A 56573-nucleotide genomic window follows, 5' to 3' on the forward strand; every position below is an offset into this window, starting at 1 on the left:
GTAGGGCTCGTTGCGAACCGTCACGGTGCTGCCGGAGGTGGTGAGCCGGCCGTTCCACAGTGACGACACCGTGGTGCCGGTGGGTGCCGTCCAGCTGACCGTCCAGCCGGTGATCGCCGCCGGGCCGGTGTTTGCGACGGTCACCTCCGCCTGGTAGCCGCCCTGCCAGGAGCTGACCACCCGGTACGTCGCGGAGCAGCCGGCGTTGCCGGTGCCGGCCGGGGTGGTCACGGTCAGCGGCGGTGACGCCGCCGAAACGTTGCCGGCGGCGTCGCGCGCCCGCACGGTGAAGGTGTAGCTGGTGGAGGCGCTCAGGCCGGTGGCCCGGTAGGTGGTGCCGGAGACCGTGCCGACGACGGTGGCGGCGCCGGAACCGGTGGCCCGGAGCACCTCGTACCCGGTGACACCGACGTTGTCGGTGGCAGCCGCCCAGCTGAGGGTGGCGGTGGAGGCGGTCACGTCGCTGGCGGACGGTCGACCGGGCGTGCTCGGCGCGGTGGTGTCCCCCGGCCCGGTGCCACCGGCGTAGCGCTCGGTGAGGCTGATGCCGGTGGTGGAGTTGGCGCCGCCGAGGCGCACCTGGTGGTCGAGGCCGACGAACTTGCCGTTGTGCTGCCACAACGCCGGCTTGAGAATCTGGTTGTACTTCGTCTCGTCCCAGCTGGCCCAGTCGTCGAGCAGCAGACCACCGGTGTCACCGGAGTTCGGGTTGAGGCACCAGAACGTGTGGTGGATGCCGTTGTCGACCATCAGGTCACGGAGCGCTGCCATCCAGCGGTCCTGCCGGGCGTCCTGACCGAGCCGGCCGCCCCACTCGCCGATCAGCAGCGGCGCGATGTTCTGTTCGTGGATGTAGAACCAGTTCGGCCGCCAGACATCGTTGGTGAGTGAGTCCTTGTCGAAGTCACCGGCGAACCAGGGCTGCTCGTAGACCAACGGCCCGTAGTCGTGCGGCGAGTAGACGAGCTGGTCCTGCTGTGCGCCGAGGTTGACCGGATGCTGTGCGACACCCCGAAGGTTGCCGCCCCACCAGTTGTAGTGGTAGTTCGGGCTGCGGTCAGGATTGGTGTTGGGTGAGTTCCAGGTGGCACCGGCTCGCGGGTAGACCTCGATGCCCTCGCAGAGGATCAGCAGGTTCGGGTTGATCGCCAGGATCCGCCGGCCTGCGGTCTCGCAGGCGTACTTGAAGTTGTCCTGGTCGGTGCTGGAGTCCCACTTGGCCCGCTGCGGATCGTTCGGGGTGCCGTGCGGCTCGTTCTTGATGTCCATCGCGACGATGGTGTCGTTCGTGCGGTAGCGACTCGTGATCCACTCCCAGCCCTGGTAGAACAGCTCGGGGGTGATGCTGCCCTTCCACCACACCGGGTAGACGTGGCCGGAGTTGTCGGCTTCCGCGCTGTGCACGTCGAGCATGACCTTCAGACCGTACTTCTCGCAGAGTCGGAGCCAGTGGTCGAAGATCTGGAGGTTGTTCAGGCCTGCGAGCTCGGGGTTGACGTAGGTGTTGACGTTCGGCTGGGCGGTCGTCTGGCCGGCTTTCCACTCCAGCAGCAGCTGCGTGGAGATCGGCACGCGGACGATGTTGATGCCCCGCTGAGCCATCGCCCGGGTGATCGATTCGAGGTTTCCCGACCACAGGCCGTGGAAGACCCGCTCGCTGGCGTTGAAGCCGAACCAGTTGGCCCCGGTCAGCCATACCTGGTTGCCCGCCGCATCGACGATCTTGTTGCCGTCGGTGTGCAGCCAGTCGGTGGTGGGTGCCGCGGCTGTCCCGACGTTGGGAGCGGCGGTGGCGGCAGGTGCGGCGGCCGCGAGGCCGAGGAGGACTGTGGCGGCCGTGGCGACGGCCGCGAGTGCGGTACGTACGGACATGCGACTTCCTCTGGTGGTGGATGACGAGGAACGTCGACGACGGCCGTGCCCGAGACCGCGGGAGCGCTTCCACGTCATTTTAGAGGTTCATGACCACCAAAGGAAGAGCGTTCACACGGCCAGGGCCGCCCGGACACTGTGCTCGGCCGCGCCGCCGCCCTCTCCGGCGGAGGTGACCCGACCGGACTCCAGCACGTGATAGCGGTCGGCAACCCGCAGCGCAAACCCGAGGTGCTGCTCCACGAGGAGCACGCTGAACCCGGTCTGCGCGATCAGCGCCACGATCCGGTCCTGGATCTCGGCCACCACCGAGGGCTGGATGCCCTCGGTCGGTTCGTCGAGCATCAGCAACCGGGGCCGAGTGATCAACGCACGGGCGATGGCGAGTTGTTGCCGCTGGCCGCCGGAGAGCAGCCCGGCACGCCGACGCAGCAACGGTGGCAGCGCCGGGAAGAGGTCCAGCACCTCCGAGATGGCCACCGTGCCGTCGCGCCGGCCGTCGGCGACCAGGCGCAGGTTCTCCGCCGCGGTCAGGTGCGGGAAGCACTGCTGCCCCTGCGGCACGTACGCGACACCCCGAGCGACGCGCTGGTGGGGCGCGAGCCGGGTGATGTCCTCGCCGTCCAGTTCGACCCGTCCGGCGCGGGGACGCAGCAGGCCGGCGGCCACCCGCAGCAGGGTGGACTTGCCGGCTCCGTTGTGTCCGAGCACGGTGGCCACCCCGTCGCCGGGTACCGACACGTCGACGCCGTGCAGCACCCGGCTGCGCCCGTAACCGGCGTACACCCCGCGTATCGCGAGCATCACGGCTCCGTCCGTGTCGGGGCCGACCCGGTGTCGACCGGGTGACCGAGGTAGACCTCCTGCACGCGAGGATCGGCCTGCACCTGGGCGACGGTGCCCTCGCTGAGCACCCGACCGCCGTGCAGCACGGTGACGGTACGCGCGAAGCGGCGCAGGAAGTCCATGTCGTGCTCGATCACCACGACCGTACGGTCCTGGCTGATCTTCTCCAGCAGTTGCCCGGTAGCGTCGCGTTCCTCGTGACTCATGCCGGCCACCGGCTCGTCGAGCAGCAGCAACCGGGTGTCCTGCACCAGCAGCATGCCGATCTCCAGCCACTGCTTCTGCCCGTGGGCGAGGGTGCCGGCGAGCTGGTCGGCGCGGCCGGCCAGACCGATCACGTCGAGGGCCTCGGCCACCTCGTCGGGCACACCGTGACGACGGCGCAGCAGCGTCGCCCAGCCGCGTCGGGCCCCGGCCGCGATGTCGAGGTTCTGCAGGACGGTCAGCTCCTCGAACACCGTCGAGGTCTGGAAGGTACGGCCGACGCCGAGCCGGCTGATCCGGTGCACCGGACGTCCGAGCAGCTCCCGGTCACCGAACCGTACCGAACCGGTCGCCCGGACCAGTCCGGTGACCGCGTCGACGAGCGTGGTCTTACCGGCGCCGTTGGGCCCGATCAGGAACCGGATGTCGCCGGGAGCGACGTCGAGCGACACCCCGTCGACCGCGGTGAAGCCGTCGAAGCTCACCCGCAGGTCTCGCAGGTAGAGCCCGGGTACCTGCCCGGTCACGACGTGACCTCCCGGCGCCGCCGCAGCCGCTGCCACCGCCCGGGTCCCGGTTCGCCGTCGGGCCGCTCCCGGTCACGGCGGCGCACCAGGCCGATCAGCGACGCCAGGCCGCCGGGTAGGAAGGCCACCACCACCACGAACAGCAGACCCTGGAGGTACGTCCAGGTGCCCGGGAACCGCTCCGACAGGGCGGTACGCGCCCACGCCACCGCGACCGCCCCGAGTACCGGGCCGAGCAGCGTGGCGCGACCGCCGACGGCGACGCCGATGACGAACTCGATGGACGGCACGATCCCGATCAACGCGGGGGAGATGATCCCCACTGCGGGCACGAACAGCGCCCCGGCCAGCCCCGCCATACCGGCGGCGACCACGTACGCGACCACCTTCACCGTGGCCGGGTCGTAGCCGAGGAAACGGACCCGTTCCTCCGAGTCGCGCACGGCCACCAGCAGTTCGCCGTACCGGCTCTGCATCAGGTGCCGGGTCAGGGCCAGCAGCGCCAGCAGGGTGCCGGCGATGATGAAGTAGACCATCCGTTGGTTGACCGGGTCGTTCAGGTCGTAGCCGAAGAAGCCGCGGATGTCGGTGAGCCCGTTGGTGCCGCCGGTGGTGCCCTGCTGGCCGATCAGCAGGATCACCATGGCGGCGGCGAGGGCCTGGCTGAGGATGGCGAAGTAGGCACCGCGCACCCGACGGCGGAACACCAGCGACCCGAGCACGAAGGCGACCGCCATCGGCAGCAGCACCGTGGCGGGCAGGGCGAACCATGGGCTGGCGAACGGTCGCCACCACAGTGGCAGTTCGTCGAGTTGCCCGTACAACGTCATGAAGTCGGGCATGTTGCCCGGACCCGCGTCGGCGAGCTTGAGATGCATGGCCATCGCGTAGCCGCCGAGGCCGAAGAAGACCCCTTGGCCGAGGGTGAGCATGCCGCCACGTCCCCAGGCCAGGCCGATGCCGACCGCGACCATGGCCACGCAGAGGTACTTGGCCAGCAGGGAGAGCCGGAAGTCCGACAGCAGCAGTGGGGCGACGGCGAAGAGCAGGGCCGCACCGAGGGCGAATCCGGCGGCGGCCCGGTAGCGGTGGCGGGATGGTCCGGCCGCCGGTCTGGTCGGTGGTGCCGGCGCGGGGTCGGCGGCGGCGACGGGATCTCGGGCGACGGTGGTCATGCCAGACTCCTGGTGCGCAGCGTGAACAGGCCCTGGGGTCGCCACTGGAGAAACGCGACGATGGCGATGAAGACCATCACCTTGGCGACGCTGAGGGTGGTGAGGTATTCGCCGCTGGCCTGGAGCACACCCAGGGCGAAGGCGACGATGACGGTGCCCTTGAGCTGGCCGATCCCGCCGACCACGACGACCAGGAAGGCGTCGATGATCAGGTTGGTGCCCATGGTGGGACCGATCGGCCCGAGCAGGGTGAGGGCCACGCCGGCGATGCCGGCCAGGCCGGAGCCGATGAAGAAGGTCGCCCGGTCGACCCGTGCGGTGGGGATACCGGAGACGGCGGCCAGGTCCCGGTTCTGCACGACGGCCCGGATCCGGCGGCCCAGCGGGGTGACCCGCAGGGCCAGGGTCAACGCGACGACGGCGCCGCCGGCGAGGGCGAGGATGAACAACCGGTTGTTGGCCACGGTGATGCCGCCGGGCAGCGCGACGTTGCCGGTGAGCAGCTCCGGTGCGCGGGTCTGCACGTTGGGGCTGCCGAAGATGTCCCGGGCCAGCTGTTGCAGGATCAGCGACACGCCCCAGGTGACCAGCAGGGTGTCCAGTGGGCGGGCGTAGAGGCGACGGATCAGCAGGATCTCCAGCAGCACCCCCATCGCGCCGGCCACCACGAAGGCGACCGGCAGGGCGATCAGCAGCGACCAGCCGGCCGCGGTGATGACCTGCTGCAGGACGTAGGTGGTGTAGGCGCCGGCCATGATGAACTCGCCGTGGGCCATGTTGATCACGCCCATCTGGCCGAAGGTCAGGGCCAAACCGAGCGCGATGAGCAGCAGCACCGCCCCGATGCTGACGCCGGTGAAGAGTTGGCCGATGAGGACTGTCACGGTGCGTACTCCGAACTGCTGGTGGGTGCGGGCCCGGGCGGATGCGTCGCCCGGGCCCACCGGGTCAGCTCAGGCCGCCGGCCCACGGGTAGCTCTTGAGGTACGGGTCGGGGGTGATCGGCTGGCCGGAGTTCCAGACCTCGGTGATCAGACCGTCCGCGCCGACCTTGCCGACGCGTGCCGTCTTGGCGATGTGCTGGGTGGCACCGTCCACGGTGACTAGGCCCTCGGGCGCCTCGAAGGTGATGCCGTCGGAGGCCCCACGAACCTTCTCCACGTCGAAGGTGCCAGCCTTCTCGACCATCGCCTTCCACAGGTAGACCGAGACGTACGCGGCCTCCATCGGGTCGCTCGTCGGCTTGTCCGCCCCGTACTTCGCCTTGTAAGCCGCGACGAACTTCTCGTTCGCCGCCCCCGGCGTGGTCTGGTAGTAGTTCCAGGCGGTGAGCTGGCCCTCCAGGTACTGGGTGCCGATGCTCTTGACCTCCTCCTCGGCGATCGACACCGACACCACCGGCATGGCGGCGGCGGTCAAACCAGCGGACTTGTACTCCTTGAAGAACGCCACGTTGCTGTCGCCGTTGAGGGTGTTGAAGACCGCGTCCGCGCCGGCGGACTTCACCTTGTTGGTGATGGTGCCGAACTCGGTGGAGCCCAGCGGGGCGTAGTCCTCCCCCAGCACCGTCATCCCGTTCGCCTCGGCGTACGCCTTGATGATCTTGTTTGCGGTACGCGGGAAGACGTAGTCGGAGCCGACCAGGTAGAGCGAGGTGGCTCCCTGCGCCTTGAGGTAGTCCAGGCCGGGGACGATCTGCTGATTGGTCGTGGCCCCGGTGTAGAAGATGTACGGCGACTGCTCCAGGCCCTCGTACTGCACGGGGTAGAACAGCAGTGCCTTGTTCTTCTCGAACACGGGCTTCACGGCCTTGCGGCTGGCCGAGGTCCAGCAGCCAAAGACGGCCGCCACGCGGTCCTCCCGAATCAGCTTCTCGGCCTTCTCGGCGAAGGTCGGCCAGTCCGAGGCGCCGTCCTCGCCGACGGGTTCGATCTTCTTGTCGAGCACGCCCCCGGCGGCGTTGATCTCCTCGATCGCCAGCATGATCGCATCTCGGACGGTGACCTCGCTGATGGCCATCGTGCCGGAGAGGGAGTTGAGCAGGCCCACCTTGACGGTGTCACCGGAGACGTCGGCGGTGACTCCGGCAGCGGTGTTCCCGTCGGTGGTCTTGCTGCCGCACGCGGCCAGCGCGGCCGCGGCGACCAGGGTCATGGCACCCGCCAGGATGCGGCGGCCCCGGTTCAGTGTCATCAATTCTCCCTGCGTCGCGCGTATGACGTCAGTCAGTGCCCGGGGACGGTCGTCGGCCCCGGGCGGAAGTGCGGATCTGGGTAACTGCGGTGCGGTCCGGTGAAACGTCTCCCGCTACCCGGTACGGCGGGTGGACACCGACCAGGCGGCGACTCGAATATCGGGCAGGAAAAGCTTCGATCGTTTTCATTACGTCGATGTTTCTCGGCCCTCAATAGACTGTTTCCGCTGGCCCGACCACTCCGACGAGGGCATAAAAAAAATGCCGGCGCATCGCCGAGGAAAATCGGCAAAATGACGCCGGCACACGATTTCAGCCGCATTCGGCTGCGCTTTTCCCGTCCATCGCCGGACGGTGGTGATATCCGACGCGACGGTCGGATGCTTCACGTAGGAAGTATCTTGGCCGCCGGTCGGCTGACCTGTCAAGGCACGGTCCGGTCACGCCCGGAAGAGCATCACAGTTCAGTCAGGACGGTGAAGTCCAGGCCGTCGGCCTCGGCCAGGTAGATGCGCTGGCGGACATGTCGACGGCGCAGTCGCAACTCGCCGCGCGGCCCGTCGTAAGACACCACGTCCGCGGATGCCTCCACCGCCCGTACGTCCAGCGTGCCGGCCTCGGCAATGAGCGCGGCCAACAACATCACACCCTCGTAGCAGGACTCCCCCAGGCTGCCCAGCGGCGGCGCCTCCAGCCCGAAGCGGCGACCGAAGCTGCCGTGGAAGTCCAGGTTCTCCTGGGTCACCAGGCCGGCGAAGAAACCCGCCGTGCTGAACAGCCCCCGGGTGTTGGCGGCACCGCTGGCGAGCAGCATGTTCTCGTCCATCAAAGTGCTCAGGCGCAGACAACGCTGGTCCAGCCCGGCGCGGGCGAACGCCCGGTTGAACCGGACCGCGTCCGCGCCCACGAGCAGCATGAGCACCGCGTCGGCGTCGCTGTGTTCGACGCGCCGCAACACCTCGGAGTAGTCGTGGGTCTCCAACGGCAGGAAGTGCTGGCCGACCACCCGTCCGCCGCTGCGCAGCGCGTACCGGTAGGCCGCCCGGGTCGTCCGGCGCGGCCAGACGTAGTCGTTGCCGACCACGAACCAGCGTCGCACCCCGAGATCCGCCGCGAGCACCCGCATCGCCGGCCACAGTTGCGCGTCCGGCGTCTCACTGGTCAGGAAGACACCCTCGGTACGCTCGCCACCCTCGTACAGAGCGGTGTAGACGTACGGCACCTGGTGCGCGATGCGCGGCGCAACCGCCTGACGCACGGAGGAGATGTGCCAGCCGGTGACACCCTGCACCGCGCCCACCGACACCAGCGCCTCCACCTCGGCGGCCACTTCGGCCGGTGGTGCCCCGCCGTCCACCGGCACCAGCCGCAACTCCCGGCCGAGTACGCCACCACGCCGGTTCAGCTCCTCGACCGCTAGCTGCGCACAGAGTTCACAGCTCGGACCGAACATCCCCGCCGGCCCGCGCATCGGATACACCAGGGCGATACTGACCACGCCGCGGTCGACGGTCAGCCAGGACGCCCCGGCGGTGATGCTCTCCCCCGCCTGCGGGCGTCCGGACCCCGGTGCCGGCGCGGACATGAACACATGGTCGCCGCAGCCGCTGGTGAAGACCAGCCCTCCCCAGCCAGCGAGACATCTCGCTACGATGACACCGCATCAGCGAGGCGGGAGTGCCATGTCAGACCTTCCCGGTTCCGCAGCCGACCTGTTACCCCTGCTCACCCGCGCCGAGCGGCTGCTCTCGCGCCGGGTCGGCAGGGTGCTCGCCGCCGAGTCCCTCAGCATCGAGGCGTGGCGGGTCCTCAGCCTGCTCGCCGACGGTCTCGGGCATCCGATGAGCGAGGTCGCCGCCGAGGCGTCACTGCCGCCGGGCACCCTGACCAAGCTGGTCGACCAGCTCGTCGACCGCAACCTCGTCTTCCGCCGGATCGACCCCGTCGACCGCCGTCGCATCCGCGCCTACCTGACCGCACGGGGGCGTCGTGAGCACGAGCGGGTGGACGCCGCGATCCGCACCGACCTGGCCGGGCTCAGCATGACGGACGACACCGACCTGGCCGGCCTCCTCGACGCCCTGATCACCCGCCTGGACTCCGGTCGCCGCACCCCAACCCCCGCCTGACCCGTCCCCACACCCCGGCCGCCCCGCGATCTTGCACTTCCGGTCGCACCATAAGCCGGAAGACGCGCGTACCGACGACCGAAAGTGCAAAATCGAGGAGGGTGGGGGCCGATGGTTGGTCAGCCGCCGTTGACGGGGCGGAACTGCGGGACGGAGTGGTGGGCGCGCGGGGCGGGGTTGGTGGTCCGGGCAATGGTGTCGAACATGGTCCGGCCCAGGGCCGCGTGGGCGCGTACGGCCGGGTGGGTGCCGCCGTAGTTGTCCAGGTCGCCGAGGGAGTCGGCGAAGAAGGCGTACGTCAGGGTGGGCGCACCGGTCGCGTCGAACATGATCCCGACCTCGTGACGGGCGGCTCCCGAGGAGTCGTAGTCCGCACCGTACTTGGTGGCGACCCGGCTGCGCTCGGCCGAGGACATGTCGCGGCGAATCCCGTCGTGGTAACCGTTGATCCAGCGGAGAACGCCGAGCAGGAAGTCACTCGACCGGGTCGACAGCAGCGTCTTGTTGGCCAGCCGCCACAGCAGGTCATGGGTCTCGCGCGGGGTCGTCACCCCGAGGAAGAACCGGTTCGGGTTGGCCACCGGCTCGACGCGGGTGTGCGTGAAGCCCTTGGCCGCGAGGATCTCGTTGATTTCCAGCGCCGGCACCACCCGCCCGCACATCCGCACAGCCGTGTTGTCGGAGACGAGCAGCATCGCAGTGAGGAAATTCGCCACGGTGATCTCGTCGCCCCAGACCGTATGGAGGAAGTAGATCCCGCTGCCGCCGAGGATGATGTCGGCGCTCAGGTCGAGCCGCTGGTCCAGTCGCAGCTCACCGCGGTCGATCTTGTCCATGACCGCCACCGCGACGGCCAGCTTCTGCACGATCCGCCGCTCGGCGACGACCTCACCCAACTCGTACAACCCGACGCTCCTCACCCCCCGGCCGAGGCAGCGATGGTATCCATCGCGCTGTCCGGTTCGAGGTACTCCCGCAGGGTGTGCGCGTCCGGCGCGGTGGCGCTCCACAGGGTCGCCGGGCCGCCGGCCAGCGGCAGCCGGGCCCGCGTACCGCACACCGCAGCCGACTGCGCCGGTCGGGCCGGGTCCACGATCAGCAGCGAACCGGTGGCGGACGCGCCGGCCAACACCGCCGGTCCGGCCCAGCCGGCGGCGTTCGGCCCGACCGCCAGGGACTGCCGTAGCAGCGGCCGATCGTCCAGGTCGACCCAGGTGTTGATCTCGATGTTGCCGGGGCGCTCGCCGTGCCGCCCGCAGATCAGCTCGTCCCGCCAGTGCAGGGTGCCCCCGGCCGCGACGGCCACCCGCGAGTCCGCGACGTGTGCGCAGCCCGCCGCCGCGACCAGTTGCTCGGGCAGCCAGGTCAGGGCCGCCCGCTCGGCGACGGTGGCCCGGACCAGCGTCCGGGACACCGCGTCGGGGCGGCCCGGCAGCGCGACGGACGCGGCCACCGTGTGCACACGGACCACCGCGCCGGGGCCGACCTCGACGTCCAGCCGCAGGTAGTCGCCGGCGAGCGGACCGGCCGCTCCGCCGACGACGTACACCGTGACACCACCGCCGGGGGCCGGTACCTGGCGCAGCAGCAGCGGGCTCTCGCCGCGCAGTTCGGCCAGCACGGTCTGGCCGCGCCGGTCGACGCGGGCCACCAGCCGGGCGGTGGCCCGCATCAGGCCTGCCCGGCGGGTACCGGCCCGGCCGGCGTGGACTGCGCGGCCCGGTGGTGGGCCAGTTCGTGACGGATCCAAGCGGCGACCTGGGTCGCCAGGGGATCCTCACTGATGGACTGGAACACCGTCGGCAGGTCGCCCCGACGGGCCCGGGCGTCGCGGTCCATCACGGACAGGTCGGCACCGACCATCGGCGCCAGGTCGGTCTTGTTGATGACCAGCAGGTCGGCGGCGGTCACCCCCGGGCCGCCCTTGCGGGGCACCTTGTCCCCACCGGCGACGTCCACCACGAAGATCTGCCGGTCCACCAGGCCCCGGCTGAACGTGGCGGTCAGGTTGTCACCGCCGCTCTCCACCAGCACCAGGTCCAGCGGACCCAACGCGTCGGTCAGCTCGTCGACCGCGTCGAGGTTGGCGCCGATGTCGTCGCGGATGGCGGTGTGCGGGCAGCAACCCGTCTCCACCGCCCTGATCCGGGTCGGATCGAGCACCCCGGCGCGCTTGAGGAAGTCGGCGTCCTCGGTGGTGTAGATGTCGTTCGTCACCACGCCGAGACGCAACTCGTCGGCGAACGCCCGGCACAGCGCAGCGACCAGGGCGGTCTTGCCGGAGCCGACCGGGCCGCCGATGCCGACCCGCAACGCCCGCGCGGCAGTCGGTAGCGGGGCGTACGGGTCGACCCCCGGCTCGGGGTGGGTGTGGGGAACGGACTCGTCGTGGTCGAATTCAGGACGCAAAGAGACGCACCTCCCAGGTGGCGTGAGCTTCGGCATGGATGTCGGCGAGCGGAGCGGCAGCGGCGGGCAGCCGCTCCGGTGGTTCCTCGGCGGCGCGGGCCGCCCGCGCCGCGGTGGCGTCACAGGTGGCGGCGAGCCGCACCAGCAGACCCTGCACCTGGTACGGGTCCAGGCCGAGCAGGCGTACGGCGGCACTGGCCGCGCCGGTCACCGTCGCGTGGGCGGCGACCGTGGCCACCTGCCCGGGGTCGAGACCGGCGGCGGCACCGACCAGCCCCAGTACCAGGGGCTGGTGTGGCCCGTCCGCTGCGGTGGGCAGGTCGTCGAAGGTGACCGCCGGCCAGATCCGGCGACCGGCCCGCAGCAACGCGCGGCCCTGCCGCCGGGAGACCGACCGCTGCGCCGGTGACACGGTCCGGGCGTCCAGTTCGGCGTCGAGTCGGGCCAGCGCGGCGGAGCGGCCGGCCGACCACGCCACGCCACGGGCCGCCGCGGCGAAGGCCGCCGCGACCAGACCGGCCGTGGCCAACCGTCCGCTCAGGTATTCCGCCAGCGTGGTCAGGTCGGTCACCCGGCCGGCGGCGACGGCCGCCTCCAACCCGGCCGAGTGTGCGTGCGCACCAGCCGGGAACCGCCCGTCAGCGAGGAGCAGCAGCATCGTCGGGGTGGCCATCAGAACAGGAAGTACCGCTGGGCCATCGGCAGTTCGGTCACCGGATCCGGTTCCACCGCCACACCGTCGATCCGGACCGTGAAGGTGTCCGGGTCGACCTCGATGCGCGGCAGGGCGTCGTTGCCCGGCAGGTCGGTCTTGCCCCGGGTGCGTACGTCGGCCACCGGCACCACCCGACGCCGCACGTCAAGCCGCAGCCCGGCCTCCAACGCCGCGGGTGCCACGAATGCCAGGCTGGTGGCGGCAGCCGCGCCACCGTACGCGCCGAACATCGGCCGGGGCAGCATCGGCTGCGGGGTGGGGATCGAGGCGTTCGCGTCACCCATCTGCGCGTACGCGATCATGCCGCCCTTGATGACCAGGTGTGGTCGTACGCCGAAGAAAGCTGGCTCCCACAGCACCAGGTCGGCGAGCTTGCCCGGCTCCACCGACCCGATCTCGTGGTCGAGTCCGTTGGCCATGGCCGCGCAGATGGTGTACTTCGCGACGTACCGGCGGGCCCGGTGGTTGTCGGCGGCCCCGTCCCCGGGCAGGGCACCCACCCGGGCCTTCATCACGTGTGCGCTCTGCCAGGTACGCAACACGATCTCGCCGATGCGGCCCATCGCCTGCGAGTCGGAGCCGATGATGGAGATCGCCCCGAGGTCGTGCAGCAGGTCCTCGGCGGCCATCGTGGACGGTCGGATGCGGCTCTCCGCGAACGCCAGGTCTTCTGGCACCGCCGGGTTGAGATGGTGGCAGACCATCAGCATGTCGAGATGCTCGGTGAGGGTGTTGCGGGTGTACGGGCGGGTCGGGTTCGTCGACGAGGGCAGTACGTTCGGCTCACCGGCGACGGTGATGATGTCCGGCGCGTGCCCGCCGCCCGCCCCCTCGGTGTGGTACGAGTGGATTGCCCGTCCGCCGATCGCGCGGAGGGTGTCGGCGACGAAGCCGGCCTCGTTGAGGGTGTCGGTGTGAATGGAGACCTGCACGCCGGAGGCGTCGGCGACCCGCAGGCAGGCGTCGATCGCCGCCGGGGTGGTGCCCCAGTCCTCGTGCAGCTTGAACCCGCCGGCTCCGGCCCGCAACTGCTCCCACAGCGCCTCTTCCGAGACGGTGTTGCCCTTGCCGAGCAGCAGCACGTTGACCGGGGACGTGTCGAGGGCCTCGTGCATCCGGGCCAGGTGCCAGGCGTTCGGGGTGACGGTGGTGGCCCGGGTGCCCTCGGCCGGGCCGGTGCCGCCGCCGACCAGGGTGGTGACGCCGCTGGCGAGCGCCTCGGTGACCAGTTGCGGGCAGATGAAGTGCACGTGGGTGTCGACCGCCCCGGCGGTGAGGATCCGGCCGTTGCCGGCGATCACCTCGGTGGCTGGGCCGATGACCAGGTCCGGATGGACACCGTCCATGGTGTCCGGGTTGCCGGCGCGGCCCAGCGCGACGATCCGTCCGTCACGCAGCCCGACGTCGGCCTTGACCACTCCCCAGTGGTCGAGGACGACCGCGCCGGTGATCACGGTGTCCAGGGCGCCCTCGGCGCGGGTGGCCCGGGACTGGCCCATCGACTCACGGATCACTTTGCCGCCGCCGAAGACCGCCTCATCGCCACCGGCACAATGGTCGTACTCGATCTCGATCAGCAGGTTGGTGTCGGCGAGTCGGATCCGGTCGCCGGTGCTCGGTCCGTACAGGGCGACATAGCGGTCCCGGTCCACGGCACTCACGCCTTTCCTCCTTCGTCCAGCGCTCCGGCGCATTCGCCGCGCAGGCCCGGCACGATCCGCGCGCCACCCAGCGGCACCAGCTCCACCCGGCGGCTGACTCCTGGCTCGAACCGCACCGAGGTGCCGGCCGGTACGGCGAGCCGCTGCCCCCAGGCCGCGTCCCGGTCGAAGTCCAGCGCCGGGTTGGCCTCGGCGAAGTGGTAGTGCGAACCGACCTGCACGGGCCGGTCACCGGTGTTGACCACCAGCAGCTTGGTCACCGGACGCCCGGCGTTGATCTGCACCGGGCCGTCGGCCGGCAGGATCTCCCCGGGGATCACGGGATCGGGTGGTGCACCGTCACCAACTTGGTGCCGTCCGGGAACGTCGCCTCCACCTGCACCTCCCTCAGCAACTCGGGGATGCCGTCCTGCACGTCGTCGCGGTTGAGCACGGTGCGGCCGGCCGCCATCAGGTCGACCACGGACCGCCCGTCTCGTGCCCCTTCGAGCAGGAAGGCGGTGATCACCGCGACGGCTTCCGGATAGTTCAGGCGCAGGCCACGCTCGCGGCGACGCCGGGCGACGTCGGCCGCCACGTGGACGAGCAGGCGGTCCTGCTCGTGAGGGCTGAGATACACGGGTGCTCCCGGTGGATGTCCGCGCTCCCGACGCCGCCGGCCCGGCGCCTCGACGCGCCACCGAAACGGTTCGGGGTTCGCCCACCGGCCGGACCCACCGCGCGTCGGGCCCGGGAGTTCCACCCTCCCGGCCCACGTGGTGGACCACCGGCGGTGTCATCGGATGCGGACCGCACCGCCCACCGCTGAGCAGACCGTAAACGACCACCCGCTCACCGGGCAACACCCTCAACCGGTGTACGCACCAACCCCGCCTGCGTTGATCATGAGGTGTCCACGATCGCGGAGATCGCCGCCGGGCTGCGGGTCGATCGGTCGGTGCTGATGGGCGGCACGCTGCTCGTGCAGGGCGCGTTGGCGGCAGCCGGAGAGGGGGACGAGCGCGCCGCCGCCCACCTGATCGACGCCGCCCGTGCCCACCTGCACGCCCACGATCCCACCAGCGCCGCCCGGACCCTGCTGCAAGCCCAGAGCACCGCACCTGCGGAGGTACGGCACCGGCCCGCAGCCCGCGACCTGCTCGCCCAGGTGCTCGGGTGCCCGGACACCCCGACGACGATCGTCCAGCTCGCCGCCGCCCTCGGGGTGCCGGCAACATGACCGCGCCGCTGCTGTCCCTGGCGCGCCCTCACCGCCCGCCGATCAGGACTTGAGGCGACCGGCGCTCAGGTGGGGATGTCGCGGCGGCGGAAGGCGGTGAGGCCGGCCGTGAGCAGTGCGGTGGCTGCGGCGGTGAGGACCACCAGGGGCAGGACGGTGACGTCGACGGCGGGCACGGACGGCACATGGGTGTAAGGCGAGATGTTCAGCACCGGCTGCGGCAGGTCCAACGCGGCACCCAACTGGCCGAGCAGCAGGAAAACGATGAGCACCGCCCAGCTCGCTACCACCGAGAAGCGGGGCAGCACCCCGAACAGAGCGGTCACCACCCCGGCGACGACGAACAGTGCCGGTAGCCGCAGCAACGCCGCACCGGTCAGGTCCACCGCCCAGCCGACCGGGTCTCCGACGGCCAGCCCGTACCCGAGGCCGGTGGTGGCTCCGGCCAGCAGCATCAACGCCAGCGCGCCGAGCACCGCTGCAGCCACCTGGGTGCCCAGCCACCGGTGGCGGCTCACCGCCGTGGCGAGCAGCGGTTCGAGGATGCTGTCGGACTCGTCGCCGCGTACCCGCAGCAGGGCCTGCACCACGTACGCCCCGATGGTCAGGGCGAACAGACCGAGCATCGCCGACAGGAAAGCGTCGACGAGTTCGGCGCTGCCACCGAGCTGGGCGATCGCCTCGGCGGCGGCCGGGTTGTCGGCGATCATGTCGTCGACCTCGTTGCCGGCGAGCCCCATGGCGAAGCCGAGCACCGCCACCGCGACCGCCCAGCCGACGAGCACGCCCCGGTGCAGCCGCCAGGTGAGTCCCGCCGGGGTGAGCAGCCAGACGGCGGCGCGTGCCGGCCCCCGTCGCGCGGCGAGCAGACCGGCACCGACGTCCCGACGTTCGGCGAACGTGTACGCCACCGCTACCCCGACGACAAGCAGTGCCGCCGGCAAGGCGAGGACCCACAGGCGTTCGCTGCCGAAGGCACGGATCTGGGTGCCCCAGCCCAGCGGTGACAGCCACGTCGGCCAGGCGCTGTCCAGTCCCACCCCGTCGGCGGCCCGCTGACCGAGGACGTCACCGGTGGCACGCAGCAGGAAGGCCACTCCGACCGTGGCGGCGGCGAGCGCGTTGGCGCCCCGGGACGTCACCGACAGTTGGGCGGTGACGGCGGCCACGCCGGTGAAGCCGAGACCGACACCGATGATCGCCGCGGCGGCGGCCACCGAACCGGCGGTCGGTAACCCGGCACCGACGAAGGCGACCGCGAGCAGCCCCCCGGCCAGCACGTTGGCGCCGGCCACCACGAGCAGGGCGGCGGTGAGCAGCGCGTACCGGCCGACGGCGGCGGCACCGAGTAGTTCGGCTCGGCCGGTCTCCTCGTTCTGTCGGGTGTTGCGGACGACGGTGAAGGTGCTCAGCAGCGCGGCGAGCACGGCCAGGGTGAGGTAGCTTTCGGTGATCACCACCGCACCGAGTTCGGTGCTGGCGATGGGGCCGTTGAAGGCGCGGGCGACGACACTGGTGTTCGCCACCTCGGCGTACCCGACACGGTTCTGCTCGTCGGGGTAGATGCTTGCCACGCTCGCAGCCATGGCGTACCCGATGAGCGGGGTGCCGAGCGTCCAGCTGGCCAGCCTGATCCGGTCACGGCGCAGGGCGAGCCGGGCCAGCCGGCCGGTGCCGGTGAACGCACTCATCGGGTGCCTCCGGCCTGCGTCTGCTGGTCGTCGGAGGTTTCGCCGTAGTGCCGCAGGAACAGTTCCTCGAGGGTGGGTGGGGTGCTGGTCAGCGCGCGGACCTGGAAGCGGACCAGGTGGGCCAGGAGGGTGTCGAGGTGTTCCGGTTCGACCTCCATCCGGACCCGACCGTCGACGGGGCGGACCTCGTGCACACCGGGCAGCTCGGCCAGGCCGGTGACGGGCCGGGCGGTCTCGACGGTGACCGTAGTACGCGCCAGGTGTCGCAGCTCCGCCAGGGTGCCGGACTCGACGATCCGCCCCTCCCGGATGATGCTGACCCGGTCGCAGAGTGCTTCGACCTCGGCCAGGACGTGGCTGGAGAGCAGCACACTGGCGCCGGCCCCGGTGAGGTGCCGGACCTCCTCCTGGAACACGGCCTCCATCAGCGGGTCCAGCCCGGAGGTGGGCTCGTCGAGCACGTACAGCTCGACGTTGGAGGCGAAGGCGGCGACGATGGCGACCTTCTGCCGGTTGCCTTTGGAGTAGGTGCGGCACTTCTTCGTCGGGTCCAGGTCGAACCGCTGCAACAACTCGTCGCGGCGGCGCGGGTCCAGTCCGCCGCGCAGCGCGCCGAACAGGTCGATCGCCTCTCCGCCGGAGAGGTTGGGCCAGAGGTTGACGTCGCCCGGCACGTACGCCAGACGCCGGTGCAACGCGACGGCGTCGCGCCACGGGTCGCCGTCGAGGAGGCGGACCTGACCGGAGTCACGGCGCAGCAGCCCGAGCAGGATCCGGATGGTGGTGGACTTGCCCGAGCCGTTGGGCCCGAGGAACCCGTGCACTTCCCCCGGTTCCACAGTCAGCTCGACCCCGTCGAGGGCGCGTACGCCGCCGAAGGTCTTGACCAGGTTCTCGATGGCGATCACGGACATGGGCGCCTCCCGCCTCACCGGTGTCTGCCGCACCACTCTTCCACGGCCTCGCACTCGTGGATCGCGGTGGCACCGACGACCGGCGGGCGGCGGCCGGGACAGCCCCGGCCCGGGCGGCGCCGTGCCGGTACGGGCTGGGCACGGCCGCGGGCCGCCGCCGGTACGTCACCGGATCAGGTCGAGCCCGACGTACGTGCGCTGGTGCGCTGGGAACTCCTCGTCCGTGTGCGGTGCGTAGATCCAGGTGCGCAGCGAGTCGGCCGCCGTGTCGATCTCGACGAGCCGCACCGGGTTGGTTCGGCGGGAGTGGAATGCCTGCAGGAAGGAGTAGATCTGGTTGCCGTGGACGCCGGTGTCCACCCGGGAGGCCGCCGTGCCGGTGTGACCGGAGAAGACAAACCGGACGTTGGGGTAGCGCCCCACCAGGTTGTCGAAGAGGTACTGCGGGCTGGTGGAGCCGTAACCGGCCGACTGACCGATCGCGCCGTCGCTTTCCAGGTAGTGGTGCGTGACGACCACGACGTTGTGTTGGGGGTGGGCGGCCACGACGGACTGCGCCCAGGCGACGGCGGCCCGGCGTGGCCACAGCTCCAGACTGAGCACCAGCCAGCGCACTCCTCCGGCGACGTAGGTGGCGAAGGCGTTGTCCACCTTGCCGGCCTCGAACTGGCCGCCCACCTCCCCGAACCGCCTGGTCGTGAAGTATCTGTTGAACACGGCCGTGTCGCGTAGCAGTTGGCCGGCGGGACTGCGCAGTTCCCCGTTCGGGCCGGCTGCCTGGGTGTCGTGGTTACCGACGGCGAGGGTGTACGGCATACCGGCCGTCTCCAGCGGGCGCAGCGCGGCGCGGGCGCGTTCGTACTGCACGTGGTTGGGGGTGTCGTAGTTGACCACGTCACCCGAGTGCGTGACGAAACGCAGGTCGAGTGGCGTGCGCTGGGCCACCAGCCAGTCGACGCGCTGGCGCAGCCGGGTGTCGCCGGCGCTCAGGACCTCTTCCTGTGTGTCCGGTACCACGGCGAAGGTGAAGCGCGGGTCGACCGACGGTGGCGGCTGTGTCCGGACGTACCCCAGGTGTGCGTTACGGTCGCACACGCCGGTGTACCGGTCGTTGACGAGCTCGATGCGGACGTGGTGCAGGCCCTCGGGCAGCTCCCCTCCGACCGGGTAGCCGCCGTATTCGGTGGCGCTGCTGATGGTGACCTCGCCGATCGGGTCGCCGCCCACCTTCACCCGTAGGGTCGGCCAGCCGTCACAGTGATCGCCGATGGCACCGACGACGAGTTGCCCGGCGCCCCGTACGTCGATGGTGGCGTAGCTGGCGTTGTGCCACAGCGTGGCGTGGGTGCCAGACGACGGTCGGGGCGTGCCCGTGGCCGCTTGGATCGAGCCGTTGACCACGGTGAACGGTGACGCCGCGTGGGCCGCGCCAGCTGGTACGCCGACCGACAGTACGACCACCATCGCCAGGACCGCGCGAGTGATCCGCATGGATGTCCTCCCTGTGCACACACCTCCGGCAGTTACCGAACATCGGGATGCTAAGGCAGACCGACCGGACATTACGGCACGAGTACATCGACACGCAGTGACGTTTACATTGACGAAACGTGACAGGTGGTGGGGTGGCCCGGTCAGCTGACGTCGACCCAGTCCAGCGTGCGTTGCACAGCCTTCCGCCAGCCGGCGTAGCCGGTCGCGCGCTGCTCGGGCGACCACGACGGTTGCCAACGCCGGCTCTCGTTCCAGTTCTCCCGCAGTTCGTCGGTGTCCCGCCAGAATCCGACGGCCAGCCCGGCGGCGTAGGCCGCGCCGAGGGCTGTGGTCTCGGCGACCACCGGACGACTCACCGGCACCCCGAGGATGTCCGCCTGCAACTGCATGCACAGGTCGTTGACGGTCACACCGCCGTCGACCTTCAGGCACTCCAGGCGTACGCCCGAGTCCTGCGCCATGGCCTCGGCCACGTCACGACTCTGGTAGCAGATGGCCTCCAGGGCTGCCCGCGCGATGTGCGCGTCGGTGTTGTAGCGGGACAAGCCGACGATCGCGCCCCGGGCGTCGGAGCGCCAGTAGGGCGCGAAGAGACCGGAGAAGGCCGGCACGAAGTACACCCCGCCACTGTCGTCGACCTGGCGGGCGAGACTTTCGATCTGCGCCGCACTACTGATGATCTTGAGTTGGTCACGGAGCCACTGCACGGCCGATCCGGTGACGGCGATGGAACCCTCCAGCGCGTAGACCGGCGGCTGACCGGCGAACCGGTAGCACACCGTGGTGAGCAGCCCCGCCTCGGAGCGGACGATCTCCGGCCCGGTGTTGAGCAGCATGAAGTTACCCGTGCCGTAGGTGTTCTTCGCCTCACCGGCAGCGAAGCAGACCTGCCCGACGGTGGCTGCCTGCTGGTCGCCGAGGTCCGCGGTGATTGGGACCGTGCCGGCGAACGGGCCGTTGGCCAGCGTGACGCCGTAGGCGCCCGGGTCGGACGACGGGACGATCCGGGGGAGCATGGCGCGGGGGATGCCGAAGATGGACAACAGCTCGTCGTCCCAGTCCAGGGACTCCAGGTTCATCAACATGGTCCGACTGGCATTCGTGGGGTCGGTGACGTGGGTGCCGCCGTCGACGCCACCGGTGAGGTGCCACAGCAACCAGGTGTCGGTGTTGCCGAAGATCGCTTCACCACGTTCGGCGGCCACCCGCACCCCGTCGACGTTCTCCAGGATCCACTGGATCTTGCCCCCGGAGAAGTACGTCGCCGGCGGCAGGCCGGCCCGACGCCGGATGGCCTCGCCCCGCCCGTCACGTTCCAGTGCCGAAGCGATCCGATCGGTCCGGGTGTCCTGCCAGACGATGGCGTTGTAGTACGGCCGGCCGGTGCGCCGGTTCCACACGACGGTCGTCTCCCGCTGATTGGTGATACCGAGGGCTGCCAGGTCACCCGCGGCCAGGCTGTGCGTGTTCAGCGCCGTACGCACCACCGTCTGGGTGCGTTCCCAGATCTCCAGCGGGTTGTGCTCGACCCAGCCCGCCCGCGGCAGGATCTGCTGGTGTTGGAGTTGGTGGCGGCCGACCTCGTTGCCAGCATGGTCAAAAATCATGAACCGGGTGCTGGTGGTGCCCTGATCCACGGCGCCGACGAAATCAGCCATGCGGTTCTCCTCGTCCTGGTCCTCACTGCGGTACGGCCTCGGGGTAGATCCTTCCCGATCTCCACACCGCTCACCACGGACAGCTGGCGCTTTGCGACGACGCGACGAACCCGCCAAGCGCCGACCGGCACCGGATGGGTCGGCCGGCAAGAGGCCCGGTACCGTTCGGCAGACCACCGACGGGTCGCCGCTGGCGGCGACCGGGACCAGGAGGACAGCCATGCGGTTGGATCTACGCGACCGGACCGTCCTGATCACCGGAGCGGCACGGGGAATCGGTGCCCAGCTGGCCCGGGCAGCCGCGGCCCGGGGAGCCCGAGTCGCTCTGGTCGGTCGGGAACCGGTGCTGTTGCAGCAGGTCGCCGCCGAGGTGGAGGGGCACTGGTACGAGTGCGACGTCACCGACCAGGCCGGGGTGGACGACGCAGTCGCCTCGACCCTGCAACGCTTCGGCGCCATCGACGTGGTGGTGGCCAACGCCGGTATCGCCAACATCGGCACCGTGTCCACCGGTGCGGTCGACGCCCTGGCCCGCACCATCGAGGTGAATCTGACAGGTGTGGTCCGTACGGTGAGCGCGACACTGCCACACGTACGCGCAGCCCGGGGCCATGTCCTGCTGGTCTCGTCGGCGGCTGCCTTCGCCGCCATGCCGGGGATGGCGGCGTACTGCGCATCGAAGGCCGGGGTCGAGCAGTTCGGCAACGTGCTGCGGCTGGAGAACCGCCGGCAGGGACTGACCGTGGGCACCGCGCACCCGAGCTGGATCGACACCGACCTGGTACGCGACCTCCGCGACGACCTCGACTCGTTCCGCACCGCGCAGCGCAGGCTGCCCTGGCCGCTGAACAGTGTGGTCAGCGTCGAGCAGTGCGCCGAGGCGCTGCTGCGCGGCATCGAGGACCGACGACGCAAGGTGTACGTGCCGCGGTCCATCGCCGTGGTCCAGGCGCTACGCCCGGTGCTGCTCAGCGGGTTCGCCGACCGGCTGGTCGACCGGTTCGGCGGCACGGAACTGGCCGAGCGGATGGAGGCGGAGGCACCCCGCCTCGGCCGGTCCTTCGGCCGGTCGTCGGCGGAGGCCGGGCGGTAGCGCCCGGATGTTTGCCCCTTGGCAAAGGTCGCGGATGCACGAGGACGACGTAATCTGCCTGCATGAACAACCTCGGCCCGCCGGATTCCTGGGACTCCCACGGCCCGGCCCCCGGCGACGGCGAGGCGACCCCACTGCTGTCCGAGTCGTTCACCGCACAGACCGTCACGGCGCTGCGGCACCTGCTCACCGCCCGGGTGAGCGCCGCCGGTCTCACCGGCGACGTGGCCGAGGATCTGGTCCTCGCCGTGCACGAACTGGTCACCAACGCAGTGCTGCACGGTGGGGGCCGAGGGCGCCTCGACGTTTTCCGGCGTGCCGACCTGCTGGTCTGTGAGGTCACCGATCACGGGGACGTACGCGGCGGGGACCTGCCGATGAATCTACCGGCAACGAACACCCCTGGCGGCCGGGGCCTCTGGCTCGCCCATCACCTGACCGGGGCGCTGACGATCACCCGCCGCCCTGACGGTCTGACCGCGACCGTCACCGCTCACCTGCGTGGGGAACCGACCGGCTGATCCACGCCGGAAGGTGAACCAGTCGCCACAGAACAGCACCAGAACGGATCTAAGCCACTAGCATCACGATGGTGGAGGAGTTCGACAGGCGTCCCGCCGCCGGCTCGGGCCAGTCCGATATCAGCTCCCGTCGGCCGGCAGGGCCCCCAGACGGCGCCGAGATACCGCAGGCGGTGCGCGACTTCTTCGACGGTCTCGCCGAGGGTGGAGGGCGGATACTCCGCAACGTCTCCGGCACCGTTCGTTTCGACCTGGAATACCCGGGCCGGGTCGACCACTGGCTGGTGAGCATCGACCAGGGACGGGTCACGGTGTCGTGTGACGGTGTGGTCGACGCGGACACGGTGATCTACGCCGACGCGCGGCTCTTCCTCCGGATGGCCCGTGGTGAGCTCAAACCCCTGCCCGCCTGGCTGCGCAACGACTTCACCGCCGATGGCGAGTTCCGTTTCGTCATCATGCTGGAACGGATGTTCGCGCCACCGCCCGACGGCCACCATCCCCGCGAAGTGGCCGCCCGCGGACGCAACCGGGCGCTGGCCGAATCCCGACCGTCACCGTCGTCGCCGGGCAAGACGGTACCTCCGGCCGGCGGCGGAGAGCACCGGTGAGGAAGCTAGTCCGCATCCTCGACGGCAACATCTTCGCGTTGAGCGAAGACAACGGTGACATGGTCTTCAGCCCCAAGAATCCAAGTGGCTTCTTCGCCTTCGACACCCGCTTCCTGTCGACCTGGCGGCTCAGTCTCGACGGGGAGCGGCTACACCCACTTGCCGTGCACGAACCGAGCTACTACGAGATCCGTTTCTTCCTCGTCCCCGGCCATCCGACCCACTACGTCGACGCGAAGGTCTCGGTGATCCGAGACCGGTGGATCTCCGACAGTGCCTTCCTGGAACGACTCACCGTACTCAACCACACGAACACCGCCGTGGAATACGTCATGCGCATCGACGTGGACAGCGACTTCGCCCCGGTCTACGACGTGATCTGGCCGCACGGGTCCGCCCTGCGCGGCTACCGCGAGGTGTCGAGCGAAGGTCTTCGACTCGGTTACCGGCGGGAGAAGTTCCACCGGGTCGCCGAAATCTCGGCAAGCGAACCGGCAGTGTTCGACGAACGGGGACTGACCTTCCGGATCCAGGTCGAGCGGCAGGGCCGATGGAGCACCACGCTGCGGGTGAAGGGACAGGTGCTGCGTCCGGACGGCGCGGACGTCCGGGACCGGCTACGGCACCCGCACGGCAACCTGGACGCCGCGTTGCGCCAGGACCTGAGAGAGTGGATCTCCGAAGCCCCCCGGCTGCACTGCGACTGGGAGTCCTTGTGCACGACATACCAGCGAGGGCTGGTGGATCTGGCCGGTCTACGCTTCTCTCCGCTGGCGCTACCCGACGAAACCATGCTCGCCGCCGGGCTGCCCTGGTCGGCCACCATCATCGGCCGCGACAACATCCTCGCCTGTTACCAGACACTGCCCTTCGTACCCCGGATGGCGGCCACGACACTACGCCTGCTGGCGCTGGACCAGGGCACCGTGCTCGACGACTTCCGGGACGAGGAACCCGGCAAGATCCTCAATGAGTTCCGGTACGGGGAGATGGCCGCCTTCGAACATCGTCCCCAGTCCCCGTACTACGGCGGAGCCGATGTCACGCCCCTGTTCATCGTGCTACTCGACGAGTACGAGCGTTGGACCGGCGACGCCGCGTTGGTGCGGGCTCTGGAGGACTCCGCCCGCGCCGCACTGCGCTGGATCGACGAATTCGGCGACCTGCGCGGAGACGGCTACCTCTGGTACCAGCCACGTAACGACGAGAGCGGGGCGCAGAACCACTGCTGGAAGGACACCCCGGAAGCGATCTGCTACCGGGACGGCCGGCTGCCGGGGCTGCCCCGCGCCACCTGTGAGCTACAGGGCTACGCGTACGACGCCAAGCGGCGTGGGGCCCGACTGGCCCGCGAGTTCTGGGGCGACCCGGCGTACGCCGATCGCCTGGAACGAGAGGCCGACGAGCTCAAACAGCGGTTCAACCGGGACTTCTGGATCGACGGGGACGGGTACTTCGCGCTGGCGCTCGGCCCCGACGGCGATCAGGTGGACGCACTTGCCTCGAACATGGGGCACCTGCTGTGGAGCGGCATCGTGGACCACTCCCGGGCGGCCACCGTCGCCGACCACCTGCTCGGTCCACGGCTCTTCTCCGGCTGGGGGGTACGGACGCTGGCGACCGGACAGACCAGCTACAACCCGCTCGGCTACCACCTGGGTACGGTGTGGCCCTTCGACAACGCACTCATCGCCTGCGGGCTGCGCCACTACGGTCTCGCCCACCACGCGGGAATCATCGCCGAGGCCATCATCGAAGCGTCCCAGCACTTCGCCGGTCGGGTCCCCGAGGCGTTCGCCGGCTACGACCGCGACCTGACCCGCTACCCGGTGCCGTACCCGGCCGCGAACAGCCCCCAGGCGTCCGCTACCGGCGCCACGTTCCTGCTGCTACGTTGCCTGCTCGGCCTGGAGCCGTACGGCGAACACCTGGTGGTGCACCCGGCGGTCCCGGCCCGTTTCGGCCGGATCGAGCTGCTGGACATCCCCGGCCGCTGGGGGCGCAAGGACGCGATCGGCAACGCACGCGTCGACACGCCGGCAGCTCCCGGTGACCAACGGTGGCCAGCTGCGGGATGAGCGGCGGGACGTCCAGCGCGGCTATCCTTCCGCAGATGGGCACCTCCCCCAGCACCGAGCGGACGCTCGTCGCGTCGAACCGTCGAGCCCGCCACGACTACACAATGCTCAAGACGTACGAGGCTGGCATCGTGCTCGCCGGCACCGAAGTCAAATCGCTGCGGGCGGGTCGCGTCTCACTGGTGGACGCCTTCGCGCAGGAACACGACGGCGAGATCATGCTGTACGGCCTGCACATCGCCGAGTACGGCTACGGCAGCTGGACCAACCACGCCCCCCGGCGCACCCGCAAGCTGCTGCTGCGCCGGGTCGAGATCGCCCGGATCCTCGACCGGACCCGCGAAGGCGGGATCACCCTGGTGCCGCTGTCGATGTACTTCACCGGCGGCTGGGCGAAGGTCGAGCTGGCGCTGGCCAGGGGACGCCGGTCGTACGACAAGCGGCAGGTGCTCGCCGAACGCGACTCGAACCGGGAGATCGCCCGTGAGCTGGGCCGGCGGCTCAAGGGCCGCCCGAACCGAGGCTGAGCCGTGACTCATGACCGGATCGTGCCGACCACGGACCGCTCAGCTGGCAAGCAGGTCGGCGTGGGCCGCGCGTAACCGGGTCAGCGCCGGATCGGTGCCCGGCGGAAAACGGCGATCCAACTCGGCCCAAACCTCGGCGAGTGCCGTGGTCACCGACCGCAGCTCGGCGGCGTGCCGGCGCCCACTCCGCTGCCGCTGGGCGTCCAGACGCCGCGACCAGCCGGCAGTGACCTCGGCCAGCCGGCCGGCGTCGGCACGGGCCTGCGCGGCGGTGCGGGCGGCCGACGCCGGCACGATCGCCGCCACCGGACGTGGATCACCGTCGCGGGTGACGACCGTGACGGTGTCGGTCAGTTCCGCCATGGCGACAAGTTGGCTGAGTCGGGTGCGCGCCTCGCGGAGAGGCAACGAGCGCGCCTGATCGTTTCGCGGAGTGAGGGCGGGGACAGCCATGAATACATGGTCGGTGTCGGGTACGACACTTTCCGCGATCGTCAGCGTGACGGATGGTCCCGACGCGAGGGGAACTGCGCGCCGGGCCGGGCCAGCAGCGACTGGGCGCGCAGGCCCACCGGATCGGGGGCGCCGACCTCGGGCGCGGGTACGGCCAGCGCCGACTGCGGGTCTGGGTACCCGAACGCCGGCCGGTCGTCGCCGGTAGGCGCGGCGAGCAGCGCGTACACCAGGCCGACCACACCAAAGATGACGAGCAGCACGATCGGGATCAGCAACGTGCCGACACCAGCCCCGGTGGTCTCACCGCGTTCCTCGTGCAGGTGCACCGACAGGGCACTCATCCCGGTGAAGTGCATCCCGTTCACCGCCACCCCCATCACCAGCGCCGAAGCGAGAATCGCCGCCCCCCTGCGGACGGTCACCGCGAGCCAGAGTGCGATGGTCGCCGCGACCACCGCGATCAGTATCGACAGCCCGACCCGGAGGTCGTCGTAGAGCAATCGGCCGTCCAGCCGCATCGCGGCCATACCCATGTAGTGCATCGCCGCCACCCCGGAACCAGTGAACAGGCCACCACCGAGAATCCGCCACACCGAAAGCCCGCCGGTACCCACGATCGCCAACCCGATGCCGACCGCCAGCACCGCGATCAGCGCACTGGCCACGGTGATCGGCACGTCGTACCGGATGCGGGAACCGGACACGGCGAACCCCATCATTGCCATGAAGTGCATGGTCCAGATCGCGGTGCCACCCAACGCCCAGGCAGACAGCGAACCCCACCACAATTTCTGTCCCGTACTGGTGGACGTACGAACGAGACCGGCACAGACCAGCCCCAGTATCGAACCGAGCACCGACAGCGCGTAGCTGAGCGCCGGTGTGATCCAGCCATACTCGAAATGATTGATCTCCGCCACGTGGGCTCCCCCCAGAGCTGCTACCGACGCGTAGGACACACGCCGATAACATGATCCGGGACCCTCTCACCAGGCACAACACCGCACCCTGGTAATTTTGCGCAGGTCACGCCGCAGCAACGTCCGCCACCCTGAGGCGTCGGCTGCGGCGCGGGACCCGGGAGACGCCGGATCAGGCTGGCACGTGGTACGCCAGCACACCCCGGTTGACGGCGTTGATCGCCTGCCGCGCGGTAGCCCGCAGCTCGGTCGAGGCACCACCGGAATCGGCGAGCTGACCGAGCAGGTCAACCACCTGGCGGGCCCAGCGGACGAAGTCCCCGGCCGGCATCTCACCGTCCAGCTCGTGCCCGCTGGCCAGCACCTTCGCCAGCGCCTCTCCCCGGGCCCAGCGGTAAACCGGCCAGGCGAAGCCGAGATCCGGCTCGCGGGTCACCGCCAACCCACGCGACGCCTCCTCGGCCTCAATCTCACTCCACAGCTTGAGGGTCGCATCAACCGCCTCGGCGACCGCGCCGCGCGGCAGCGAGGCCCGCTCGTCGACGTCCCGACGGGCCTCGAAGACCACCACCGACACCGCGGCAGCCAGCTCGGCCGGGGACAGCCCGTCCCACACCCCACGCCGCAGGCACTCGGCCACGAGCAGATCGGCCTCCGTCCAGATCCGCCCCAGCATCCGGCCGGCATCGGTGACCACACCGTCGACGGCGAGGTAGCCCCGGGCGGTGAGCAGCGCCACGATCCGGTCGAAGGTACGCGCCAGAGACCCCGTACGACCGGCCACCCGATCCCGCAGCTCCTCGGTTTCACGCTCCAGACGGCGGCGACGCTCGGCCCAGCGGGCGTGCTCCTCCCGCTCCGGGCACGCATGGCAAGGGTGCCGACGCAGTTCGGTACGGAGCTGACCGAGCTGGTGATCCTCCCCCGACTGCCGTCCCCGGGCACCCCGTCGGGAGTGCCGGTCCAGGCCGGTGCCGCTCACCTGGGCCGCCAGATCACGCCGCGCCGCCGGATTGCGGTGGTTGAAGTGCTTCGGCACCCGGATCCGGGCCAGCACCTCCGCCGGGGTGGAGAAGTCACCAGGGCTGATCCGCCCAGCCCAACGGTCCTGCGTGAGCACCAGCGGGCGTGGCTCGCTGAAGCCTCCGGCCGCCGGGTCGAGCACCACCGCCAAGCCCGCCCGGCGGCCGGTCGGCACCCGGATCACATCACCGACCCGCAGCCGCTCCAGCGCTGCCACTGCCGCCGCCCGACGCTGACTCTGCCCCTGCCGGGCAATCGCCCGCTCCCGATCACCGATGGCGACCCGCAGCGCGAAGTACTCGTCGAAGTCACCGTGGTGGCACTCCGACTCGGCGCCGTACGCCTCGATGGTCTCGGTGTTGCGCTGCACCTGCCGGGCCAGGCCGACCACCGAACGGTCCGCCTGGAACTGCGCGAACGACGACTCCAGCAGCGCCCGGGCCGGCTCCGTGCCGACACTGCCGACCAGATTCACCGCCATGTTGTACGACGGTCGGAAGCTGGACCGCAGCGGATACGTCCGGGTGGAAGCCAGCCCCGCCACGTGGCGGGGATCGGTTTCCGGGGACCACACCACCACGGCGTGCCCCTCCACGTCGATGCCACGGCGACCGGCTCGCCCGGTGAGCTGGGTGTACTCCCCCGGTGTCAGGTCGACGTGCGCCTCGCCGTTGTACTTCACCAGGCGTTCCAGCACCACGCAACGGGCCGGCATGTTGATGCCCAGGGCCAGGGTCTCGGTGGCGAAGACCGCCTTGACCAGCCCTCGGACGAACAACTCCTCCACCACCTCCTTGAACGCCGGCAACATCCCCGCATGGTGAGCGGCGAGCCCGCGTTCCAGGCCGTCGAGCCACTCCCAGTAGCCGAGCACCGACAGGTCCTCACCGGGGATCGCGGTCACCCGGGACTCCACCACACGGCGGATCTCCGCACGTTCCTCAGGCGAGGTGAGCCGCAGCCCGGCAGCGAGGCACTGCTGCACCGCCGCGTCGCAACCGGCCCGGCTGAAGACGAACAGGATCGCCGGCAGCAGCCCGTCGCGGTCCAGCCGGTCGACGATGTCCGGGCGCAGCGGCCCCCGCCAGCGGGGGCCGCGCCGGCCGGCACCGTAACCGGCGGACCGCCCCTCACCGAGATCCAGCCGACGCATGGTGTCCCGGGTGTAGCGCAGCAGCTCCGGGTGCACATCGTGTTTCCGGGCTGCGGCGGCGTCGTGGAACAGGTCGAACATCCGCTTGCCGACCAGCATGTGCTGCCACAACGGCACCGGCCGGTGCTCGCTCACCACCACGGTCGTCTCGCCCCGGACCGTGATCAGCCAGTCGGCGAACTCCTCGGCGTTGGACACCGTCGCCGACAGCGACACCAGGGTCACCGAGGCGGGCAGGTGGATGATGACCTCCTCCCACACCCCACCGCGGAACCGGTCGGCGAGGTAGTGCACCTCGTCCATCACCACGTAGGCCAAGCCGTCGAGGGTGGCCGAGCCCGCGTACAGCATGTTGCGCAGCACCTCGGTGGTCATCACCACCACCGGGGCGTCGCCGTTGATGGCGTTGTCGCCGGTGAGCAGCCCCACCTGCTCGACGCCGCACCTGTCGACCAGGTCGTGATACTTCTGGTTGGACAGCGCCTTGATCGGCGTGGTGTAGAAGCACTTGCGCCGGGCCCCATCGGGCGGGCCCGGTCGCCCGGGAGCACCCCGCAACGCCAAGTGTACGGCGAACTCGCCGACCACCGTCTTACCGGCCCCGGTCGGCGCGCAGACCAGCACACCACTGCCCCGTTCCAGGGCCTGACACGATTCCCGTTGGAAGTCGTCGAGGTCGAACCCCAGGTCAGTGGTGAACTCTTCAAGTGCCGGGAACTGAGCGGCCTGGACGGCCCGGCGGCGCGCCGCGGCGTACCGCTCGGCGGGGCTCGACATGTCCCCAAGATTAGTGCGTGCCTCCGACGAGCACCCGGCAAGGCCGAGCGCGAGGGCGTTCGGAGCGGGTCGGTAGGGTGCACGACGTGCCGGATCATGCCGAACCGACCAGCCCCGTGCCCGACGCCGACGGTCAGGGCCCGTCCCGTCGGCGGGTGCGGGCGGTGCTGTTCGACTTCCACGGCACGCTGGCGCAGGTGGAGGAACCCCGCACGTGGGTGCTGGCCGCCGCGTCGGCGTGCGGCGTGGACCTCGACCGTACCCGCGCCACCGCCCTGGCCGACCGGCTCCTCACCGCTGGCCGCGCCGGTGGGCCGCTGCCCGCCCGGGTGCCGCCCCACCTGGCCGAACTGTGGGCCGACCGGGACCTCTACGAACACGCCCACCGGGGCGCCTACACCGGGTTGGCCGAAACGGTCGACGCCGGCATCGACGGCTTCGCCGAAGCCCTGTACGAGCGGCTGCTGGTGCCGCAGGGGTGGGTGCCCTACCCCGACACCGCGCCGACCCTCGCCGCGCTGCGCGGTGCCGACGTCAAGGTGGCCGTGGTCAGCAACATCGGTTTCGACATCCGGCCGTTCTTCGACGCCTGGGGCCTCGCCGACCTGGTCGACGCGCACGTCCTGTCGTACGAGGTGGGACGCTGCAAGCCCGATCCGGCGATCTTCTGGCGCGCCTGCGGGATGCTCGGTGTCGACCCGGAGGACTCACTCATGGTCGGCGACACCCCCGCTGACGCCGGTGCCGTCGCCGCCGGCTGCGCCGCTCTGATCCTCCCCGCCGCCGACCCCGGCCGCCCCAACTCCCTCGGCTCCGTCCTCAACCTCCTCGCCACCCCCTGACAATCGCGATCATGCAGTCGTGGCACCTGACAAGTCCACGACGCGGCATTGGTCAGGTGCCACGGTCGCATGATCGTCAGGGAGTGGCGAGGGCTGGATGAGGGTCAGTGGAGCCCGCCCGGACCGGTGCCAGCGTGACCGTGCGCCGTCCGGTGGGCCGCAGCCGTCCCGTAGACGAGCGGCGGCCAACCGCCCGGATGACACGGCCTGCGGACGCCACCGGCGTGGCAACCCGCAGGCCGTCGAGGATCCGAACCGGTACCGGTCAGGTCACATCGTCGTAACGTCGGTCGATCGGAGTCGGCGCGTCCACAGGCGCGGGGGCCTCGATCGGCGCACTCACGTCAACCCGCTGCCCCGCCTCGACCGGCTCCCGGTCGAACTCCAGCGGAGACACCTCGTCGTCGTCGATGCCGGCGTAGACCTCCTTACCCCGCCCGCGACGCTTGTCGTTGAGGAACGCGACACCGACCGCGGCGAAGTAGAGCGCACACAGGCACAACGCCAACGCGGTCATGCCGAACGGATCCGGCGTGGGGGTGACCACCGCAGCGAAAGCGAAGAAGGCGAACACCGCGACCCGCCACCAGCTGAGCAGCCGTTTCGCGCTGGCGATACCGACAAAGTTGAGCATCAACACGATCAGCGGAAACTCGAACGCCACCCCGAACATCAGGATCAGGTTGGTGATGAACGATATGTAGCGAGTGATGTCGAGGGTGGTGTTGATGTCGTCGCCGGAGACCTGCAGAAGGAACTCCAACCCCTTCGAGGCGACGAAATAGGCCAGCACCGCTCCCGCGGCGAACAACGGTGCCGCCAGACCGGTGAAGACATAGGCGTACCGACGCTCGTGCCGGTGCAGGCCCGGAGCGATGAACGCCCAGAGCTGGTAGAGCCAGACCGGCGCGGCGAAAATCAGGCCGACCCAGAGACCGATCTTCAGATTGAGCAGGAAAAGGTCAGCCGGACCGAGCTGAACGAAGTTGCATCGGCCGTCGGCGAGCTGACTGCCGGGCAGCTGACAGTACGGCTGGGACAACAGCTCACGTACCGGCCCGGCCAGCCAGATCCCGACGCCGAAGCCGACCAGAATGGCAAGCGACGCCTTGAACAGACGATTGCGCAACTCGCGGACATGCTCGATGAGAGTCATCGAGCCGTCGGCGGCCCGCTCGAAGTCGCTCGGTCCACGCTTGCGGAGTCCGAAGGCCACAGCTACCGGACCCAGCGGTCAGTTCTCGCGGACGCGCTGCACCGGGTCGACGACCGGTTGCTGCACGGTGCCCTGATAGGGCTGCTGCGGCGGCGCCGGCTGCGACGGCGGGTGCGGCTGGTAACCGGCCTGCGCGTCGGCTTTGCTGGCGAGATCGCGGTCGTCGTCGGCCAGGCTCTTCGTCTCGGCCTTGATGATCCGCAGCGAACGACCGAGGGACCGGGCGGCGTCGGGGAGCCGCTTCGCGCCGAAGAGCAGGATCAGCACGACCACGAGTACGGCGATGTGCCACGGCTTGAGGGCACCCATGTGAAGCTCCAGACACTTGTGCCAACGGGGGTGTTCTGCAGCCCATCGTACGTGCGACGCAGGCCGTTGCCACCCGCCGGGGCGGTGGTGGTTTCCCCCCGGCCGGTGAAGTCTCGACCAACCACGAGTGTCCCGTCAACCAGGCGCCTGAATGATCCTGCGCGAAGTACCGACACCTCGATCAGCGGCACGCACAGTGTGCGCAGGAATGCGCACCGCAGTTCGTCGCCGAACGAACGTGCAGCCCTCAATCGCCGCGACGGGCCTGGATCACCGCGAGCCGCTGCTGAGTCGTCTCCAGCCGCTCCTGCAACCCCTCCGCCCGCTCCTGGAGACTCTCCGCCGCATCACGCAGCGTCGCCGCCTCATCGGCGCGCCGTTGCAACGCCAGTGCCGCCCGGCGTAACCGGGGCAACCGCGCCACCACGGGTCGTACCGCCAGCACGAGCAGGACCAACGGCACCAACACCAGCGCGAGCACGATCCACTTCACCACGCAGGCCAGCCTACTGCCTGTCGTCGGCCGCCGCCGGGTCCGCGCCGGCCGGCACCGGCTGCGCGTACGCCTCCAGGGCCGCCACCGCCGACTCGTGGACCTGCCCGGCCAACTCGGACGGTGCCACCACCTCGACGTCCGGGCCGAGACCCAGCACGAACCGGCGGGCCCAACCGAGATCGGTCACGCGCAACGACACCAGCCACCACTCGCCGTCGGACTCGACCCGCTCACACGGGTAGTACTCGGTGATCCACCGCTGCCCCCGGCCGACCCGCAACGTGATCAGCGGCAGGTCACCAGAGGGCCGGAACGCCCCCTGACGCAGATCGTGCGGCTGGGCCTGAGGCGGTACCACAGCCGGCTCGGCCAGCTCGGAAACCGCGTCGATCCGGTCGGCCCGGAACAGTCGCACCGCCTCGGCCCGGCGACACCACGCCTCCACATACGTCCGGCCACCCACCATCAGCACCCGCAACGGGTCGACGATCCGTTCGGTGGTCTCGTCACGGGCAGGCGTGTAATACCTGATCCGCAGCGCACGGCCACCCTCCACCGCAGCCCGCAACTGTTCCACCCGCCCCGTGTCACCGGGCGGATGGACCTCCACGGGCGCGGCGACCAGGTCGCCGGCCGCGTCCTCGATCTTCGCTAGAGCCCGCTCGACGGCCTCCCGGTTCGCCACACCTGCGGTCTCGGCCAGCATCCGCAGCGCCACCACCAGCGCCAACGCCTCATCCGGAGTGAGTCGCAGCGGCCGGTTGATGCCCGCATCGTAGGTGATGGTCACCCGGTCACCGTCGAACGCCATGTCGATCAGGTCACCCGGCCCGTACCCGGGCAGCCCACAGACCCAGAGCAGCTCCAGATCCTCCCTCAGCTGCCGCTCGGTGACACCCAGGTCACCGGCGGCCTCGGCGATCTCGATGCCGGGCCGGGCGAGGAGGTACGGCACCAGGTTCAACAGCCGGGCCAACCGGTCCGCCGAGGCTCGAGAACCCGTACGCACCGACGAACGGACCGCACTCATCAGTTCCGCCCTCCGCTCGTGACTGCGGGGCTCGCAAGCTCACTCCTCGCACTCACCGGGCCCGCCCTCCGCTCGTGACTGCGGGGCTCGCAAAGCTCACTCCTCGCACTCACCGGGCCATCGCCAGGGTGTCGTGTCGGGCGGCGATCTCCTTGAGCCGCTGGATGACCGCCTCCCGAACCTCGGGTGGGTCGATCACCCGCACGTCCGGCCCGTAGCCGACGAGCTGACCCGCCAGCGCGCAGGCGTCACCGTACGGCAGGACCAACCGGTCCGCGTCCGGCCCGGCAGTGACCTCCACCGCCCAGCGACGCAAACCGGCGGCCCGCCCAGGAGCGGCCAGCACGACGGCCCGTCCAGCCCGCTCGGCCGGGCCGGACCAGCGGGCCACATGACTGATCAGATCGACCCCGGCCGGGGGCTGATACGCGCCCGGCCCACCGGTGGCCCGTACCGGTCCCACCACCCGCGACAGCCGGAAACACCGGGTGGCGTCACGATCCAGGTCGTGGCCGACCACGTACCACCGGCCCCGCCAGCAGACGACCCCCCACGGATGCAGCCGACGCCGGGCCGGGGCGTCACGGTCCGGCACCCGGTAGTCGAAACGAACCTCCCGCCGGTCGCGGGCAGCCGCGGTCAGCGGCGCGAACGCCGGGTCGACCGTGACCATCGGCTCCAGCCCGAGGGTGGCCTGCGGATCCACATCCACGCCGGCGGCGCGCAGCTTCGCCAGCCCTGACGAGGCGGCAGCGGCCAAGCCGGCGTGCTGCCACAGTCGCGCGGCGATACCGACCGCGGCGGCCTCGTCCGGGCGGAGCGGAATGTCGGGCAACGCGTAGTCGCGGCGCGCGATCCGGTAGCCGGGCTCCGTGTCGAAGACACTCGCCGTGCCCGTTTCCAGTGGTACGCCCAGCTCCCGCAGCTCGGCCTTGTCCCGCTCGAACTTACGCTGGAACGCCTCGTGCTCACGGGCGTCGTCGGGATCGTGTCCATAACCGGGCACGGTCGCGGCGACCTGCGCGGCGGTCAGGAACCGCCGCGTGGAAAGCAGGCAGATCACCAGGTTCACCAGGCGTTCAGTGCGGCTGCGCGACACCCCGTAGACGCTAGCAGCCCTCCCCCCACCCAGCAGCACCCCCGCCGCCCACCCGCCCCCACGCCGCACCCGCCACAACCGCATGATCGGCGGCAAAGAACCCGGCGGGGCGGGATGGAGGGGCGGAGGTTAGCGTGCGGGGGTGGTGCGGTGGCGGGCAGGTGCGGTGGCGGGGGTACGGCGGCGATGGGCCGGCGCGGTGGAGGTCGACGTACTACTGGACGACGGCAGCCCGATGCGGGCGCTCGCCTATCCGGCGCTCGTCGGGCAACCCGAGCCGGGTGATCGGGTGCTACTCAACGCCGGGGCGCTGCTGATGGGCCTCGGTACGGGCGGCTACGCCCTGGTCGTGGCGCTGCCGGAACGGATACCGCCGGACCCACCGCAGACCCTCGACTCCCGCGACGCGGGTCATCTGGTCAAGGCGCGCTACACCCCGCTGCAGCCGATCCTGCTCGGCGTCGACGAGGAGGCGTCGCCGCACCGGAAGGTGCTGGCCGCCGCCGACGATCTGGCCGGTCTGCCGGTGGTCACCGCCGACCTGCACTCCGCGCTGCCGGCGATCCTGGCCGGGATACACGCCGATGCGCCCCGGGCACAGGTGGCATATCTACTGACCGACGGGGGGGCGTTGCCTGCCTGGTTCTCCCGTACTCTCGCCGGGCTGCGGGACACACTGGTCGGCACGATCAGCGTGGGACAGGCGTTCGGCGGTGACCTGGAGGCGTCGACCCTGCACAGCGGGCTGCTCGCCGCCCGGCACGTGCTCGGCGCCGACGTGGCGATCGTCGCCCAGGGTCCCGGCAACCTGGGCACCGGCACCCGCTGGGGATTCTCCGGAGTGGCCGTCGGTGAGGCCGTAAACGCCGTCGCGGCCCTCTGCGGACGTCCAATCGGCTCGTTGCGGATCTCCGCTGCCGACCCGCGCCCCCGCCACCGTGGCGTGTCCCACCACAGCCTCACCGCGTACGGGAGGGTGGCGCTGGCCCGCGCGGAGCTGGTGGTGCCGACAGACCTGGAACCGACGCTGGCCGCCGACGTCGACGCCGCGTTGGAGCCGCTCACCGAGCGGCACACACTGGTGCGGGTCGACACCGCCGGGCTGGACGTGGCGCTCCGGCACAGCCCGGTGCCCCTGTCCACGATGGGACGCGGGCTGGATGCCGACCACGCCTACTTCCTGGCCGCTGCCGCAGCCGGCCGGTACGCCGCCCACCTGGCGACGGGTACGCCCACGGCCCCGGTCGAGCGTTGACCAGGGTCGCCGCCTACCGCAGGCGTCGCACCTCAGGCGAAGATGACGAGAGCGGCCCAGGCACCGACGATCAGAGCCAAGGCCAGGGCCAACACCCAGGTGGGCACGGTGTACTCTCCGCGGCGGTTCCGTTCGATCTCGGCGCGGACCTTGTCGCGGCGGCGTTCGAGCCAGCCCTGCCGCTGAGCGCCGGGCGTCGGAGGTTCAGGAGGAATCATGGCCCGGCCAGCCTACCGGGGCCGGCCGGACGGCACGGCCCCGGTAGGCGCGGTCACATGCTGGCGATCAACCGCTCGACCCGCTCGTCGTACGCCCGGAACGGGTCCTTGCAGAGCACGGTCCGTTGCGCCTGGTCGTTGAGCTTCAGGTGCACCCAGTCGACGGTGAAGTCCCGCCGCTTCTCCTGGGCGTGCCGGATGAACTCGCCGCGCAGCCGGGCCCGGGTGGTCTGCGGCGGTGTCTCCTTCGCCTCGAAGATCTCCGGGTCGGTGGCCACCCGGTCCACCTCACCGCGCCGTTCCAGCAGCGCGTAGAGGCCCCGCCCCCGACGCAGATCGTGGTACGCCAGATCCATCTGCGCCACCCGAGGATGCGACAGCGGCAGGTCGTGCTTGCGCTGGTAACGCTCGATGAGGCGCAGTTTCGTCACCCAGTCGATCTCCCTGGAGACCGGTTCCAGGTCGCCGGTCTCCACCGCCCGCAGTACCCGACCCCACAGTTCGACCACCCGCTTGGCGGTCTGGTCGCCACCGCGGCGCTCGACGAACTCGGTGGCCTTGGCGAGGTACTCCTGCTGGATCTCCAGCGCGCTGATCTCCTTGCCCGAGGCCAGCCGCACCTTCCGCCGGCCGGTGATGTCGTGCGACACCTCCCGGATCGCCCGGATCGGGTTCTCCAGGGTCAGGTCGCGCATCACCACGCCACCTTCGATCATCCGCAGCACGATGTCGGCGGTGCCGACCTTCAGCAGCGTGGTGACCTCGTTCATGTTGGAATCGCCGACGATGACGTGCAACCGGCGGTAGCGTTCCGCGTCGGCGTGCGGCTCGTCCCGGGTGTTGATGATCGGGCGGCTGCGGGTGGTCGCCGAGGAGACACCTTCCCAGATGTGTTCGGCCCGCTGGGACAGGCAGTAGACCGCGCCGCGCGGCGTCTGTAACACCTTGCCTGCCCCGCAGATCAGTTGCCTGGTGACCAGGAACGGGATCAGCACGTCGGCGAGCCGGCCGAACTCGCCGTGCCGGGACACCAGGTAGTTCTCGTGGCAGCCGTACGAGTTGCCGGCGGAGTCGGTGTTGTTTTTGAACAGGTAGATCTCACCGGCGATACCCTCGTCGTGCAGCCGTTTCTCCGCGTCGATGAGCAGCCCTTCCAGGATTCGCTCACCGGCCCGGTCGTGGGCCACCAGGTCGACCACCGAGTCGCACTCCGGGGTGGCGTACTCGGGATGTGAGCCGACGTCCAGGTAGAGCCGCGCCCCGTTGCGGAGAAAGACGTTGCTCGACCGGCCCCAGGAGACGACCCGACGGAAGAGGTACCGGGCCACTTCGTCGGGGGACAGCCGCCGCTGTCCGCGGTAGGTGCAGGTGACGCCGTACTCGGTCTCCAGACCGAAGATTCGCCGTTCCATGATGAGACATTAGCCGTACGGAGGCCCTGTTCGTCACTGTCGGGGCACGTGGCGGCCGCAGCTGTCGGTGTAACCCACGGCGGTGGCGCCAGTCGCGCTGTGCGGCCGGCAGATGTCGTACTGCGGGAGCAGCCCGGCCGCCCGGGCATGCGCCAGGGTGGGCGCGGCGGCGTCACGGGCGGACAGCTGCGGCCCGGTGGTTGGCCAGTCGATGCCGATCTGCTCGTCGAGCGGGTGCACCGCGTGCTCCGCCGACGGGTTGTACGTGGTCGAGCAGAAGTAGGTCAGGGTGGCGTCGTCGGTCAACGCGCAGAAGCCGTGACCGAGCCCCTCGGCCAGGTAGACGGCGCGGCGGTCCACGTCGTCCAGGCGCACCCCCTCCCACCGACCGAAGGTGGGCGAGCCGACCCGCAGGTCGACGACCACGTCGAGTACCGCACCTCGGACGCAGGTGACGTACTTCGCCTGCCCCGGTGGTACGTCGGCGAAGTGAATGCCCCGCACCACGTTGCGGGCCGAGACGGACAGGTTGCCCTGCGCCAGCCGCAACGGACGCCCGACCGCCTCAGCCAGCCGGTCGAAGCGGTACCACTCCAGGAACAGTCCACGCGGGTCGCCGTGTTGCTGTGGGGTGATCTCCCAGGCGCCCTCGATGCTCAACGGTCGCAGCTTCATCGAAGCAACCCCGCTTCACCGATCTCGCCGGTCGGTTCCTGCCGGTGGCCGGCGAGCAGGTCGAGCAGGTAGTCGCCGTAGCCGCTCCTGGTCAACGGCTCGGCCAGCGCGCGTAACTGCGCGTCGCCGATCAGCCCGGCCCGCCACGCGGCCTCCTCCACACAGCCGATCTTCATGCCCTGCCGTTCCTCGATCACCCGCACGAACTCGGCGGCCTGCATGAGTGAGGTGAAGGTACCGGTGTCCAGCCAGGCGGTTCCCCGGTCCAGCACGGTGACGGTCAGCTCGCCGGACCGCCGGTACGCCTCGTTCACCGCCGTGATTTCCAACTCGCCCCGGGCGCTGGGGGTGAGCTGCCGGGCGATCTCCACCACGCGGTTGTCGTAGAAGTACAGGCCGGGCACCGCGTACCGGGACGTCGGGCGCTTCGGCTTCTCCTCGATCGAGAGCACCCGACCGGCGGCGTCGAAGTGCACCACGCCGTACGCCTGCGGATTGGCGACCGGATAGGCGAAGATCCGGCCACCAGCCGGGTCACCGGCCTCCGCCAACTGCCGACCCAGACCCACCCCGTGGAAGATGTTGTCGCCGAGGATCAGCGCCACCGACTCGTCGCCGATGAAGTCCGCACCGAGCACGAAAGCCTGCGCGATGCCCTCGGGCCGCGGCTGGGCGACGTACTCCAACCGGAGCCCGAACTGACTGCCGTCGCCGAGCAACCGCTGAAACTGGCCCTGCTCCTCCGCAGTGGTGATGACCAATATCTCGGGCACCCCGGCCATCACCAGGGTGGAGAGAGGATAGTAGATCATCGGCTTGTCGAAGACCGGCATCAGCTGTTTCGACACCGCCCGGGTGATCGGCCACAGCCGGGACCCGGTGCCACCGGCGAGCAGGATTCCACGCACCCCGACGACGCTACCGCCAACCGGACGCGCAGCCCGGCTCGACATGCGCGGCTGTCGCGGCCGTTTCGCGTAGACTTCCGGATCCGTGAGGATCCTGGTCACCGGCGGTGCCGGCTTCATCGGTTCGGAGTACGTCCGGATGCTGCTCGGCGTTCCCGGCGGCAGCGCGGCGAACGTACCGGCACTGGAGCCGGAGCACGTCACCGTCCTCGACGCGCTCACCTACTCGGGCAACCTGGCCAACCTGACGTCCGTCGCCGACGATCGCCGTCTTCGGTTCGTCCGTGGCGACATCCGCCACCCCGATGTCGTGGACCGAGCCGTCGAGGGACACGACGTGGTGGTGCACTTCGCTGCGGAGTCCCATGTCGACCGTTCCATCAGCGGGGCGGCGCCCTTCGTGACCACGAACGCCCTCGGTACCCAGTACCTGCTCGACGCCGCGCTGCGGCACGGTGTGGCCCGGTTCGTGCATGTCTCCACCGACGAGGTCTACGGCTCCATCGCCGAGGGTTCCTGGACGGAGGACTGGCCGCTGGCTCCCAATTCCCCCTACTCGGCGTCGAAGGCAAGCTCCGACCTGCTCGCCCTGGCCTACCACCGCACCCACGGCCTGGACGTGGTGGTCACTCGTTGCTCCAACAACTACGGGCCGTACCAGTACCCGGAGAAGGTCGTACCGCTGTTCGTCACCAATCTTCTCGACGGACACCCGGTGCCGCTCTACGGCGACGGCGGCAACGTACGTGACTGGCTGCACGTGCACGACCACTGCCGTGGCATCGCGCTCGTCCAGCATCGGGGGCGCGCCGGCGAGGTGTACCACATCGGCGGTGGCACCGAACTGACGAACAAGGAACTGACCGCAAGGTTGCTCGACGCCTGCGACGCCGGTTGGGATCGGGTGACGCCGGTCGCCGACCGGAAGGGACACGACCGACGTTACTCCCTCGACATCACCAAGATCAGCAAGGAGTTGGGTTACGCCCCCAGCATCACCTTCGACACCGGCCTCGCCGACACCGTGCGCTGGTACCGGAACAACCGCGCCTGGTGGACACCGCTGAAGACGGCGGGCACATGAGGTTCCTGGTGACCGGAGCAGGTGGGATGCTCGGCCGTGACCTGGTCGATGTGCTCGCAGCGCGACCGGAACACCAGGTCACCGCGGCCACCCGCGCCAAACTGGACATCACCGACCGGGCCGCCGTGTACTCCGCGGTGGCCGGCCACGACGTGGTTCTCAACACCGCCGCCTGGACCGACGTCGACGGCGCGGAGGCACACGAATCGGCTGCCACCACCGTCAACGGCCACGCCGTCGTCCACCTCGCCGACGCCTGCGCCGCACACGGCGCCCGACTGCTGCAACTGTCCACCGACTACGTCTTCGACGGCACCGCCACCACCCCGTACCGCGAAGACGGGCCCACCGCCCCGCTGAACGCGTACGGTCGCGGCAAGCTGCTCGGGGAGCAGGCCGTGACCCGGCTGCTGCCCGACACCGGCTACGTGGTGCGGACCGCCTGGCTCTACGGCGCACACGGCCGCAACTTCGTCAGCACCATGCTCGACCTGGCCGGCCGACGCGACACCCTCGACGTCGTCGACGACCAGCACGGCCAACCGACCTGGTCGTACGCTCTGGCCCGGCACCTGGTCGCGCTCGCCGAGGCCGCCCGCGCCGGACGCGCCGCACCCGGGATCTACCATGGCACCTGCGCCGGCGAGACCACCTGGTACGGCCTGGCCCGCGCCGTGTTCACCCGGCACGGGCTCGACCCGGACCGGATCCGGCCCACCACGAGTGCCCGGTTCGTGCGACCTGCCCCCAGACCGACGTACAGTGTCCTGGGTCACGGCCGGTGGGTCGAGGCCGGACTGCCACCCCTAGCGGACTGGCACGCCACCCTTGTCGACGCGTTCACCCCCACCGATCCACCCTCCCCGTAGAAGGTCGCATGAAGCTCACCCTGGTCACTGGCCTGACCGGCCTGGTCCTGCTGGGCACGATCGTCGAACTGCTACGTCGCCGCCAACTACGCGAAAAGTACGGCATGCTCTGGCTCGGCCTGCTGTTCGTGGTGATCCCACTGTCGCTCTTCCCACGGCTGCTGGACGGCGTCGCGGACCTGCTCGGTGTCGCTTCCGGAGTCAGTCTGGTGCTCTTCCTCGGCATCGTCTTCCTCCTACTGGTCTGCATCCACCTCAGCTGGGAGGTCAGCGCGCTCGAGGAGGAGACCCGTACCCTCGCCGAGGAGTTCACCCTGCTCCGCGCCGAAGTCGAAGCGGAACGGGCGGAACGAGCGGAACGAGCGGAACGAGCGGAGTGGACCCGACGCCCGGACCCGACCGCACTGGTGTCCCGCGATGGTTAACGGCAGGCGACTCCTCATCATCATTCCGGCGCTCAACGAGGCCGCCTGCATCGGCGAGGTCGTCAGCGAGATCCGCGGCGAACTACCCGGAGTGGACGTGCTCGTGGTCGACGACGGCTCCACCGACCGCACCGCCACCGTCGCCGTCGCGGCCGGCGCCCAGGTCGCCCGGCTGCCGTACAACCTCGGCGTCGGTGGCGCCATGCGGCTCGGCTACCGCTACGCCCACGACCACGACTACGACGTGGCGGTGCAGGTCGACGCCGACGGGCAGCACGACCCCCGCTACGTGCCCAAGCTCGTCGATCTGCTCGATGACCACGACCTGGTCATCGGGGCCCGGTTCGCGGGCGAGGGCGACTACTCCGTACGCGGCCCCCGCCGCTGGGCCATGCGCATGCTGTCGCTGGTGCTGTCCAGCCTGGCCGGGACGACGCTCACCGACACCACGAGCGGTTTCCGAGCCGCCAACCGACGAATGATCGAGATGTTCGCCCGCTGGTATCCCGCCGAGTATCTCGGCGACACCGTCGAGACGCTCGTGCACGCCGCCCGGCGCGGGTACCGGATCCAGCAGGTGCCGGTCGCCATGCGCCGTCGGATGGCCGGCACGCCCAGCCATTCACCCGTCAGGGCGATGATCTACCTTGGGCGGGCCATGGCTGTCCTCACTCTCGCCCTCATCCGCCGGTGATCCGCCGGCTGCTGAGTCTCGTCCCACCCGGCACCATCGGGGTCGGCACCGGACTGGCCGTGGTCGGACTTGCCTCGTACACCCATCTTGCCCTCGCCGGGCACAACCTCGACGCCGCCGACTACTCCTCGCTGTCGGTGCTCTGGTCCGTCGTGTTCACCCTCGGCATCGGCGTGTTCTTCCCGGTCGAACAGGAAGTCGCCCGCCTCGTCGCGGCCCGGCACACCAGAGGGCTGCCACCCGGGCCGGTACTGGCCCGCGGCGCCGCCGTCGCCGCCGCCGTCCTCGGCCTGCTCCTGGTCCTCACCTTCGGTGCCGCCGGTCCTCTCACCGACCGGCTGTTCGCCGGGGACCCCGCGATGGTGCCCGCCCTCGGTGGTGCGCTCACCGCCCTGGCTGTGGCGCACACCACCCGGGGCGTACTCTCCGGCCTGCGCCGCTTCGGCTGGTACGGCACCCAGCTCGGTCTCGACGGGGGGCTGCGCATCGTGCTGGTGTGTGTGCTCGCCGGCACCGGCGTGGACTCACCCGTGGCCTATGCGCTGGTGCTGGCCGCGGCGCCACTCGCCGCCGCAGCATTGACCGCCGCGCCGGTCGTTCGCGCGATCGGCCATGGGCCCGCAGTCGAGTGGCCCGCGCTGTTACGCGGACTCACCCTGCTCACCATATCCAGCCTGCTCGCCCAGATCGTCGTCAACATCGGAGTGATCAACGTACGGCTGCTCGACCCGGCCGATGTCGCCACCGCCGGGGCACTGCTCTCCGCCCTGGTGCTGGTACGCATTCCACTGTTCGTCTTCGCCTCGATGCAGGCCGCGTTACTGCCCGGCCTGTCCACCGCCGCCGCCACCGGCGACGAACCGGCCTTCCACACCCTCCTACGCCGGGCCCTGGCCGTCGTCACGGCACTCGGTGCCCTCGGTGGCGTCCTCGCTGCCCTGTGCGGACCGTGGCTCGTGCGGACTCTCTTCGACACACCCGACGTGCTCGGCCACGGCGATTTCGCCTGGCTTTCGGTGGCCACCCTGGCGTACCTGTGGGCGATGGTGCTCGGTCAGGCGCTGTTGGCCCGCGACCGGCACCACGCCCAGGCAATCGCCTGGACCATCGGCGTCGCCGCGCTGGCCGTCGCGACCCTGCCCCCGCTGCCCGTCGCGCTGCGCGTCGAACTCGGCTACACCATCGGCTCCGCGGTAGCCGCCGTCGTCATGGTCACCGTGCTGTGCCGGCACCGGGCAACCCCGCCCACACCACCGACCGTCGACCGGATGCCGGCCGCCACCGGCGGAGGAACAGCATGAGACCGCACCGTGTCACCGCCGTGATGCTCGCCTACGGTCCCGAGCCCTGGCTGGTCGACGCAGCCCGGGCCGTCCTGGCCAGCACCGGCGTCGACATCGAACTGGTCGTGGTCGACAACGGCTGCACCGGTGACGGCATCGACGTGGTCAAGAACCTACCCGGCGTACGGGTCGTCCGGCCGGGCACGAACACCGGCTACTCCGGCGGGTGCAACGTCGGAGCGGCCGAGGCCACAGGTGACTGGCTGGTCTTCGTCAACTCCGACGCCATCGTGGCCGCCGACGCCCTCGCCGCGATCGTCGCGGTGGCCGCCGAGCCTGGCGTCGGCGCTGCCATGGCCTCCATCCGACTCGCCCACGACCCCACATTGATCAACACCTCGGGCAACCCGCTGCACTTCACCGGTCTGTCCTGGGCCGGCGGCAACGGAGAGCCGGCAAGCGCCCACGCCCGACGGACAGTGGTGCCCTCGCTGAGCGGCTGCTGCTTCGCCATCAGCCGAAGCCGCTGGACGGAACTCGACGGTTTCCCCGACGAGTACTTCGCCTACCACGAGGACACGGAAATCAGCCTGCGGCTGTGGCAGCGCGGTCTACGGCTGGAGTACGTGCCCGAGGCCGTGGTAGTGCACCACTACGAGTTTTCCCGCAACGACCTCAAGCTCTACCTGGTCGAACGCAACCGCCTGCTCACCCTGCTCACCGGGTACCAGGGCCGGACCCTTGCGTTGCTGGCACCGATGCTGCTGCTCACCGAGGCAGCCATGCTCGCTGCCGCGCTGGCGGACGGCTGGGGGCGGCAGAAGACCCGGGGCTGGGCCTGGCTGTGGCGTAACCGAGGCTGGGTCCGCGCCCGCCGTCGGCGGTTGCAGACCGAACGGACCGTCGGCGACGGCACGCTGGCCGGGCTGATGACCGCCCGCGTCGCCCCGTCGAACGTGGCCGCCCCTCCCGGAATGGGCATCTTCAACGCGGTCGCCGCAGCCTGGTGGGCGCTCGTGCGGCCGTTGCTGCCCCGACGCTGACCAGTCGGCGTTGGTGAGCGGGCGACGACCGGCCGGCCGGCAGCGACGGGCGCAGCTCACCGTCGATGCCGACGCGACCGGAACGACGTGCCGCCCGAGCACTCGAACTGCTCGGGCGGCACCGCTGCCCGCTACGAGGCATGGTGCGGGTCAGGTGTCCGACTTGTCGCCGGGCTTGTCCTCCAGGTCCGCCGATCCGGCCGAGGTTGTCGGCTTGTGCCCTTCCTCCGTCGGCGTGGTCGGGGTCTGCGCCCGGTCACCCTCCGCTGCCGACCCGCCGGCCACGTCCGCGTCCAACAACGCGGTCAACGCGGCCCCGGTGATCCGGCGGAAGGTGCGGCCCACCCGGTTGCGGTCCAGGACCGCGACCTCCAACTGGTTGGCGGCGATCGTCCGGGCGGCACCGCCCTCGCCGCCGACGCTGCCCAACGCCTGGACCGCCACTTTCACCGCCTCACCGAGCGACATGTCCGACCGGTGGTGCGACTTCAGCACCCCGGCAATCGCTTCGGCCTGACCGCCCATCGCCATCCGACCCGGTTCGTCGGTCACCGAACCGTCGTAGGTGTTGCGGTAGAGGGAGTCATCCTCGGGTGTGGCGCCCACCTCGGCCACGCAGATCTCCACCTCGAACGGCTTCGACTGCTCGGTGAAGATGGCGCCGAGGATCTGCGCGTACGAGTTGGCCAACGCCAGACCGTTCACGTCACGACGGTCATAGCTCAGACCGTTCAGGTCGGCCATCCGCACACCCGCCCGGCGCAGGTTCTCGAACTCGTTGTACCGCCCTACGGCGGCGAACCCGATCCGGTCGTAGATCTCGCTGACCTTGTGCAGCGCGCTGGACAGATTCTCGGCAACGAAGAGCACCCCACCGGCATAGCTGAGGACCACCGCGCTGCGCCCCCGGGCGATGCCCTTGCGGGCCAACTCGGAACGGTCGCGCATGATCTGTTCGGGCGAGGCGTAGAACTGCATGGCCACGGCGGCGGCTCTCCTTCGGGGCGCGGTACTCGGGGAAACGGGATCAGCTGCGGGCGGGTGGCTCAGCCACCCGGATTCTCCATCCGACCGGCGACCACGCTCTCCGCGATCGCCGAGGTCTCCGCATCGGTCAACCGGTGCGTACCTTCCGCCGTCGCGGTCATCACCACCGGGTAGATCCGCCGCGTCAGGTCAGGCCCACCGGTCGCGGTGTCGTCGTCGGCGGCGTCGTAGAGCGCCTCCACCACCAGCCGCACCGCGTCGTCGATGGACGACCCGGCCCGGAACCGCTTCTTCAACGCCGACTTGGCGAACAACGAACCAGAGCCGATCGCGTCGTAGCCGGTCTCCTCGTAAGGGCCCCCGGTGACGTCGAAACTGAAGATCCGTCCGGCCCGTGCCGGATCACTGGCCGCCAGGTCGAACCCGGCGAAGAGCGGAATCACCGCCAGCCCCTGCATCGCCGCACCCAGATTGCCGCGGATCATGGAGGCCAGCCGGTTCGCCTTGCCGTCGAGCGAGAGCATCGCGCCCTCGATCTTCTCGTAGTGCTCCAGCTCCACCTGGAACAGCCGCATCAGCTCGATCCCGACACCGGCGGTGCCGGCAATGCCCACCAACGAGTACGCGTCGGCGGGGTGCACCTTCTCGATGTCCCGCTGAGCGATCAGGTTGCCCATGGTGGCCCGTCGGTCACCGGCCATCACGACACCACCGGCCGCGGCGACGGCGACGATCGTGGTCGCGTGCGGAGCCAGGTCGGCGGCCATGCCCGGGGGCAGCGCCCGACGGCCGGGCAGCATCTCGGGGGCCACCTTGCTCAGGAATGCCGTGAAGGAGGACGTCCCCGCGTTGGTGAACACATCTGGAAGACGCCCGGATGGATCAAAACCCGCTGCCACGTGGTTCCTCTCAGGTACGTGATCGCCCTGGCCAGCCTCGTTCGACTGTCACGGAACTGGCCAAGACCACCGTTGCAGTTGAAGCAGAGTATCCCGCGCACCCATCCGGTGCGATGATCGTGGTCCACATGTTCCGGATCGAGGTCACCGCAGACCCCGCTCTGCTCGGCCGGTAGCTCGGCTATTCCCCTTCGTCCGAACCGAGGGGCGAAACGGGCTCGTTGCTCACTCGCCCCCCTTCTGAACATAGCCCCGCACGAACTCCTCGGCGTTCTCCTCGAGGACGGAGTCGATCTCGTCGAGCAGGTCGTCGACGTCCTCGGTGATTTCGGCGTGCCGCTCGGCAACCTCCGGATTCGCCTCGACGGCGACCTCCTCGACCTCTTCGCCCTGACGGGACTTGCCCGACTGCGACTGACCGCCGCTGTCACGAGTGGCCATCATTGCCTCCTCCACGATCTCCCTGCGATGAACCTACCTCGCAGGAACGACGAAACATCCCCCGCGCGCCGGTACCGGCGCCCAGGGAGGCGAACAGACACGGCCGGCGTCAGCCACCGGTCAGTGTCTCCAACAGATCCTTCGCGCTGGCACAGCGGTCGAACAACTCTCCGACGTGCCGCCGGGTGCCCCGCTCCGGCTCCATCATCGGCACCCGCACCAGCGACTCCCGGCCCACATCGAAGATCACCGAGTCCCAGCTGGCAGCGACCACTTCGGAGGCGTACTGGGCCAGGCAGCGACCCCGGAAATAGGCCCGGGTGTCCTCGGGGGGCTCCGTCATCGCCGTACGGCTCTCCTCATCGCTGAGCAGCGTCTTCATCGACCCACGCGAGACCAGCCGGTGGTAGAGGCCCTTCTCCGGGCGTACGTCGGAATACTGCAGGTCGACGAGCTGGAGCTTGTGCGAACCCCAACCGAGTCGCTCCCGTTCCCGGTAACCCTCCAGCAGCCGCAGCTTCGCCACCCAGTCGAGTTCGTCGGCACAGAGCATCACGTCGCGCCCCAGCCGATCGAGCACGTTCTCCCATCGGTCCAGCACGTCGGCGGTCTGCTCGTCGACGTCGTGACCGTAGCGGTCGTCGACGAACGCCCGTACCCGCTCCAGATAGGCCCACTGCACGTCCATGGCGGTCAGCCTGCGCCCGTCACGTAGCCGCATCAGGTGCGACAGGGACGGGTCGTGACTGACCGCGCGCAGTTCGGCGACGGGATCGGCGATGCCGAGATCGGGGCCGAGCGCCTTCTCCTCGATCATCGTGAGGATCAGCGCAGTGGTGCCGACCTTGAGGTACGTGGAGATCTCGGAGAGGTTAGCGTCGCCGATGATGACGTGCAGGCGACGGTACTTGTCCGCGTCGGCGTGCGGTTCGTCGCGGGTGTTGATGATGGGCCGTTTGAGGGTCGTCTCGAGGCCGACCTCGACCTCGAAGAAGTCGGCCCGCTGGGAAATCTGAAACCCACTCTTGCCACCGTCCTGGCCGATGCCGACGCGACCAGCGCCGCAGACGATCTGCCGCGTCACGAAGAACGGCGTCAGGTACGCCACGACGTCCGCGAAGGGCGTCTGCCGGCGCATGAGGTAGTTCTCGTGCGCGCCGTAGCTGGCACCCTTGTTGTCGGTGTTGTTCTTGTAAAGGTGGATCGGTGCCGTGCCGGGGATCGTGGCGGCCCGCCGCGCCGCCTCCGCCATCACCCGCTCTCCCGCCTTGTCCCAACGGACGACATCGCGGGGAGTCGTCACCTCGGGGGTGGAGTACTCCGGGTGCGCGTGGTCGACGTACAGCCGTGCCCCGTTGGTCAGGATCACGTTGGCCAGGCCAAGATCCTCGTCGGCGAGCGTCTCGGCCGGGTCGTAGGCCGAGCCGGAGTAGGTGAAGCCACGGGCGTCCCGCAGCGGTGACTCCTCCTCGTAGTCCCAGCGGGCCCGGCCACCGCGGTTCAGTTCCGGTCGGGCGCCGTAGGCGTTGACCACCTGGGAGGAGGTGACCATCGGATTGGCGCCGGCCTGGCCGGGCACGGAGATGCCGTATTCGACCTCGGTGCCCATGATTCGTCTGACGCTCATCGACCTACCCGCTTCGTTCGCCTGCCCGGTCCCCGTCATGTCGAGCGTAGTCGCCACTTCGCCAACCGGGGGCGTGGCGGCTGGCGGCGTACCGGGCCGATTCTGCTACGCGTCGATTCGATACCGGTCGCGAAACAGCGGTGAGGCCCGCGACGCGTGGCGTCGCGGGCCTCACAGTGGCGCGTCAGAGGTACTGACCGGTGTTGCTCGCGGTCTCGATGGAGCGTCCGGCCTCGGCGCCCTTGCCGCCGGAGACGAGCGTACGGATGTAGACGATCCGCTCACCCTTCTTGCCGGAGATCCGGGCCCAGTCGTCCGGGTTCGTAGTGTTGGGCAGGTCCTCGTTCTCGCGGAACTCGTCGACGCAGGCGTCGAGCAGGTGTTGCAGGCGCAACCCCTTACGCCCGGAGGTGAGGAACTCCTTGATGGCCATCTTCTTGCCCCGGTCGACAATGTTCTGGATCATCGCGCCGGAGTTGAAGTCCTTGAAGTACAGGACTTCCTTGTCACCGTTGGCGTAGGTGACCTCGAGGAAGCGGTTCTCCTCCGTTTCCGAGTACATCCGCAGCACCACCGCGTCGATCATGGCAGCGACGGTGGCCCGGGTGTCGCTGCTGTGCTCGGCCAGATCGTCGGCGTGCAGCGGCAGGCCGGGAAGGATGTACTTGGAGAAGATGTCCTTGGCCGCCTCGGCGTCCGGACGCTCGATCTTGATTTTCACGTCGAGGCGTCCCGGACGCAGGATCGCCGGGTCGATCATGTCTTCCCGGTTGGAGGCGCCGATGACTATGACGTTCTCCAACCCTTCGACACCGTCGATCTCGCTGAGCAGCTGCGGCACGATCGTGTTTTCCACGTCGGAGGAGACACCGGAGCCGCGGGTGCGGAAGACCGAGTCCATCTCGTCGAAGAAGACGATGACCGGAGTACCCTCCCCTGCCTTCTCCCGGGCCCGCTGGAAGATCAGCCGGATGTGCCGCTCGGTCTCACCGACGTACTTGTTCAGCAGCTCGGGACCCTTGATGTTGAGGAAGAAGCTCGTGTGCTTCTCCTCTCCCCGCCGCTCGGCGATCTTCTTGGCGAGCGAGTTGGCGACCGCCTTGGCGATGAGCGTCTTGCCGCAGCCGGGCGGGCCGTAGAGCAGGATGCCCTTCGGCGGACGCAGTTGGTGCTCGCGGAACAGGTCGGCGTGCAGGAACGGCAACTCCACCGCATCGCGGATCTGCTCGATCTGGGAGTGCAGGCCACCGATGTCGGTGTAGTCGACGTCCGGCACCTCCTCCAACACAAGTTCCTCGACCTCGCTCTTGGGAATCCGCTCGTACGCGTACGCCGAGCGCGGTTCGATCATGAGCGAGTCGCCGGCCCTGATCGTGCTACCGATCAGGGTCTCGGCCAGGTGCACGATCCGTTCCTCGTCGGAGTGCGAGACCACGAGCGCCCGGTCGCCCGGCGCGCCCTCGACACCCGCGAGGATCTCCTTGAGCATGACCACCTCGCCGACCCGCTCGTAGCCGAACGCGTCGACGATGTTGAGCGCGTCGTTGAGCAGGACCTCCTGGCCACGCTGCAACTCGTCGACGTCGAGCGAGGGCGAGACGGCCACGCGCAGTTTCCGTCCGCCGGTGAAGACGTCGACCGTGCCGTCGTCGTGTCGGGCCAGGAACACGCCGTAGCCACTTGGGGGTTGCGCGAGCCGGTCGATCTCCTCCTTGAGCGTCACGATCTGGGCGCGAGCCTCCTTGAGAGTGCCCACGAGCCGTTCGTTGTTCTCGGTCAGCCGCGCCAACTGCGCCTGGGTGGCGGCCAGCCGCTCTTCGAGCTGCCGGACGTGTCGGGGGCTCTCGGTCAACTTGCGCCGCACCAGAGCGAGTTCCTCCTGAAGGAACGCGACCTGCGTGGAGAGATCGTGGGCCTCCTTCTCCCACCGTGCGGCGCGCGAGTCCGCATCGTCACTGCGTGCCACGTCCCACCTCCCCGGGGGGCTTGAACGTTCTGCCTTAACACTAGCCGCTATGAGGCCGATTCGGTCCTCCGCAACGCGCCCGTCACCGAAGCTTGATCGCCAAGGGTGGGTTGAGGGGCGGGTACGGGCATTCGGGTACCGTCGAGGGGTGGGACGGGAGAACATGGGGGGTGCGCCGGTGGCCGAGGTCGCGACCGACCAGCTACGGGTCTGGGTCGACCAGGATCTGTGCACCGGCGACGGGCTGTGCGTGCAGTACGCGCCGGAGGTCTTCGAGTTCGACGTCGACGGGTTGGCCTACGTCAAGGGCCTCGACGGTGAGTTGGTGCAGGCGCCGGGTGGCCGGGTGGACGTACCCGAGCACCTGCGCCTCGAGGTGATCGACTCGGCGAAGGAATGTCCGGGCGAGTGCATCCACGTCGTACGCGGTAGCGACGACGTCGAGGTCGCCGGCCCCGAGGCCGAAGACTGACCCGCTGATTGCGTGTTCACCCGCGTGGGCGACATCGGGCTACAGCAGCGGGCGACCGACCACCGAGGCGACCAGTCGGGCGAATTCCTCCAATCGGGCGATCTGCCCGGCTCCGCCATCGTCGAGGGTCTTACCGAAGCGCAACGCGTCGTGGCGCGGCCCACCAGCGGTCTCCTCGGTCGGTGGCGACTCGTCGAGCGAGGTCAGCAGCAGGTAGACGTCGATACTGTCGACGCGGATCTCGCCGTTGTCGTGGCGGAACAACCGGCGCCGACAACCGACCTCGGTGACCGACGAGACCGGCACCACCCGCAGTGAGGAGGTCATCGAGCCCGGCGGCCCCTCCCCCGGCGGTACGTCCTCACCGTGCCAGAGCACCAGGCGGCTACCGTCGCAGACGACGACCTCCTGCCACACCCCGTTGACCTCGTTGACGAAACGTTCCAGGGTGAAGCCGAGCACCGACGCCCCGCGCAGCACCCCACCGAGCGCCTCCAGGGCGACGTCGGGGTCGCGCAGGTAGGCTCGCGCCGCCGATTCGAGTTCGGTGTACGGGGACCAGTCGGGAAACACCGCCGGGAGGTCACCGCCACCGAAGCCGGGACGGCTCATCGGACCACCTCGTCCCACCGGGCACCGGCCCGGACACGGGCCGGATCCCGCCGCCGGTCGGTCACCCGCTCACCCGACCCCTTGGGGCCACCGCCGCGCCCGCCCCGGATCAGCCCGCTCACTCCCAGCCGCCCCTTCCGCCGTCACGGCCTGTCCGTCTCCTGCTCCGCGTCGGGTCGTGCCCGCTCGACCGACACCTCGTGCGGTAGTACGGCCGCCTGTCGGGTCGCCTCCGCCTCACGCAGTGCCTGGCGGCGTTGCGCGTACGCCTCGGTGCCCTTACTGGGTTTGCGTCGCCGTGGCGGGGCGGTGACTCCGGGGGCGAGCTTACGCGCGGAAACGAGGAACGCGGTGTGGGCGATCATCCGATGGTCGGGGCGCACCGCCAGCCCTTCGGCGTGCCAGTCCCGAACCAGCGACTCCCAGGCGCGTGGCTCGGTCCAGCCGCCGCGCTCGCGTAACGCCTCCACCAGCTCGGACAGCTGCGGAGTGGTCGCCACGTAGCCGATGAACACGCCGCCGGGCAGCAGCGCGCGTTCGACCATGTCGAGGTTCTCCCAGGGGGTGAGCATGTCCAGGATGATCCGGTCGAAACCGGTCTCGCGGCACTCGGCGACGTCACCGACGTGCAGATGCCAGGCCGGGTGCGGGCCACGGAAGAACGACTCGACGTTACGCCGGGCGATCTGGGCGAAATCGTCGCGCAGCTCGTAGGAGTGCAGTTCCCCGGCTGTCCCCACCGCGCGCAGCAGCGAGCAGCTGAGCGCTCCGGAGCCGGCGCCGGCCTCGAGTACCTTGGCGCCGGGGAAGACGTCACCCATGGCGACGATCTGCGCGGCATCCTTGGGATAGATCACCTGGGCACCGCGCGGCATGGAGAGCACGTAGTCCGACAACAGCGGGCGCAGGGCCAGAAAAGCGGTGCCGCCACCGGAGGTCGTCACCACGCTGCCGTCGGGTAGGCCGATCAACGTGTCGTGCGTCAGGATGCCGCGGTGGGTGTGGAACTCCTTGCCCGGTTCCAGGGTCACCGTGTGCATCCGCCCCTTGGGGTCGGTCAGCTGCACCCGGTCACCGGCTTGGAACGGCCCACGACGCACAGCGGGCGGTTCCACCTTCTCCTCAGGGATGTCGCTGTCCGAATGGGCGGAGTGGGTGACGGTCACGTGTTCATCTTCCGGTGAGGTTCGAGCAGTTGAGCCAGATCCGCGATGTGCAGAACGCCGACCACATCTTCGCCTGCCGTCACCACGTACTGCGCGCCCGGGTGGGTCTGCACCGTCTCCAGCACCCGTTCACCGCTCGTGTCCACGGCGATCGTCGGCAGGTCGGCGAGGGCCCGGGCGACCGCGTCCACGGCCAGCCAGGGGCGGCGGGCCTGCGGCACCGCTGCGGCGGCGGCCTGGTCGACCAGAGCGACCGGTCGACCGGCGGAGTCGGTGACCAGCAACGCGGCCGGGCGCTGCGGCTCGGTGAGCGAGTTCACCTGCGCGGCGCGGCGCTGCGCCTCGGCCAGCGGGGTACCCGTGCAAACGGTGTGCGCCGGGCGGGCGAGGGTGGCCAGATCGACGAGCGGGAGCCGACGGCCGATGCGCGACATCCGGATCGACTGTCCGGCCCCGTGCCAGAGGGTGAGGGCGACAAGTGCGGTCAACGGCAGCGCCAGCAAGCTCAGCACGTCGAGCAGGTAGAGCGCCACCACCAGCAGCCCGGTGCCGACGGCCAGCACCCGTCCGGCCCACCCGGCCACCTCGGTGGCCTGGTGCCGGTCCCGGGTCAGCGCCCAGACCACCGCACGTAACGCCCGGCCTCCGTCCAGCGGCAGCCCGGGCAGGATGTTGAACAGCGCGACGACGACGTTGCTCGCCGCGAGTTGGAAGGCCAGCTGGTCGGCGACGGTCCGGTCGGGCAGGGCCAACGTCGCGGCGACCGCAGCCGCGCCGAGCACGGCGGAGACCGCCGGACCGGCCAGGGACACCAGCAGGTCCACCCGCGGGGAGGGCGCGTCGCGGTCCATTTCGGTGTACCCGCCCAGCAGTTCGAGGGTTATGCCGCGTACCCCGATGCCGAAGCGGCGGGCGGTGAGGGCGTGACCGAGTTCGTGGGCCAGCACCGAGCCGAGCAACGCGAGGACGAATCCGGCGCCGACGAGATAACCGCCGAGCGGGGACAGTTGCAGCCGTTGCCCGGCCAGCTCGCCGTACAGGACGGTGATCAGGAGCGCGAGCAGCAGGATCGAGGCGTTCAAGTACAGCGGCACCCCGAGGATCCGGCCCACCCGCACACCGCGGCGCTGGCCGGCCCGTGCTCGCCTGCGCTCCTCCACCGGGCTGATGCTACGCGGCGGGAGATCACGGACCGGAGCGGCGGCGGTCGGCCTGTCACACCGGTGGCCTAACCTTCCGGGGCATGACGGCGGATTCGGTGATCATTCAGCAGGCCCCGACCGCGACGGAGCTGCCGGCGACGGTGCGGGCCTCGCTGTCGCCGTCGCGGGCCGCAGATTTCAAGACCTGCCCCCTGCTCTACCGGTTCCGCAGCATCGACCGGCTGCCCGAGCAGCCGAGCGTGGAGCAGGCCCGGGGCACACTGGTGCACGCGGTGCTGGAGCGGTTGTTCGACCTGCCGTCGGCCGCCCGGACTCCGCAGGCCGCCGGTGACCTCGTGACCGGTCAGTGGGACCGCCTGGTCACCGAGCAGTCGGAGTTGGCCGGGCTGTTTCCCGAGGCCGGTCCGTCCGTGGCGGAGTTCCTCCGCTCCGCGTCGGCCCTACTGGACGGCTACTTCGCGGTGGAGGATCCGCGCCGACTGGAGCCGGCGGAGCGGGAGAGCCTGATCTCCGCCGTGGTCGACGACGAGCTACTCATCCGCGGCTACCTCGACCGACTCGATGTGGCCCCCGATGGCGCACTACGGGTGGTGGACTACAAGACCGGCGGTGCCCCGCGGGAGGCGTTCGAGTCGCGGGCCCTGTTCCAGCTGAAGTTCTACGCTCTGGTGCTGTGGCGCACCCGGGGCGTGGTGCCCCGGGTGCTGCGCCTGCTCTATCTCAAGGACGCCGAGGTGTGTGACTACGCACCGGACGCCGAGGAGTTGGTGCGCTTCGAACGGACGGTGGTGGCACTGTGGCGGGCGATCGAGCAGGCCACCGCCGCCCGCGACTTCCGACCACGGCCGAGCCGGCTCTGCGACTGGTGCAGTCACCAGGCGCACTGCCCCAGCTTCGGGGGGACTCCGCCGCCCTTTCCGGAGCCGCCGGCGACGCCCGATCCGCAGCGTGACGCCCGCTCGGCCCCGGCGCCGCCCGGCGCCGACGAGTAGCCGGCCTCCTCCTCCGGAATGAGGGACAAGTCACCACTCGATACGGGTGCTGCGTAGCGCCCCGGACAGCGCGGACGAGGCGGTGGACACGATCGAGGAGACCAGCCGGCGACCCCGCGCGAAGCGGCGGCGGCTACCGGGTGTACGCCCACATCCCGGTCGCTCCCCTACCCGAGACGAGCCGTCGGTGGGGGTCCGGTGAGTGGTGCACCAGACAGGGAGGACCGGATGACCGATCCGACGGGGCAGGCCCGGCCGGTACGGATCCTGCTCGCCGACGACCAGCCGCTGCTGCGTACGGGCTTCCGGATGGTCCTCGGCGCAGAGGCCGACCTGGACATCGTCGCGGAGGCCGGCGACGGGTTGGAGGCGGTGGAGCTGTCCCGTCGGTTGTTGCCGGACGTGGTGCTCATGGACATCCGGATGCCCCGGATGGACGGGGTGAGCGCCACTCGGGCGATCGTGGATGCCCGGTTGCCGGTGCGGGTGCTCATCCTGACCACCTTCGACCTGGACGAGTACGTGGTGGGGGCGCTGCGGGCCGGGGCAAGCGGTTTCCTGGTCAAGGACGTGCCGGCAGAGGACCTGGTCACCGCGATCCGCACGGTGGCCGCCGGTGACGCGGTGGTCGCGCCGCGCATCCTGCGGTGGCTGCTGGACCGCTTCGCCGCCGTGCTGCCCGATCCGACCGCGACTCCGCCGAGGGGGCTGGGCACGCTTACCGAGCGGGAGCGGGAGGTGCTCGTACAGGTCGCCCGTGGCTTGTCGAACGCGGAGATCGCCCGGGCGTTGTCGGTGAGCGAGACCACCATCAAGACCCACGTCGGGCACGTCTTGACCAAACTCGGGCTACGTGACCGGGTACAGGCCGTGGTGTTGGCGTACGAGTCGGGTCTGGTCCGGCCGGGTGGTTGACGCCTGCGTTGCGTTCGCCACCTACCGTGACGGCCTGCGGTGCACAACGGTTGACCCTCACGTGACGGCAACGTCGAGGATGGTCGTGACCACCGCCTGCGGAGGCCGAAAGACACCGGAGTACGGGACAACCCTGACTTCGGTTCAGGGGTACCCGCAGCCGTAAATCCGCTCCGGCTCCCCCTGGAGTCGGACGGATCGGCGGCGGACAGCACAGATGATTGACCAGCACCGGACCAACGGGGGCGGTGCGAGCAGACGCGACGGAGAGGTACGTGACGTGACCGCTACGACAGGCCAGTCGGCATCGGCCGCAGCCCGGGCGAGCGACGTTTGGAAGGTGTACGGCAGCGGCGAGGCACAGGTCATCGCTCTGCGGGGGGTCAGCGCGGAGTTCGAGCGCGGGCGGTTCACGGCGATCATGGGGCCGTCGGGTTCCGGCAAGTCGACGTTGATGCACTGCCTGGCCGGGTTGGATTCGGTGACCAAGGGGACCGTACAGATCGGTGAGACGACCGTCACCGGGCTCGGTGACGCGGGTCTGACGAAGCTGCGCCGCGACCAGGTCGGCTTCATCTTCCAACAGTTCAATTTGCTGCCGACGTTGA

The 56573-nt window shown here is 70.0% G+C and carries 59 protein-coding genes (2 of these 59 running past the window's edge); 19 read left to right on the forward strand and 40 right to left on the reverse strand.

Annotated elements, in window-relative coordinates; translation table 11 throughout:
• The 7 genes from HCA58_RS07810 to HCA58_RS07840 form a co-directional block, all read right to left on the reverse strand.
• A protein-coding gene (locus HCA58_RS07810) for a cellulase family glycosylhydrolase (protein ID WP_169597093.1) crosses the window boundary here: on the reverse strand, positions 1–1872 show its 5' portion. 93 nt of this gene lie to the left of the window's left edge; only the first 1872 of its 1965 coding nucleotides appear in the window; its start codon is at positions 1870–1872; the stop codon falls past the left edge of the window.
• A gap of 111 nt (positions 1873–1983) precedes the next feature.
• Positions 1984–2676, reverse strand: coding sequence for an urea ABC transporter ATP-binding subunit UrtE (gene urtE / locus HCA58_RS07815; RefSeq protein WP_169597094.1), 693 nt, complete (start codon positions 2674–2676; stop codon positions 1984–1986).
• Positions 2676–3449 (reverse strand): urea ABC transporter ATP-binding protein UrtD, encoded by a 774-nt coding sequence (urtD, locus tag HCA58_RS07820; RefSeq protein WP_169597095.1) that lies wholly within the window; start codon positions 3447–3449, stop codon positions 2676–2678. Before urtD ends, urtE begins: the two co-directional genes overlap by 1 nt.
• The gene (urtC, locus tag HCA58_RS07825) at positions 3446–4624 is read right to left on the reverse strand and encodes an urea ABC transporter permease subunit UrtC (RefSeq protein WP_169597096.1); all 1179 of its coding nucleotides are present in this window, start codon (positions 4622–4624) and stop codon (positions 3446–3448) included. Before urtC ends, urtD begins: the two co-directional genes overlap by 4 nt.
• Entirely contained in the window at positions 4621–5568 is a 948-nt protein-coding gene (gene urtB / locus HCA58_RS07830; RefSeq protein ID WP_346775905.1) for an urea ABC transporter permease subunit UrtB, read from the reverse strand. Before urtB ends, urtC begins: the two co-directional genes overlap by 4 nt.
• A gap of 4 nt (positions 5569–5572) precedes the next feature.
• Positions 5573–6817, reverse strand: coding sequence for an urea ABC transporter substrate-binding protein (gene urtA / locus HCA58_RS07835; RefSeq protein ID WP_169597097.1), 1245 nt, complete (start codon positions 6815–6817; stop codon positions 5573–5575).
• A gap of 458 nt (positions 6818–7275) precedes the next feature.
• Positions 7276–8403, reverse strand: a complete 1128-nt coding sequence (locus HCA58_RS07840) for a substrate-binding domain-containing protein (RefSeq protein ID WP_205807944.1) — start codon at positions 8401–8403, stop codon at positions 7276–7278.
• Positions 8404–8500: 97 nt separating this feature from the next.
• Between HCA58_RS07840 and HCA58_RS07845 the strand changes: the two genes are divergently transcribed.
• Positions 8501–8947, forward strand: coding sequence for a MarR family transcriptional regulator (locus HCA58_RS07845; protein ID WP_169597098.1), 447 nt, complete (start codon positions 8501–8503; stop codon positions 8945–8947).
• 119 nt (positions 8948–9066) lie between these two features.
• Here the strand turns inward: HCA58_RS07845 and HCA58_RS07850 are convergent, their stop codons facing one another.
• The 7 genes from HCA58_RS07850 to HCA58_RS07880 are packed head-to-tail and all read right to left on the reverse strand — an operon-like array spanning position 9067 to position 14351.
• Positions 9067–9852, reverse strand: a complete 786-nt coding sequence (locus HCA58_RS07850; RefSeq protein ID WP_240955679.1) for a serine hydrolase — start codon at positions 9850–9852, stop codon at positions 9067–9069.
• 11 nt (positions 9853–9863) lie between these two features.
• Positions 9864–10619: an urease accessory protein UreD gene (locus HCA58_RS07855; protein ID WP_169597099.1), complete on the reverse strand. Its 756-nt coding sequence runs from the start codon at positions 10617–10619 to the stop codon at positions 9864–9866.
• Positions 10619–11356, reverse strand: a complete 738-nt coding sequence (gene ureG / locus HCA58_RS07860; protein WP_169597100.1) for an urease accessory protein UreG — start codon at positions 11354–11356, stop codon at positions 10619–10621. The genes HCA58_RS07855 and ureG overlap by 1 nt, the downstream gene beginning before the upstream one ends.
• Positions 11346–12029: an urease accessory UreF family protein gene (locus HCA58_RS07865; protein ID WP_169597101.1), complete on the reverse strand. Its 684-nt coding sequence runs from the start codon at positions 12027–12029 to the stop codon at positions 11346–11348. The genes ureG and HCA58_RS07865 overlap by 11 nt, the downstream gene beginning before the upstream one ends.
• Entirely contained in the window at positions 12029–13732 is a 1704-nt protein-coding gene (locus HCA58_RS07870) for an urease subunit alpha (RefSeq protein ID WP_169597102.1), read from the reverse strand. The genes HCA58_RS07865 and HCA58_RS07870 overlap by 1 nt, the downstream gene beginning before the upstream one ends.
• Positions 13729–14052, reverse strand: a complete 324-nt coding sequence (locus HCA58_RS07875; protein ID WP_169597103.1) for an urease subunit beta — start codon at positions 14050–14052, stop codon at positions 13729–13731. Before HCA58_RS07875 ends, HCA58_RS07870 begins: the two co-directional genes overlap by 4 nt.
• The gene (locus tag HCA58_RS07880; protein ID WP_169597104.1) at positions 14049–14351 is read right to left on the reverse strand and encodes an urease subunit gamma; all 303 of its coding nucleotides are present in this window, start codon (positions 14349–14351) and stop codon (positions 14049–14051) included. The genes HCA58_RS07875 and HCA58_RS07880 overlap by 4 nt, the downstream gene beginning before the upstream one ends.
• Positions 14352–14621: 270 nt before the next feature.
• Here HCA58_RS07880 and HCA58_RS07885 point away from each other — a divergent pair, with 270 nt between their 5' ends.
• Positions 14622–14951, forward strand: coding sequence for a hypothetical protein (locus HCA58_RS07885; RefSeq protein WP_169597105.1), 330 nt, complete (start codon positions 14622–14624; stop codon positions 14949–14951).
• Positions 14952–15016: 65 nt separating this feature from the next.
• On the opposite strand, the gene HCA58_RS07890 is transcribed toward HCA58_RS07885, so the two are convergent.
• The 4 genes from HCA58_RS07890 to glpK all read right to left on the reverse strand — a co-directional run bounded on the left by HCA58_RS07890 (position 15017) and on the right by glpK (position 20708).
• Positions 15017–16642 (reverse strand): anibiotic ABC transporter, encoded by a 1626-nt coding sequence (locus HCA58_RS07890; protein ID WP_169597106.1) that lies wholly within the window; start codon positions 16640–16642, stop codon positions 15017–15019.
• Complete coding sequence (locus tag HCA58_RS07895) at positions 16639–17556, reverse strand: ABC transporter ATP-binding protein (protein ID WP_169597107.1); 918 nt, start codon at positions 17554–17556, stop codon at positions 16639–16641. Before HCA58_RS07895 ends, HCA58_RS07890 begins: the two co-directional genes overlap by 4 nt.
• A 165-nt stretch (positions 17557–17721) precedes the next feature.
• The gene (locus HCA58_RS07900) at positions 17722–19047 is read right to left on the reverse strand and encodes a carbohydrate-binding domain-containing protein (RefSeq protein ID WP_169597108.1); all 1326 of its coding nucleotides are present in this window, start codon (positions 19045–19047) and stop codon (positions 17722–17724) included.
• A 143-nt stretch (positions 19048–19190) separates the two neighbouring features.
• Positions 19191–20708 carry a glycerol kinase GlpK gene (gene glpK / locus HCA58_RS07905; protein ID WP_169597109.1) on the reverse strand — a complete coding sequence of 506 codons (1518 nt, stop codon included), beginning with the start codon at positions 20706–20708 and terminating at the stop codon, positions 19191–19193.
• Between the two features lie 220 nt (positions 20709–20928).
• Between glpK and HCA58_RS07910 the strand changes: the two genes are divergently transcribed.
• The 5 genes from HCA58_RS07910 to smpB all read left to right on the forward strand — a co-directional run bounded on the left by HCA58_RS07910 (position 20929) and on the right by smpB (position 25538).
• A complete protein-coding gene (locus tag HCA58_RS07910; protein ID WP_169597110.1) occupies positions 20929–21801 on the forward strand; it encodes an SDR family oxidoreductase in 873 nt (290 codons plus the stop codon).
• Between the two features lie 62 nt (positions 21802–21863).
• Entirely contained in the window at positions 21864–22322 is a 459-nt protein-coding gene (locus HCA58_RS07915; RefSeq protein WP_169597111.1) for an ATP-binding protein, read from the forward strand.
• A 71-nt stretch (positions 22323–22393) separates the two neighbouring features.
• A complete protein-coding gene (locus tag HCA58_RS07920; protein WP_169597112.1) occupies positions 22394–22933 on the forward strand; it encodes an SCP2 sterol-binding domain-containing protein in 540 nt (179 codons plus the stop codon).
• Positions 22930–25011: a glycogen debranching N-terminal domain-containing protein gene (locus HCA58_RS07925; RefSeq protein ID WP_169597113.1), complete on the forward strand. Its 2082-nt coding sequence runs from the start codon at positions 22930–22932 to the stop codon at positions 25009–25011. Before HCA58_RS07920 ends, HCA58_RS07925 begins: the two co-directional genes overlap by 4 nt.
• 35 nt (positions 25012–25046) lie before the next feature.
• Entirely contained in the window at positions 25047–25538 is a 492-nt protein-coding gene (gene smpB / locus HCA58_RS07930; protein ID WP_169597114.1) for an SsrA-binding protein SmpB, read from the forward strand.
• A 39-nt stretch (positions 25539–25577) separates the two neighbouring features.
• Here the strand turns inward: smpB and HCA58_RS07935 are convergent, their stop codons facing one another.
• The 3 genes from HCA58_RS07935 to HCA58_RS07945 all read right to left on the reverse strand — a co-directional run bounded on the left by HCA58_RS07935 (position 25578) and on the right by HCA58_RS07945 (position 29867).
• A complete protein-coding gene (locus HCA58_RS07935; RefSeq protein WP_169597115.1) occupies positions 25578–25991 on the reverse strand; it encodes a type II toxin-antitoxin system Phd/YefM family antitoxin in 414 nt (137 codons plus the stop codon).
• A gap of 41 nt (positions 25992–26032) precedes the next feature.
• On the reverse strand, positions 26033–26914 hold the full coding sequence (locus HCA58_RS07940) for an MHYT domain-containing protein (protein WP_169597116.1): 882 nt from the start codon (positions 26912–26914) through the stop codon (positions 26033–26035).
• 172 nt (positions 26915–27086) lie between these two features.
• Entirely contained in the window at positions 27087–29867 is a 2781-nt protein-coding gene (locus tag HCA58_RS07945) for a DEAD/DEAH box helicase (protein ID WP_169597117.1), read from the reverse strand.
• An 86-nt stretch (positions 29868–29953) separates the two neighbouring features.
• On the opposite strand from HCA58_RS07945, the gene HCA58_RS07950 reads away from it, so the two are divergent.
• Positions 29954–30709 carry an HAD family hydrolase gene (locus HCA58_RS07950; RefSeq protein ID WP_346775906.1) on the forward strand — a complete coding sequence of 252 codons (756 nt, stop codon included), beginning with the start codon at positions 29954–29956 and terminating at the stop codon, positions 30707–30709.
• A 265-nt stretch (positions 30710–30974) separates the two neighbouring features.
• Here the strand turns inward: HCA58_RS07950 and tatC are convergent, their stop codons facing one another.
• The 5 genes from tatC to HCA58_RS07975 form a co-directional block, all read right to left on the reverse strand.
• The gene (gene tatC, locus HCA58_RS07955) at positions 30975–31925 is read right to left on the reverse strand and encodes a twin-arginine translocase subunit TatC (protein ID WP_169597118.1); all 951 of its coding nucleotides are present in this window, start codon (positions 31923–31925) and stop codon (positions 30975–30977) included.
• Between the two features lie 18 nt (positions 31926–31943).
• Positions 31944–32234: a Sec-independent protein translocase subunit TatA gene (gene tatA, locus HCA58_RS07960; protein WP_169597119.1), complete on the reverse strand. Its 291-nt coding sequence runs from the start codon at positions 32232–32234 to the stop codon at positions 31944–31946.
• Between the two features lie 247 nt (positions 32235–32481).
• Positions 32482–32730, reverse strand: a complete 249-nt coding sequence (locus HCA58_RS07965) for a hypothetical protein (protein WP_169597120.1) — start codon at positions 32728–32730, stop codon at positions 32482–32484.
• Between the two features lie 10 nt (positions 32731–32740).
• On the reverse strand, positions 32741–33760 hold the full coding sequence (locus HCA58_RS07970) for a YafY family protein (protein WP_169597121.1): 1020 nt from the start codon (positions 33758–33760) through the stop codon (positions 32741–32743).
• A 109-nt stretch (positions 33761–33869) separates the two neighbouring features.
• Positions 33870–34859: a WYL domain-containing protein gene (locus HCA58_RS07975; RefSeq protein WP_169597122.1), complete on the reverse strand. Its 990-nt coding sequence runs from the start codon at positions 34857–34859 to the stop codon at positions 33870–33872.
• Between the two features lie 142 nt (positions 34860–35001).
• Here HCA58_RS07975 and HCA58_RS07980 point away from each other — a divergent pair, with 142 nt between their 5' ends.
• Positions 35002–36114, forward strand: a complete 1113-nt coding sequence (locus HCA58_RS07980) for a DUF3866 family protein (protein WP_169597123.1) — start codon at positions 35002–35004, stop codon at positions 36112–36114.
• Between the two features lie 32 nt (positions 36115–36146).
• On the opposite strand, the gene HCA58_RS07985 is transcribed toward HCA58_RS07980, so the two are convergent.
• Genes HCA58_RS07985 through rfbA form a run of 4 tightly spaced genes read right to left on the reverse strand, consistent with a single transcriptional unit; the run spans position 36147 to position 39327 of the window.
• Positions 36147–36332, reverse strand: coding sequence for a hypothetical protein (locus tag HCA58_RS07985; protein WP_169597124.1), 186 nt, complete (start codon positions 36330–36332; stop codon positions 36147–36149).
• A 53-nt stretch (positions 36333–36385) separates the two neighbouring features.
• Complete coding sequence (gene pafA / locus HCA58_RS07990; RefSeq protein WP_164446958.1) at positions 36386–37744, reverse strand: Pup--protein ligase; 1359 nt, start codon at positions 37742–37744, stop codon at positions 36386–36388.
• A 33-nt stretch (positions 37745–37777) separates the two neighbouring features.
• A complete protein-coding gene (rfbC, locus tag HCA58_RS07995) occupies positions 37778–38419 on the reverse strand; it encodes a dTDP-4-dehydrorhamnose 3,5-epimerase (RefSeq protein WP_169597125.1) in 642 nt (213 codons plus the stop codon).
• Positions 38416–39327: a glucose-1-phosphate thymidylyltransferase RfbA gene (rfbA, locus tag HCA58_RS08000; protein WP_169597126.1), complete on the reverse strand. Its 912-nt coding sequence runs from the start codon at positions 39325–39327 to the stop codon at positions 38416–38418. Before rfbA ends, rfbC begins: the two co-directional genes overlap by 4 nt.
• Positions 39328–39412: 85 nt before the next feature.
• Between rfbA and rfbB the strand changes: the two genes are divergently transcribed.
• Genes rfbB through HCA58_RS08030 form a run of 6 tightly spaced genes read left to right on the forward strand, consistent with a single transcriptional unit; the run spans position 39413 to position 44725 of the window.
• A complete protein-coding gene (gene rfbB / locus HCA58_RS08005; protein WP_169597127.1) occupies positions 39413–40411 on the forward strand; it encodes a dTDP-glucose 4,6-dehydratase in 999 nt (332 codons plus the stop codon).
• A complete protein-coding gene (gene rfbD, locus HCA58_RS08010; RefSeq protein WP_169597128.1) occupies positions 40408–41280 on the forward strand; it encodes a dTDP-4-dehydrorhamnose reductase in 873 nt (290 codons plus the stop codon). Before rfbB ends, rfbD begins: the two co-directional genes overlap by 4 nt.
• 8 nt (positions 41281–41288) lie before the next feature.
• Positions 41289–41705 carry a DUF2304 domain-containing protein gene (locus HCA58_RS08015; RefSeq protein ID WP_240955683.1) on the forward strand — a complete coding sequence of 139 codons (417 nt, stop codon included), beginning with the start codon at positions 41289–41291 and terminating at the stop codon, positions 41703–41705.
• Positions 41698–42399 (forward strand): glycosyltransferase family 2 protein, encoded by a 702-nt coding sequence (locus HCA58_RS08020; RefSeq protein ID WP_169597129.1) that lies wholly within the window; start codon positions 41698–41700, stop codon positions 42397–42399. Before HCA58_RS08015 ends, HCA58_RS08020 begins: the two co-directional genes overlap by 8 nt.
• Positions 42396–43700 (forward strand): polysaccharide biosynthesis protein, encoded by a 1305-nt coding sequence (locus HCA58_RS08025; RefSeq protein ID WP_169597130.1) that lies wholly within the window; start codon positions 42396–42398, stop codon positions 43698–43700. Before HCA58_RS08020 ends, HCA58_RS08025 begins: the two co-directional genes overlap by 4 nt.
• A complete protein-coding gene (locus tag HCA58_RS08030) occupies positions 43697–44725 on the forward strand; it encodes a glycosyltransferase family 2 protein (protein WP_169597131.1) in 1029 nt (342 codons plus the stop codon). The genes HCA58_RS08025 and HCA58_RS08030 overlap by 4 nt, the downstream gene beginning before the upstream one ends.
• 150 nt (positions 44726–44875) lie before the next feature.
• Here HCA58_RS08030 and prcA read toward each other — a convergent pair whose 3' ends face one another.
• From prcA to arc, 6 genes are all read right to left on the reverse strand, one after another.
• Positions 44876–45709, reverse strand: a complete 834-nt coding sequence (gene prcA / locus HCA58_RS08035; RefSeq protein ID WP_169597132.1) for a proteasome subunit alpha — start codon at positions 45707–45709, stop codon at positions 44876–44878.
• 62 nt (positions 45710–45771) lie between these two features.
• The gene (gene prcB, locus HCA58_RS08040; RefSeq protein ID WP_346775907.1) at positions 45772–46611 is read right to left on the reverse strand and encodes a proteasome subunit beta; all 840 of its coding nucleotides are present in this window, start codon (positions 46609–46611) and stop codon (positions 45772–45774) included.
• Positions 46530–46859, reverse strand: coding sequence for an endonuclease VII domain-containing protein (locus HCA58_RS08045; protein WP_240955685.1), 330 nt, complete (start codon positions 46857–46859; stop codon positions 46530–46532). Before HCA58_RS08045 ends, prcB begins: the two co-directional genes overlap by 82 nt.
• Positions 46837–47052, reverse strand: a complete 216-nt coding sequence (locus HCA58_RS08050; RefSeq protein ID WP_169597134.1) for a ubiquitin-like protein Pup — start codon at positions 47050–47052, stop codon at positions 46837–46839. The genes HCA58_RS08045 and HCA58_RS08050 overlap by 23 nt, the downstream gene beginning before the upstream one ends.
• A gap of 109 nt (positions 47053–47161) precedes the next feature.
• Entirely contained in the window at positions 47162–48679 is a 1518-nt protein-coding gene (gene dop / locus HCA58_RS08055; RefSeq protein WP_169597135.1) for a depupylase/deamidase Dop, read from the reverse strand.
• 184 nt (positions 48680–48863) lie between these two features.
• Positions 48864–50645, reverse strand: a complete 1782-nt coding sequence (arc, locus tag HCA58_RS08060) for a proteasome ATPase (protein WP_169597136.1) — start codon at positions 50643–50645, stop codon at positions 48864–48866.
• Between the two features lie 178 nt (positions 50646–50823).
• Here arc and HCA58_RS08065 point away from each other — a divergent pair, with 178 nt between their 5' ends.
• Entirely contained in the window at positions 50824–51117 is a 294-nt protein-coding gene (locus tag HCA58_RS08065; protein WP_169597230.1) for a ferredoxin, read from the forward strand.
• Positions 51118–51156: 39 nt separating this feature from the next.
• Here the strand turns inward: HCA58_RS08065 and HCA58_RS08070 are convergent, their stop codons facing one another.
• The 4 genes from HCA58_RS08070 to HCA58_RS08080 are packed head-to-tail and all read right to left on the reverse strand — an operon-like array spanning position 51157 to position 53998.
• Positions 51157–51729 (reverse strand): hypothetical protein, encoded by a 573-nt coding sequence (locus HCA58_RS08070; protein WP_169597137.1) that lies wholly within the window; start codon positions 51727–51729, stop codon positions 51157–51159.
• Positions 51726–51851, reverse strand: a complete 126-nt coding sequence (locus tag HCA58_RS23825) for a hypothetical protein (protein ID WP_277351211.1) — start codon at positions 51849–51851, stop codon at positions 51726–51728. The genes HCA58_RS08070 and HCA58_RS23825 overlap by 4 nt, the downstream gene beginning before the upstream one ends.
• 21 nt (positions 51852–51872) lie before the next feature.
• On the reverse strand, positions 51873–52859 hold the full coding sequence (locus tag HCA58_RS08075; RefSeq protein ID WP_346775918.1) for a tRNA (adenine-N1)-methyltransferase: 987 nt from the start codon (positions 52857–52859) through the stop codon (positions 51873–51875).
• Between the two features lie 32 nt (positions 52860–52891).
• The gene (locus HCA58_RS08080) at positions 52892–53998 is read right to left on the reverse strand and encodes a M50 family metallopeptidase (protein WP_169597231.1); all 1107 of its coding nucleotides are present in this window, start codon (positions 53996–53998) and stop codon (positions 52892–52894) included.
• Positions 53999–54138: 140 nt separating this feature from the next.
• Between HCA58_RS08080 and HCA58_RS08085 the strand changes: the two genes are divergently transcribed.
• The 3 genes from HCA58_RS08085 to HCA58_RS08095 form a co-directional block, all read left to right on the forward strand.
• The gene (locus HCA58_RS08085) at positions 54139–55050 is read left to right on the forward strand and encodes a PD-(D/E)XK nuclease family protein (protein WP_169597138.1); all 912 of its coding nucleotides are present in this window, start codon (positions 54139–54141) and stop codon (positions 55048–55050) included.
• A 228-nt stretch (positions 55051–55278) separates the two neighbouring features.
• Positions 55279–55965 carry a response regulator transcription factor gene (locus tag HCA58_RS08090; RefSeq protein ID WP_169597139.1) on the forward strand — a complete coding sequence of 229 codons (687 nt, stop codon included), beginning with the start codon at positions 55279–55281 and terminating at the stop codon, positions 55963–55965.
• A gap of 280 nt (positions 55966–56245) precedes the next feature.
• A protein-coding gene (locus HCA58_RS08095) for an ABC transporter ATP-binding protein (protein ID WP_169597140.1) crosses the window boundary here: on the forward strand, positions 56246–56573 show its beginning. The gene runs 440 nt beyond the window's last position; the window shows 328 of its 768 coding nt (coding positions 1–328); the start codon lies at positions 56246–56248; its stop codon lies off the right edge, out of view.

Source organism: Micromonospora sp. HNM0581, from assembly GCF_012726175.1.
Classification (GTDB): Bacteria; Actinomycetota; Actinomycetes; order Mycobacteriales; family Micromonosporaceae; genus Micromonospora.

Bases quoted from the DNA above. Each gene is read 5' to 3' on its own strand.
- urtE (WP_169597094.1), bottom strand. From the start codon at position 2,676: ATGCTCGCGATACGCGGGGTGTACGCCGGTTACGGGCGCAGCCGGGTG.
- urtC (WP_169597096.1), bottom strand. From the start codon at position 4,624: ATGACCACCGTCGCCCGAGATCCCGTCGCCGCCGCCGACCCCGCGCCG.
- urtA (WP_169597097.1), bottom strand. From the start codon at position 6,817: ATGACACTGAACCGGGGCCGCCGCATCCTGGCGGGTGCCATGACCCTG.
- HCA58_RS07840 (WP_205807944.1), bottom strand. From the start codon at position 8,403: ATGTCCGCGCCGGCACCGGGGTCCGGACGCCCGCAGGCGGGGGAGAGC.
- HCA58_RS07845 (WP_169597098.1), top strand. From the start codon at position 8,501: ATGTCAGACCTTCCCGGTTCCGCAGCCGACCTGTTACCCCTGCTCACC.
- HCA58_RS07855 (WP_169597099.1), bottom strand. From the start codon at position 10,619: ATGCGGGCCACCGCCCGGCTGGTGGCCCGCGTCGACCGGCGCGGCCAG.
- HCA58_RS07865 (WP_169597101.1), bottom strand. From the start codon at position 12,029: ATGGCCACCCCGACGATGCTGCTGCTCCTCGCTGACGGGCGGTTCCCG.
- HCA58_RS07890 (WP_169597106.1), bottom strand. From the start codon at position 16,642: ATGAGTGCGTTCACCGGCACCGGCCGGCTGGCCCGGCTCGCCCTGCGC.
- HCA58_RS07895 (WP_169597107.1), bottom strand. From the start codon at position 17,556: ATGTCCGTGATCGCCATCGAGAACCTGGTCAAGACCTTCGGCGGCGTA.
- HCA58_RS07900 (WP_169597108.1), bottom strand. From the start codon at position 19,047: ATGCGGATCACTCGCGCGGTCCTGGCGATGGTGGTCGTACTGTCGGTC.
- glpK (WP_169597109.1), bottom strand. From the start codon at position 20,708: ATGGCTGATTTCGTCGGCGCCGTGGATCAGGGCACCACCAGCACCCGG.
- HCA58_RS07910 (WP_169597110.1), top strand. From the start codon at position 20,929: ATGCGGTTGGATCTACGCGACCGGACCGTCCTGATCACCGGAGCGGCA.
- HCA58_RS07915 (WP_169597111.1), top strand. From the start codon at position 21,864: ATGAACAACCTCGGCCCGCCGGATTCCTGGGACTCCCACGGCCCGGCC.
- smpB (WP_169597114.1), top strand. From the start codon at position 25,047: ATGGGCACCTCCCCCAGCACCGAGCGGACGCTCGTCGCGTCGAACCGT.
- HCA58_RS07935 (WP_169597115.1), bottom strand. From the start codon at position 25,991: ATGGCTGTCCCCGCCCTCACTCCGCGAAACGATCAGGCGCGCTCGTTG.
- HCA58_RS07945 (WP_169597117.1), bottom strand. From the start codon at position 29,867: ATGTCGAGCCCCGCCGAGCGGTACGCCGCGGCGCGCCGCCGGGCCGTC.
- tatA (WP_169597119.1), bottom strand. From the start codon at position 32,234: ATGGGTGCCCTCAAGCCGTGGCACATCGCCGTACTCGTGGTCGTGCTG.
- HCA58_RS07970 (WP_169597121.1), bottom strand. From the start codon at position 33,760: ATGAGTGCGGTCCGTTCGTCGGTGCGTACGGGTTCTCGAGCCTCGGCG.
- HCA58_RS07985 (WP_169597124.1), bottom strand. From the start codon at position 36,332: ATGATTCCTCCTGAACCTCCGACGCCCGGCGCTCAGCGGCAGGGCTGG.
- pafA (WP_164446958.1), bottom strand. From the start codon at position 37,744: ATGGAACGGCGAATCTTCGGTCTGGAGACCGAGTACGGCGTCACCTGC.
- rfbC (WP_169597125.1), bottom strand. From the start codon at position 38,419: ATGAAGCTGCGACCGTTGAGCATCGAGGGCGCCTGGGAGATCACCCCA.
- rfbD (WP_169597128.1), top strand. From the start codon at position 40,408: ATGAGGTTCCTGGTGACCGGAGCAGGTGGGATGCTCGGCCGTGACCTG.
- HCA58_RS08015 (WP_240955683.1), top strand. From the start codon at position 41,289: ATGAAGCTCACCCTGGTCACTGGCCTGACCGGCCTGGTCCTGCTGGGC.
- HCA58_RS08020 (WP_169597129.1), top strand. From the start codon at position 41,698: ATGGTTAACGGCAGGCGACTCCTCATCATCATTCCGGCGCTCAACGAG.
- HCA58_RS08030 (WP_169597131.1), top strand. From the start codon at position 43,697: ATGAGACCGCACCGTGTCACCGCCGTGATGCTCGCCTACGGTCCCGAG.
- HCA58_RS08045 (WP_240955685.1), bottom strand. From the start codon at position 46,859: ATGTTCAGAAGGGGGGCGAGTGAGCAACGAGCCCGTTTCGCCCCTCGG.
- HCA58_RS08050 (WP_169597134.1), bottom strand. From the start codon at position 47,052: ATGGCCACTCGTGACAGCGGCGGTCAGTCGCAGTCGGGCAAGTCCCGT.
- dop (WP_169597135.1), bottom strand. From the start codon at position 48,679: ATGAGCGTCAGACGAATCATGGGCACCGAGGTCGAATACGGCATCTCC.
- HCA58_RS08070 (WP_169597137.1), bottom strand. From the start codon at position 51,729: ATGAGCCGTCCCGGCTTCGGTGGCGGTGACCTCCCGGCGGTGTTTCCC.
- HCA58_RS08085 (WP_169597138.1), top strand. From the start codon at position 54,139: ATGACGGCGGATTCGGTGATCATTCAGCAGGCCCCGACCGCGACGGAG.
- HCA58_RS08090 (WP_169597139.1), top strand. From the start codon at position 55,279: ATGACCGATCCGACGGGGCAGGCCCGGCCGGTACGGATCCTGCTCGCC.